Annotated in this window: 41 protein-coding genes and 2 tRNA genes; 26 read left to right on the top strand and 17 right to left on the bottom strand. The window is 71.2% G+C overall.

All coding sequences use genetic code 11. From position 1 onward, the window contains the following. Nucleotides 1-484: 484 nt before the first annotated feature. A complete protein-coding gene (locus tag ABZ193_RS30460) occupies nt 485-1,603 on the bottom strand; it encodes an ATP-binding protein (RefSeq protein WP_354712412.1) in 1,119 nt (372 codons plus the stop codon). Continuing rightward, the gene (locus ABZ193_RS30455; RefSeq protein ID WP_354712411.1) at nt 1,603-2,259 is read right to left on the bottom strand and encodes a response regulator transcription factor; all 657 of its coding nucleotides are present in this window, start codon (nt 2,257-2,259) and stop codon (nt 1,603-1,605) included. The genes ABZ193_RS30460 and ABZ193_RS30455 overlap by 1 nt, the downstream gene beginning before the upstream one ends. Nucleotides 2,260-2,378: 119 nt before the next feature. Here ABZ193_RS30455 and ABZ193_RS30450 point away from each other — a divergent pair, with 119 nt between their 5' ends. From ABZ193_RS30450 to ABZ193_RS30430, 5 genes are read left to right on the top strand one after another with little or no spacing between them, the layout of a single operon-like run. Next, a complete protein-coding gene (locus ABZ193_RS30450; protein WP_354712410.1) occupies nt 2,379-2,912 on the top strand; it encodes a hypothetical protein in 534 nt (177 codons plus the stop codon). Further along, nucleotides 2,909-3,988, top strand: coding sequence for a peptidoglycan-binding protein (locus tag ABZ193_RS30445; protein ID WP_354712409.1), 1,080 nt, complete (start codon nt 2,909-2,911; stop codon nt 3,986-3,988). Before ABZ193_RS30450 ends, ABZ193_RS30445 begins: the two co-directional genes overlap by 4 nt. Continuing rightward, nucleotides 3,985-4,662, top strand: coding sequence for an ABC transporter ATP-binding protein (locus tag ABZ193_RS30440; protein WP_354712408.1), 678 nt, complete (start codon nt 3,985-3,987; stop codon nt 4,660-4,662). Before ABZ193_RS30445 ends, ABZ193_RS30440 begins: the two co-directional genes overlap by 4 nt. Further along, a complete protein-coding gene (locus ABZ193_RS30435; protein ID WP_354712407.1) occupies nt 4,659-4,796 on the top strand; it encodes a hypothetical protein in 138 nt (45 codons plus the stop codon). Before ABZ193_RS30440 ends, ABZ193_RS30435 begins: the two co-directional genes overlap by 4 nt. Continuing rightward, on the top strand, nt 4,793-6,016 hold the full coding sequence (locus tag ABZ193_RS30430) for an ABC transporter permease (protein WP_354712406.1): 1,224 nt from the start codon (nt 4,793-4,795) through the stop codon (nt 6,014-6,016). Before ABZ193_RS30435 ends, ABZ193_RS30430 begins: the two co-directional genes overlap by 4 nt. On the opposite strand, the gene ABZ193_RS30425 is transcribed toward ABZ193_RS30430, so the two are convergent. The 3 genes from ABZ193_RS30425 to acs are packed head-to-tail and all read right to left on the bottom strand — an operon-like array spanning nt 6,017 to nt 9,178. Continuing rightward, nucleotides 6,017-6,646 carry a class F sortase gene (locus ABZ193_RS30425; protein ID WP_354712405.1) on the bottom strand — a complete coding sequence of 210 codons (630 nt, stop codon included), beginning with the start codon at nt 6,644-6,646 and terminating at the stop codon, nt 6,017-6,019. Next, nucleotides 6,643-7,386: an excalibur calcium-binding domain-containing protein gene (locus ABZ193_RS30420; RefSeq protein ID WP_237339977.1), complete on the bottom strand. Its 744-nt coding sequence runs from the start codon at nt 7,384-7,386 to the stop codon at nt 6,643-6,645. The genes ABZ193_RS30425 and ABZ193_RS30420 overlap by 4 nt, the downstream gene beginning before the upstream one ends. Continuing rightward, nucleotides 7,373-9,178, bottom strand: coding sequence for an acetate--CoA ligase (acs, locus tag ABZ193_RS30415; RefSeq protein ID WP_354712404.1), 1,806 nt, complete (start codon nt 9,176-9,178; stop codon nt 7,373-7,375). Before acs ends, ABZ193_RS30420 begins: the two co-directional genes overlap by 14 nt. A 131-nt stretch (nt 9,179-9,309) precedes the next feature. On the opposite strand from acs, the gene ABZ193_RS30410 reads away from it, so the two are divergent. The 8 genes from ABZ193_RS30410 to ABZ193_RS30375 all read left to right on the top strand — a co-directional run bounded on the left by ABZ193_RS30410 (nt 9,310) and on the right by ABZ193_RS30375 (nt 18,286). After that, nucleotides 9,310-10,515 carry a GAF domain-containing protein gene (locus ABZ193_RS30410; protein ID WP_354712403.1) on the top strand — a complete coding sequence of 402 codons (1,206 nt, stop codon included), beginning with the start codon at nt 9,310-9,312 and terminating at the stop codon, nt 10,513-10,515. Between the two features lie 264 nt (nt 10,516-10,779). Further along, nucleotides 10,780-12,297, top strand: coding sequence for an aldehyde dehydrogenase (adh, locus tag ABZ193_RS30405; RefSeq protein WP_020420254.1), 1,518 nt, complete (start codon nt 10,780-10,782; stop codon nt 12,295-12,297). Then, on the top strand, nt 12,297-12,656 hold the full coding sequence (locus ABZ193_RS30400) for a DUF779 domain-containing protein (RefSeq protein ID WP_027934342.1): 360 nt from the start codon (nt 12,297-12,299) through the stop codon (nt 12,654-12,656). The genes adh and ABZ193_RS30400 overlap by 1 nt, the downstream gene beginning before the upstream one ends. A gap of 214 nt (nt 12,657-12,870) precedes the next feature. Then, nucleotides 12,871-14,163: an NDMA-dependent methanol dehydrogenase gene (gene mdo, locus ABZ193_RS30395; RefSeq protein WP_017984507.1), complete on the top strand. Its 1,293-nt coding sequence runs from the start codon at nt 12,871-12,873 to the stop codon at nt 14,161-14,163. A 63-nt stretch (nt 14,164-14,226) separates the two neighbouring features. Then, nucleotides 14,227-15,258, top strand: a complete 1,032-nt coding sequence (locus tag ABZ193_RS30390; protein WP_354712402.1) for a MoxR family ATPase — start codon at nt 14,227-14,229, stop codon at nt 15,256-15,258. A 9-nt stretch (nt 15,259-15,267) separates the two neighbouring features. Next, a complete protein-coding gene (locus tag ABZ193_RS30385) occupies nt 15,268-16,770 on the top strand; it encodes a VWA domain-containing protein (RefSeq protein WP_354712401.1) in 1,503 nt (500 codons plus the stop codon). After that, the gene (gene mftM, locus ABZ193_RS30380; protein ID WP_020420250.1) at nt 16,767-17,642 is read left to right on the top strand and encodes a mycofactocin oligosaccharide methyltransferase MftM; all 876 of its coding nucleotides are present in this window, start codon (nt 16,767-16,769) and stop codon (nt 17,640-17,642) included. The genes ABZ193_RS30385 and mftM overlap by 4 nt, the downstream gene beginning before the upstream one ends. Before the next feature lie 29 nt (nt 17,643-17,671). Next, a complete protein-coding gene (locus tag ABZ193_RS30375) occupies nt 17,672-18,286 on the top strand; it encodes a GPR1/FUN34/YaaH family transporter (protein WP_027934347.1) in 615 nt (204 codons plus the stop codon). Between the two features lie 36 nt (nt 18,287-18,322). On the opposite strand, the gene ABZ193_RS30370 is transcribed toward ABZ193_RS30375, so the two are convergent. The 3 genes from ABZ193_RS30370 to ABZ193_RS30360 are packed head-to-tail and all read right to left on the bottom strand — an operon-like array spanning nt 18,323 to nt 21,663. Continuing rightward, nucleotides 18,323-18,970, bottom strand: a complete 648-nt coding sequence (locus ABZ193_RS30370; protein WP_027936198.1) for a response regulator transcription factor — start codon at nt 18,968-18,970, stop codon at nt 18,323-18,325. Then, complete coding sequence (locus ABZ193_RS30365) at nt 18,970-20,307, bottom strand: histidine kinase (RefSeq protein WP_354712400.1); 1,338 nt, start codon at nt 20,305-20,307, stop codon at nt 18,970-18,972. The genes ABZ193_RS30370 and ABZ193_RS30365 overlap by 1 nt, the downstream gene beginning before the upstream one ends. A gap of 3 nt (nt 20,308-20,310) precedes the next feature. Beyond that, entirely contained in the window at nt 20,311-21,663 is a 1,353-nt protein-coding gene (locus ABZ193_RS30360) for an iron-containing alcohol dehydrogenase (protein ID WP_354712399.1), read from the bottom strand. A 211-nt stretch (nt 21,664-21,874) separates the two neighbouring features. Here ABZ193_RS30360 and ABZ193_RS30355 point away from each other — a divergent pair, with 211 nt between their 5' ends. Next, a complete protein-coding gene (locus tag ABZ193_RS30355) occupies nt 21,875-22,942 on the top strand; it encodes a HoxN/HupN/NixA family nickel/cobalt transporter (RefSeq protein ID WP_354712398.1) in 1,068 nt (355 codons plus the stop codon). A 13-nt stretch (nt 22,943-22,955) separates the two neighbouring features. On the opposite strand, the gene ABZ193_RS30350 is transcribed toward ABZ193_RS30355, so the two are convergent. Then, the gene (locus ABZ193_RS30350; RefSeq protein WP_354712397.1) at nt 22,956-24,482 is read right to left on the bottom strand and encodes a TROVE domain-containing protein; all 1,527 of its coding nucleotides are present in this window, start codon (nt 24,480-24,482) and stop codon (nt 22,956-22,958) included. A gap of 302 nt (nt 24,483-24,784) precedes the next feature. Between ABZ193_RS30350 and ABZ193_RS30345 the strand changes: the two genes are divergently transcribed. The 3 genes from ABZ193_RS30345 (at nt 24,785) to ABZ193_RS30335 (ending at nt 27,968) form a co-directional block, all read left to right on the top strand. Beyond that, nucleotides 24,785-25,996, top strand: coding sequence for a cytochrome P450 (locus ABZ193_RS30345; protein ID WP_354712413.1), 1,212 nt, complete (start codon nt 24,785-24,787; stop codon nt 25,994-25,996). A 316-nt stretch (nt 25,997-26,312) separates the two neighbouring features. Continuing rightward, a complete protein-coding gene (locus ABZ193_RS30340) occupies nt 26,313-27,197 on the top strand; it encodes a DUF2268 domain-containing putative Zn-dependent protease (protein WP_354712396.1) in 885 nt (294 codons plus the stop codon). A gap of 12 nt (nt 27,198-27,209) precedes the next feature. After that, nucleotides 27,210-27,968 carry a MerR family transcriptional regulator gene (locus ABZ193_RS30335; protein WP_354712395.1) on the top strand — a complete coding sequence of 253 codons (759 nt, stop codon included), beginning with the start codon at nt 27,210-27,212 and terminating at the stop codon, nt 27,966-27,968. A gap of 13 nt (nt 27,969-27,981) precedes the next feature. On the opposite strand, the gene ABZ193_RS30330 is transcribed toward ABZ193_RS30335, so the two are convergent. Then, nucleotides 27,982-28,572, bottom strand: coding sequence for a hypothetical protein (locus ABZ193_RS30330; RefSeq protein ID WP_354712394.1), 591 nt, complete (start codon nt 28,570-28,572; stop codon nt 27,982-27,984). A gap of 88 nt (nt 28,573-28,660) precedes the next feature. On the opposite strand from ABZ193_RS30330, the gene ABZ193_RS30325 reads away from it, so the two are divergent. From ABZ193_RS30325 to ABZ193_RS30305, 5 genes are all read left to right on the top strand, one after another. Further along, nucleotides 28,661-30,265, top strand: a complete 1,605-nt coding sequence (locus ABZ193_RS30325) for a pyruvate, phosphate dikinase (RefSeq protein ID WP_354712393.1) — start codon at nt 28,661-28,663, stop codon at nt 30,263-30,265. Between the two features lie 241 nt (nt 30,266-30,506). Beyond that, nucleotides 30,507-32,873, top strand: a complete 2,367-nt coding sequence (locus tag ABZ193_RS30320; protein WP_020420238.1) for an ATP-binding protein — start codon at nt 30,507-30,509, stop codon at nt 32,871-32,873. A 17-nt stretch (nt 32,874-32,890) separates the two neighbouring features. Then, complete coding sequence (locus ABZ193_RS30315; RefSeq protein ID WP_354712392.1) at nt 32,891-33,328, top strand: roadblock/LC7 domain-containing protein; 438 nt, start codon at nt 32,891-32,893, stop codon at nt 33,326-33,328. Then, nucleotides 33,325-33,705: a DUF742 domain-containing protein gene (locus ABZ193_RS30310; protein ID WP_020420236.1), complete on the top strand. Its 381-nt coding sequence runs from the start codon at nt 33,325-33,327 to the stop codon at nt 33,703-33,705. Before ABZ193_RS30315 ends, ABZ193_RS30310 begins: the two co-directional genes overlap by 4 nt. Then, on the top strand, nt 33,686-34,300 hold the full coding sequence (locus tag ABZ193_RS30305; RefSeq protein ID WP_354712391.1) for an ATP/GTP-binding protein: 615 nt from the start codon (nt 33,686-33,688) through the stop codon (nt 34,298-34,300). The genes ABZ193_RS30310 and ABZ193_RS30305 overlap by 20 nt, the downstream gene beginning before the upstream one ends. Before the next feature lie 48 nt (nt 34,301-34,348). Here the strand turns inward: ABZ193_RS30305 and ABZ193_RS30300 are convergent, their stop codons facing one another. Beyond that, nucleotides 34,349-35,926, bottom strand: a complete 1,578-nt coding sequence (locus ABZ193_RS30300; protein WP_354712390.1) for a PEP-utilizing enzyme — start codon at nt 35,924-35,926, stop codon at nt 34,349-34,351. Nucleotides 35,927-36,207: 281 nt separating this feature from the next. Between ABZ193_RS30300 and ABZ193_RS30295 the strand changes: the two genes are divergently transcribed. Next, complete coding sequence (locus tag ABZ193_RS30295) at nt 36,208-36,858, top strand: TetR family transcriptional regulator (RefSeq protein WP_039791729.1); 651 nt, start codon at nt 36,208-36,210, stop codon at nt 36,856-36,858. Between the two features lie 33 nt (nt 36,859-36,891). Here ABZ193_RS30295 and ABZ193_RS30290 read toward each other — a convergent pair whose 3' ends face one another. Continuing rightward, the gene (locus ABZ193_RS30290) at nt 36,892-37,665 is read right to left on the bottom strand and encodes a terpene synthase family protein (protein WP_354712389.1); all 774 of its coding nucleotides are present in this window, start codon (nt 37,663-37,665) and stop codon (nt 36,892-36,894) included. A gap of 537 nt (nt 37,666-38,202) precedes the next feature. Here ABZ193_RS30290 and ABZ193_RS30285 point away from each other — a divergent pair. Beyond that, nucleotides 38,203-39,348: a glycosyltransferase gene (locus ABZ193_RS30285; RefSeq protein ID WP_354712388.1), complete on the top strand. Its 1,146-nt coding sequence runs from the start codon at nt 38,203-38,205 to the stop codon at nt 39,346-39,348. A 206-nt stretch (nt 39,349-39,554) separates the two neighbouring features. Here ABZ193_RS30285 and ABZ193_RS30280 read toward each other — a convergent pair. Continuing rightward, nucleotides 39,555-39,627, bottom strand: a tRNA-Lys gene (locus ABZ193_RS30280). Nucleotides 39,628-39,800: 173 nt separating this feature from the next. Between ABZ193_RS30280 and ABZ193_RS30275 the strand changes: the two genes are divergently transcribed. Continuing rightward, entirely contained in the window at nt 39,801-40,991 is a 1,191-nt protein-coding gene (locus ABZ193_RS30275) for an Ig-like domain-containing protein (protein ID WP_354712387.1), read from the top strand. Between the two features lie 275 nt (nt 40,992-41,266). On the opposite strand, the gene ABZ193_RS30270 is transcribed toward ABZ193_RS30275, so the two are convergent. The 4 genes from ABZ193_RS30270 to ABZ193_RS30255 form a co-directional block, all read right to left on the bottom strand. Then, nucleotides 41,267-41,342 (bottom strand) — tRNA-His (locus ABZ193_RS30270). A 72-nt stretch (nt 41,343-41,414) separates the two neighbouring features. Next, the gene (orn, locus tag ABZ193_RS30265; protein ID WP_084506149.1) at nt 41,415-42,023 is read right to left on the bottom strand and encodes an oligoribonuclease; all 609 of its coding nucleotides are present in this window, start codon (nt 42,021-42,023) and stop codon (nt 41,415-41,417) included. An 84-nt stretch (nt 42,024-42,107) separates the two neighbouring features. Further along, nucleotides 42,108-43,034: a trypsin-like peptidase domain-containing protein gene (locus ABZ193_RS30260; RefSeq protein WP_354712386.1), complete on the bottom strand. Its 927-nt coding sequence runs from the start codon at nt 43,032-43,034 to the stop codon at nt 42,108-42,110. Between the two features lie 75 nt (nt 43,035-43,109). Continuing rightward, nucleotides 43,110-43,889, bottom strand: coding sequence for an rRNA adenine N(6)-methyltransferase family protein (locus tag ABZ193_RS30255; protein ID WP_354712385.1), 780 nt, complete (start codon nt 43,887-43,889; stop codon nt 43,110-43,112). Between the two features lie 247 nt (nt 43,890-44,136). Between ABZ193_RS30255 and ABZ193_RS30250 the strand changes: the two genes are divergently transcribed. Then, nucleotides 44,137-45,081 carry a DNA-3-methyladenine glycosylase 2 family protein gene (locus ABZ193_RS30250; protein WP_354712384.1) on the top strand — a complete coding sequence of 315 codons (945 nt, stop codon included), beginning with the start codon at nt 44,137-44,139 and terminating at the stop codon, nt 45,079-45,081. Nucleotides 45,082-45,384: the final 303 nt, after the last annotated feature.

Here is a 45,384-nt window from a genome sequence, read left to right as displayed (position 1 = left end):
GCGGCCGCGCTTGAGGAATTTGCCTGTGGGCTCGCCTTGGATTTTGCCGTCCGCGTAGACGTGGTTTCCCCGCACGAAGGTGTCCGTGACTCGTGATGGCCCGGCAGTCGCGGCGCGCGATTTGGGCTGTTGGGCGGTTGTATCGTGCGGCTGGGTTGGCTTTGATGCTGGCGTCGCGCGGTTGGGCTGGCCCGGCACTCGCGCCGCGCGATTTGGGCTGTTGGGCGGTTGTATCGTGCGGCTGGGCTGGTTTTGGCGCTGGCGTCGCGCGGCTGGGCTGGTCGGGGCGCCCGCGCCGCGTCACTGGGCCTGCCGGGGCGGTTTCATCCCCCGGCGGCCGGGTCGGCCGCTCGTGCCGCCTAACTGGGCTGCGCGGCACTCGCGCTCAACCGCGCTGGGCGGTTGCGTCAGTGGTCAGGGCGCCCGCCTCCCCGTGATTCGGCAACCCACTCCACTCGACCCGCCGCGGTGGGCGGCTGCACGGTCACGGCGCCTCCGGCAGATCCACCGTGACCCGCAACCCGCCCGCCGTCCCGGGGTCCGCCCGCACCGAACCGTCGTGCGCGAGCGCGATCGACCGGACTATCGACAGCCCCAGGCCGGCGCCGTTCGTGTGGGACGTGCGGTCGCCGGTCAGGCGGCGGAACGGCTCGAACAGCCCGGGCAGCGCCTCGGCCGGCACCGGCGGCCCCGTGTTCTCCACGACCAGCGCCCCGTCCACCTCCGTGGTCACCGAACCGCCCGGCGAGTTGTACAGGATCGCGTTGTGCACCAGGTTGGTCACCAGGCGTTCCAGCAGGACCTGTTCGCCCAGCACGGTTTTCGGCCGCAGCGACCGGTGCAGAGTAACCCCGCGCGAGGCCGCGAGCCCGCTCATCGAGTCCAGCACGTGGTCGGCGACCTCGTCGAGCCGCACCGGACCGCTGCTCGCCAGGCCCTGGTCGCTGCGCGCGAGCACCAGCAGGCCCTCGATGATCCGCTCGCTGCGCTCGTTGGTCACCAGCAGCTGCCTGCCCAGCCGCTGCAGGTCCGGGCTCGCGTCGTCCTCGGCCATCGCGACGTCGACCAGCGTGCGCTGCACGGCCAGCGGCGTGCGCAGCTCGTGCGAGGCGTTCGCGACGAACCGGCGCTGGCTGTCGAACGACGTGGCGAGCCGGTCGAGCATGGTGTCGAAGGTGTCGGCGAGCTCCTTCAGCTCGCCGGGCGGGCCGTCCAGGTTGATCCGCCGGTCCAGGTTGCCCGCCTCGAGCCGTCGCGCGGTCGCGGTGATCGCGTGCACCGGCTGCAGCACCCGCCCGGCCATCAGCCATCCGAGCAGCACGGCCAGCGCCCCGGTCAGCAGCAACGCGAAGCCCGACACCACGATCAGCGTCCGCACCGCCGAATCCCGGTACTCCGAAATGGACTGAGCCACGTCCGGGCCGCTCACGTGCAGCGGCCCGGACCCGGCCACCGGGGTGTTCTCACTGCTGGTGAACGTGGACGCCTCCGGCAGGTACCGCGCCACCAGCACGTAGTTGACCAGCAACAGGATCGCCCCGGCGAGCAGGAACAGCGCGCCGAACATCAGCGAGAAACGGGTGCGCAGCGACAGGTTCCGCATCAGCCGATCCGGTAACCGGCGCCGGGCACCGTCTCGATCACCGGCGGGTCGCCGAGCTTGCGCCGCAGGGTGCCGATCGCGACGCGGACGGCGTTGGTGAACGGATCGGCGTGCTCGTCCCATGCCTTCTCCAGCAGGTCCTCGACGCTGACCACGGCGCCCTCCGCCCGCATCAGCACTTCCAGTACCGCGAACTCCTTGCGGGACAACAACAGGTGCCGCCCGTCCCGCGACGCCTGGTGCCGGGGCAGGTCCAGCACCACACCCGCGCGCGACAGCACCGGCGGCAGCGCGGGCCGGGCCCGCCGGGCGAGCGCCCGCAGCCGCGCGACCAGCTCGCCGAACGCGAACGGTTTGGTCAGGTAGTCGTCGGCGCCGGTGTCCAGCCCGCTGATCCGGTCGTCGATCCCGGCGGCCGCGGTGAGCATCAGCACCCGCGCCTCACCGCCGTCGTCCAGCAGCGCCCGGCACACCTCGTCGCCCGGCGTGCCCGGCAGGTCGCGGTCCAGCACCACGACGTCGTAGTCGTGCACGCCGACGCGTTCCATCGCGGCATCGCCGTCGTAGCAGACGTCCACGGCCATGGACAACCGCCGCAGCCCGTCGGCGATCGTGTCCGCCAGCAGCCGCTCGTCCTCCACGACGAGTACTCGCATCCCGTCCCCTTCCCACGGCCAGTCTGCCCGCGCCGGGGTAAGCGGGGGATAAGCGAATTCGCTTAACGCCGCCAGCGCGCCCGTTCGCTAGACCTGTGGCTCCGACAGAGGAGGAAGCGATGCGAGTTCGACTGGTGCTGGCGGCCGCAGGCCTGCTGGCGGTGCTGACCGCGTGCGGTTCGGACGGAGGCGGCAGCGGGGTGGCGTCCCTGTCGTCACCGGCTTCGACGACGAAGGCCGCGGCCGCGGGAACCGAGGAGGACCAGGCCCGGGCGTACGCCAAGTGCATGCGGGAACACGGCGTCGACATGCCGGACCCGAAGGCCGGCGACGGCGGCGGCATCGGCATCACCATCCCGGAGGGCGTCGACCGGCAGAAAGCCGAGGAAGCCACCGAGGCGTGCAAGGACCTGCTGCCGAACGGGGGCGCGCCGAAGGCGGTCAGTCCCGAGGACCTGGACAGGCAGCGCCAGATGGCCAAGTGCCTGCGGGACCACGGCCTGGACGTGCCGGACCCGACGGCCGACGAGCCCGGCATCCGGATCCAGGGCAGTGGCCCGGACGACCCCAAGATGGCCGCGGCGATGGAGGCGTGCCAGCAGTACTCGCCGCCGGGCGCGGAGACGCAGAACAACGAGGAGGGTGGACGGTGAGCACCGGGCCGCAGCAGGTGCGCCGCCGTCGCCGCCTGCGCTGGATCGGCGCGGGCGCGGTGGCCGTGGCGTTGCTCGGGGCCGGCACGGCGGTGATCCTGGCGCGGGCCGGGGCGAGCCCGGCGACGGCGTTGCCGGAGGGGCCGGCCGCACCGGCGACCGCCGAGGTCGTGCGCACCGACCTGGCCGCACAGGAAACCGAGGACGGCACCCTCGGCTACGGCGCCGAGCGGTCGCTGACCGGCAAGCTGCCCGGCACGATCACCGGCCTGCCCGCGGCGAACGACGTCATCGAGCGCGGGGAGGCGGTGTACACAGTGGACGCGAAGCCGGTGCCGCTGTTGTACGGGAACATCCCGTTGTACCGGGAACTGGCGGCGGGCATGACGAAGGGCCCGGACGTGCAGGTGCTGGAGGAGAACCTGCGCGCGCTCGGCTACACCGGGTTCGGCACGCCCGACACGACCTTCACCGACGCGACCGCGACGGCGCTGAAGCGGTGGCAGAAGGCGCTGGGGCTGGAGCAGACCGGACGGCTGTCGCCGGACGCGGTCGTGGTGCGGCCCGGCACTGTGCGCGTCGCGTCGGTGACCGCGCAGATCGGTGACCCGGCCGGCGGCGAGATCGCGAAGCTGACCGGGACCCAGCGAGTGGTGACCGTGCAGCTCGTGGTCAGCAAGCGCGGCATCGCCAAGCAGGGCGACAAGGTGGAACTGAACATCACCGGAGGCGGCGCGACCCGGGGCACCGTCAGCTCGGTGGGCAGCACCGCCACGCCGGGCGAGGAGGGCGAGGAGGCGACCATCGACGTCGTCGTGACGCTCGACGACCCTGCCGCGGCCGGGCAACTCGACTCGGCGCCGGTGGACGTCACGTTCACCACCGGCAACCGTCCGGCCGTGCTGGCGGTGCCGGTTGGCGCGCTGGTCGCGCTCGCCGAGGGCGGACTGGCGGTGGAGGTCGTGGAGGGTGACGGCACGCGGCTCGTCGCCGTCCAAACGGGACTGTTCGCGCGGGGAATGGTCGAGGTGCGCGGGGATCTGCGCGAGGGCCAGCGGGTGGTGACGACGTCGTGACGGTGCTCGAACTGGCCGATGTGGGCAAGACCTACCCCGGCGGGGTGCGGGCTCTGCGGGGCGTGTCGCTGCGGGTGTGCGATGGTGAGATGCTCGCGATCGTCGGGCCGTCCGGTTCCGGGAAGTCCACGTTGCTGCAGCTGATGGGCACGCTCGACCGGCCGAGCTCCGGCACCGTCTCGGTGCGCGGGCACGACGTGGCGGCCCTGCCGGACCGTCAGCTCTCGGCCCTGCGGGCGGCGTGGATCGGGTTCGTGTTCCAGCGGTTCTTCCTCACCGAGGGGCTGACAGCGCTGGACAACGTCGCGAGCGGGCTCGCGTACGCGGGCGTGCCGCGACGGCGGAGGGCCGGACTGGCGAGGGACGCGCTGGAGCGGGTGGGGCTCGCGCACCGGGCGGCGCACCTGCCGGGCGAGCTGTCCGGCGGCGAGCGCCAGCGGGTCGCGATCGGCCGCGCCGTGGTGACCCGGCCGCCGATCCTCCTCGCCGACGAGCCGACCGGGAACCTCGACACCACGACGGGCGAGGGGATCCTCGCGCTGCTGGGCGAACTGAACGCCGCCGGCACGACGGTCGTGGTCATCACCCACTCGGCCGAGATCGCCGGCGGCATGCCCCGGCGGGTGGAGGTTCGTGACGGCGAGTTGCGCTCGGACAGCGGGGTGGTGGCATGAGCACGCGCACCCTCGTCCCGGCGCCGGAGCCGCTGCCCAAGCCGACGCGGCTCGGCCCGGGGAATGTGCTGTCGGCGCTCGGGATCGCTGCTGGAGTGCTCCGGCGGCGGGTCGGCTGCGGGGTGGTGGCATGACCACGCGCACCCTCGTCCCGGCGCCGGCGCCGGCGCCGCTGCCCAAGCCGACGCGGCTCGGCCCGCGGGACGTGCTCGGTCACGGTTTGCACGGCGTGCGCACCAGGCCGTTGCGGGCCGTCCTCTCCGCGCTCGGCATCGCGATCGGGATCGCCGCCATCGTGGCCGTGGTCAGCATCCCGGCGTCCAGTTCCCGCGCGTTGCAGGAACAGCTCGCCGCGCTCGGCACGAACCTCCTGCACGCCGAACCGGGCCAGCGGATGCTCGGCGGCGGCGAGGCCGAACTGCCCACCAGCTCCGTCGCCCTCGTGCGGCGCATCGGACCGGTCACCGCCGCCGCCGTCACCGGGCGCACGTCGGCGACCGTCCGCCGGACCGGCTACGTCGACGCCGACGAGACCTCCGGGCTCAGCGTGCTGGCGGCCACGCCCGAACTCCTGCAAGTCCTCAATGGACATCTGCACGCCGGTTCGTTCCTCGACGCGGCGAACTCGCGATTCCCCGTCGTGGTGCTGGGCTCGGTCGCCGCGACGCGGCTCGGGGTGCGGGAACCCGGGCGTCAGGTGTGGATCGACGGCCAGTGGTTCACCGTCGCCGGCGTCCTCGACGCGATGCCGCTCGCGCCGGAGATCGAACGCTCGGTGCTCGTCGGCTGGGAGGTGGCGCAGGCGCGCCTCGGGTTCGGCGGCCACCCGACGACCGTGTACGTGCGGGCGGAGGAGTCCGCGGTGGAGGACGTGCGGTCGGTTCTGGCGGCCACGTTGAGTCCCCAGCGGCCGGGTGAGGTGGAGGTGACGCGGCCGTCGGAGGCGCTGGTGGCGAAACGGCTGTCCGAGTCGTCGTTCAGCGCGTTGTTCCTCGCGCTGGGCGGCGTCGCGTTGCTGGTCGGCGGGGTCGGCGTGGCCAACACGATGGTGATCTCGGTGCTGGAACGGCGGCGCGAGATCGGGCTCCGGCGGGCCCTGGGCGCGACGCGGCGGCAGGTGCGGGGCCAGTTCCTCGCCGAATCGGTCCTGTTGTCCCTGCTCGGCGGGGTGGTGGGCGTGCTGGCCGGGGTCGGCGTGACCGCCGGGTACGCGCTCACCCAGAACTGGCCCGCGGTGCTGCCGCCGCTCGCGTTGTTCGGCGGGGCCGGGGTGGCGGCGCTGGTCGGCGCGATCGCCGGCGCGTACCCGGCGATGCGCGCCGCCCGGCTCACGCCGACGGAGGCGCTGGCGTGATCAGCCCCGATAGGCCTGCGACAGGCGCGCGTAGGCCACGACGTTGTCCGCGTAGTTGCGGGTCGAGCGGTCGAACGCGCCACCGCAGGTGATCATGCGCAGCTCCGGGCCGGCGGTGTCGCCGTAGACGTCGTCGGTCGGGAACTGCGACTTCGGGTACCGCTCGACGCGGTAGACGGTGAACACGGCGGTGGTCCCATCGGCCCGGTGCACGATCGCCTGGTCGCCAGGCTTGGTGTCCTTCAGGCGGTTGAAGGTGCCGGGCACGTGGTTGTAGTCGACGTGCGCGGCGAGTACCGCGGGCCCGGTTTCGCCGGGGGACGGGCTGCCGGTGAACCAGCCGGTGGTGACGGCGTCGCCGGGGACTTCGAGCGCGCCGTCGTCGGCTAGGCCGAGGTCGATGATCGGGCCGGTGCTGACGCCGATCGACGGGACCTCCAGCTTGACCGGCCGGGAGTGCGGCAGGGGCCCGTTGACCGGGGCAGTGGTGGTGGTGGAGACCGGCGCCGGCAGCGTCGAGGTCGGGGGCGCGGCCGGCGCGGGCTGCGGCTCACTGGGCGAGCCGCAGGCGGTGAGGGTGGCGCCGATGGCCGCGATCGCGAGCCATCGGCGCCATCGGGCGGTGGTCATCGGCCGGCGCGCCGCCGCAGGAGCAGCACGGTGCCGGCGCTGCCGCCGACGAGGACGAGCGCCCCGACCGCGACCGCCGGGCCGGCGTCGGTGCCCTGGTCGCCGCCGCCGGTGTCCACGCCACCGACCGGCTTGACCTTCACCTGCGAGCCGCCGGTGGAGTTCTTCTCACCGAACTTGGTCTCGCACGCGATGCCGTCGTGGTCGGCGTCCAGGCGGTGCGGATCGCTGCGGTCGGCGTCGAGGACGGCCTGGGCCTGCGCCTGGGTCGCGAAGTCGGCGCAGTCGAGGTCCGCGGTGGTCGTCTCGGGCGGAGCCGTGACGGGCGGCGCCTGGGTGGCAGGGCTGCTGCTCGGGGTGGACGGCTGCCCCGACGGCTTGTGCGGCAGGCTTTCGCACGCGACGCCGTCGTTGTCGTTGCCATCCAGCCCGTGCGGATCGGAGGGATCCTGGTCGAGAATGGCCTGCGCGTCTTCCTGGTAGGTGAAGTCGTCGCAGTTGTAAATGTCGGTCGGCTGCGCGAAAACCGCAGGTGCCGGGCCGAGCAGTGCGATTCCCGCGACGGCTGCCGTGCCGAGAACGCGACTGATCATGCGCATGGGGACGTCCTTTTCCGAAGAAACGATCTCGGGGCGATTCAGCCGCTTTGTCGTTCCGGAATGGACGAACGTTACGCAGGCAATTCCGGAAATTGTTTTCCCGATAATGTCGGTATTCGGACGTTGTTCACTGTACAACACGGCCGGAGATCTGTGCCATCACGCTGGAGTCGGCCAGCGTGGTCACGTCGCCGATTTCGCGGTTCTCCGCCACGTCCCGCAGCAGCCGGCGCATGATCTTGCCCGACCGGGTCTTCGGCAGTTCGGGCACGACCATGATCTGCCGCGGCTTGGCGATGGGCCCGATCTCCCGCGCCACGTGCTCCCGCAGCTCCTGCACCGACACCTCGGCGACACCACGCGGGATCACGAACGCCACGATCCCCTGCCCGGTCGTCGGGTCGGCCGCGCCCACCACCGCGGCCTCCGCGACCGCCGGGTGGGACACCAGCGCCGACTCCACCTCGGCCGTGGAGATGCGGTGCCCGGACACGTTCATGACGTCGTCCACCCGCCCCAGCAACCAGATGTCGCCATCCTCGTCGTACCGCGCGCCGTCGCCCGCGAAGTACGCGCCGGCGAACCGCGACCAGTACGTTTCCCGGAACCGGGCGTCGTCGCCCCACACGCCGCGCAGCATCGACGGCCACGGGCGGTCCAGCACCAGGTAACCGCTCTCTCCCGGCGCGACCTCCTTGCCCGCGTCGTCCACCACCACCGCGGAAATCCCCGGCACCGGGGTCTGCGCGGAACCCGGCTTGAACTCCGCGGCACCGGGCGACGGGGCGATCATGATGGCCCCGGTTTCGGTCTGCCACCACGTGTCCACGATCGGCGCCTTGCCCGCGCCGATGTGCTCGCGGTACCACCGCCACGCCTCCGGGTTGATCGGCTCGCCCACCGATCCCAGCACCCGCAACGAAGACAGGTCGTAGCGCGCCGGGATGTCCTCGCCCCACTTCATGAACGTGCGGATCAACGTGGGCGCGGTGTAGTAGATCGACACCCCGTACCGCTGGACGATCTCCCAGTGCCGTCCCTCGTGCGGCGTGTTCGGCGTGCCCTCGTAGACCACCTGCGTCGCGCGGTTCGCCAGCGGCCCGTACACGATGTAGGAGTGCCCGGTGATCCACCCGATGTCCGCGGTGCACCAGTAGACGTCCTCGCCCGGCCGGTGGTCGAACACCGCGGCGTGCGTGTAGGCCACCTGGGTGAGGTAGCCGCCCGAGGTGTGCAGGATCCCCTTCGGCTTCCCCGTCGTCCCGCTCGTGTACAGGATGAACAGCGGGTGCTCGGAGTCGAACGCCTCGGCGGTGTGCGCGGCCGGCTGCGGGCCGACCAGCTCGTGCCACCACACGTCCCGCTCGCCCATCGACACCGGCGTCCCGGTGCGCCGCACCACGACCACCTTCTCCACCGCCGACCCGGCCAGCGCCTCGTCCACACCGGCCTTCACCGGCACGGCCTTGCCCCGCCGGTACTGCCCGTCGGCGGTGATCACGACCTTCGCCTCGGCGTCGTCGACCCGCGACCGCAGCGCCGACGGCGAAAACCCGCCGAACACCACCGAATGCGGCGCCCCCAGCCGCGCGCAGGCCAGCATCGCCACGATCGCCTCGGGGATCATCGGCAGCTGGATCGCGACCCGGTCACCGGCCCGCACCCCGAGCGAGGCCAGCGCGTTCGCCGCCCGGCACACCTCGTCCCGCAACTGCGCGTACGTGATGTCCCGCGTGTCACCGGGCTCGCCGACCCAGTGGATCGCCACCTGGTCCCCGAAACCGGCCTCGACGTGCCGGTCCACGCAGTTGCGGGCCACGTTCAGCCTGCCGCCGGTGAACCACTTCGCGTACGGCGCGCCGGAGTTGTCCAGAACCTCCGACCACCGCACGTCCCAGTGCAACCGTTGCGCCTGCTCAGCCCAGAAGTCCATGCCGCGGAGCCTGACCGCCCAACGTTGGCGCGACGTTGGAACCCTCCGTGCGGGTAGGTGCGCCCGCGACGATCGTCAGGCATCATGGAGCACCATCGCGCCGGAAGCACGAGGACGACGAGGTCGCGGAAATGGCAGAGCGTAGTGCGCTCCACCAGCGCCGCGCGGCCCTGGAACGGGAATGGGCCCGCTGGGTGCCGGCTCAGGCACGCCCGGAAACCCTGGAACTGCGCAGCGAAGTGGCCGAATCCTGGGCACGTTCGCTGTCCATCGTGGATCCGTCACGGGACAGCGCGCCCGCGGCCGGTGACGAGGTGCGGTCCCGCTGGCGCGAGTCGCCGCTGCGGGCCCCGGTCACCGAACTGGCCGACGAGCTGCGCAGCATCGCCGACGACGCCGGGTTCGTCGCCGCCGTCACCGACGAGTCCGGCACGATCCTGTGGACGTGCGGCGGACGGGTCATGCGGCGGCGGGCGGAGCGCGTGAACTTCGCGCCCGGCGGCCGCTGGGACGAGCCGGACATGGGCACCAACGCCCTGTCGCTGGCGTTGCGCACCGGCCGCCCGAGCAGCGTCTTCTCCGCCGAGCACCTGGTCGCGGCCCTGCACGGCTGGGTCTGCTACTGCGCCCCGATCCGCGACCCGCGCGGCCGCCACCTCGGCGTCCTGGACCTGTCCACCACCTGGGACCGGTCGCACCCGCTGGCCATGTCGACGGTCCGCACGCTCGTCACCGCGATCGAATCGCGGCTGCACGTCAGCGCGCCCGCGGCCCCGGGCATCCGGCTGTCCTGCCTGGGCTCCGGCAGCGCCACCTTCGACGGCATACCGCTGCGGTTGTCGCCGCGGCAGCTGGAGGTGCTCACCCTGCTCGCGCTCGAACCCGGCGGCTTCTCGCCCGACGGGCTGCGCGAAGCGCTGTACGGGGACCTGCCCGTCACCAGCACGACCCTGCGCGCCGAGGCCTCCCACCTGCGGCGCATGCTCGGCGGCGCGCTGGCGAACCGCCGCTACGCCCTGACCGCGCCGATCGACTGCGACGCCGTCGAGGTGCTGACCGCGCTCAAGGCCGGGGACACCGCCACGGCCGTGCGCCGCTACACCGGGCCGTTGCTGCCCGCGTCCGAGGCGCCCGGCATCACCCGGTGGCGGGACCACCTGGAGGTCGCCGTGCGGGAGGCGGTGCTGGCCTCGCGCGAGCCCGACTTGGCCCTGACCTACGGCGAGCGGCACCCGTTCGACCTGCAGGTCCACGAGCACGCGCACCGCCTGCTGAGCCCCGGCGACGGGCGGCGCGGCATCGCGGCGGCTCGCCTGCACGAGGCCCTGCGCGATTAGGCTTTGCAATGTGGCGGAGCCGCTTCCGCCACGTTCGCAGCTTGCACCGCCGCGGGTTCTGAGGTGGCTCCTCGCGAGGACAGCGCCGACGTGGTGAACCGGCGTTCATGAGGAGGCGATCCCACAGCGAGGGGCCGCCTCAGGTTCCGCTACCGGCACCGCTACGCAAGCCGCCAGACTTCGAGGATCCCAACGTTTCCCCAACTCGGAAACGGCACGGTGGCACCCATCACACCGATGTGATCGAGTGAATGGAGTGCTTCCATGGCCTACGCCAAGCCCGGTGCCGACGGCAGTGTCGTCAGCTTCGCCGCGCGGTACGACAACTTCATCGGCGGTGACTGGGTCGCACCGGCCGAGGGACGCTACTTCGAGAACCCGTCGCCGGTCGACGGCAAGGTGTTCTGCGAGGTGGCGCGTTCGTCCGCGGCCGACATCGACCTCGCCCTCGACGCGGCCCACGCCGCCGCCGAGAAGTGGGGCGCCACCTCGACCACCGAGCGCGCCAACATCCTGAACAAGATCGCCGACCGCATCGAGGACCACCTCGAAGAGCTCGCGGTGGCCGAGACCTGGGAGAACGGCAAGCCGGTCCGCGAGACCCTGGCCGCCGACCTGCCACTGGCCGTCGACCACTTCCGCTACTTCGCGGGCGCCATCCGCGGGCAGGAAGGCAGCATCGCCGAGATCGACGCCGACACGGTCGCCTACCACTTCCACGAGCCGCTGGGCGTGGTCGGCCAGATCATCCCGTGGAACTTCCCGATCCTGATGGCCGCGTGGAAGCTCGCGCCCGCGCTGGCGGCAGGCAACTGCGTCGTGCTCAAGCCCGCGGAGCAGACCCCGGCGTCGATCCTCAAGGTGATCGAGGTGATCGCCGACCTGCTGCCGCCGGGTGTGCTCAACGTCGTCAACGGGTTCGGCATCGAGGCCGGCAAGCCGCTGGCGTCCAGCTCCCGGATCGCCAAGATCGCGTTCACCGGTGAGACCACCACCGGGCGGCTGATCATGCAGTACGCCAGCGAGAACATCATCCCGGTGACGCTGGAACTGGGCGGCAAGAGCCCGAACATCTTCCTGCCGGACGTGGCCGATGCCGACGACGACTACCTGGACAAGGCCGTCGAGGGCTTCGTGATGTTCGCGCTCAACCAGGGCGAGGTGTGCACCTGTCCGTCGCGTGCGCTGGTCCACTCGGCGATCTACGACGAGTTCATCGGCCGCTGCATCGAGCGCACGAAGGCCATCAGCGGCGGCAGCCCGCTCGACCCGTCGACGATGATCGGCGCGCAGGCGAGCAACGACCAGTACGAGAAGATCCTGTCCTACATCGACATCGGCAAGAAGGAGGGCGCCGAGGTCCTCGCGGGCGGTGGCGCTCGCGAGGTCGCCGAGCACCCCGGCGGCTACTACATCGAGCCGACGATCTTCCGCGGCACCAACGACATGCGGATCTTCCAGGAGGAGATCTTCGGTCCGGTGGTGTCGGTGACGACGTTCGACTCCGTTGACGAGGCGCTGAAGATCGCCAACGACACCCTGTACGGCCTCGGCGCCGGCGTGTGGACGCGCGACGGCAACGCCGCCTACCGGCTCGGCCGCGGCATCAAGGCCGGTCGCGTGTGGACGAACTGCTACCACGCCTACCCGGCGCACGCGGCGTTCGGCGGCTACAAGAAGTCCGGCATCGGGCGCGAGACCCACAAGATGATGCTGGACCACTACCAGCAGACCAAGAACCTGCTCGTCAGCTACTCGGCCAAGAAGCTCGGCTTCTTCTGATGGTGCAACGGGTCTCGATGACCGGGGCCGCGGTCGCCCTGCTGCGCCGGCTGATCGAGCAGCACGGACCGGTGATGTTCCACCAGTCCGGCGGCTGCTGCGACGGCAGCGCACCGATGTGCTACCCGGACGGCGAGTTCCGGGTGGGCGACTCGGACGTGCTGCTCGGCCACGTCGGCGACGGCACACCGTTCTGGATGAGCGCCGACCAGTACGCCTACTGGCGGCACACCCACCTGACGGTGGACGTCGTGGCCGGGCGGGGCAGCGGGTTCTCGCTGGAGGCGCCCGAAGGCGTGCGCTTCCTGATCCGGTCCCGCCTGCTCACCGACGAAGAACTGGCCCTGCTGGACAACTGAAGAACCGCGAAGAAGGCCCGGACCCCGCGTCCGGGCCTTTTTCGCGTCCACGGGCACCTGTCCGATCGGGCAGGTGCGCGCCCCGCCGGTCGTGCTGAGTCGCGTGCCGGGCGAGGAGTATTGCGCCACAAGCGTTTCCGCGCCGTGCCAGGGGAGCTAGCTTCGGTGTGCGCGTCACCACAGTCGCTCGTCGCGCAGGAAGGAAAAGTGCGTCATGCAGGTCGACGAATTGCTGAAGCCGTTCCCCATCAAGGAGTTCCACCCGTTCCCGCGGGCGCTCCTCGGCCCCGGGGCCCACGAGATGATCGGCCCGGAGGCGCTGAAGCTGGGCTTCAAGAAGACACTGGTGATGACGAGCGGGCTGCGCGGGTCCGACATCGTCCACAAGATCACCGAGTCGATGAAGTACCACGGGCTCGAGGTCGTGCTCTACGACAAGGTCGAGTCCAACCCCAAGGACTACAACGTCATGGACGCGGTGAAGCTGTACCAGGAGAACAAGTGTGACAGCTTCGTCTCCATCGGCGGCGGCTCCTCGCACGACGCCTGCAAGGGCGCCCGCATCTCGGTCGCGCACGACGGTCGCAACGTCAACGACTTCGAGGGCTTCAACAAGTCCGAGAACCCGCGCAACCCGCCGCACATCGCGGTGTCCACCACCGCCGGCACCGGCTCGGAGACGTCGTGGGCCTACGTCATCACCGACACCACCACCGACCCGGACAACCCGCACAAGTACGTGGCGTTCGACGACGCCTCGGTCGCGACGCTGGCGATCGACGACCCGGTGCTGTACTATAGCTGCCCGATCGACTACACCGCGCAGTGCGGTTTCGACGTGCTGGCCCACGCTTCCGAGCCGTACGTGTCGCGGCTGAACTTCGAGCCGTCGCTGGGCAACGCGCTGCGGGCCATCAAGCTCACCGCGGAGAACCTGCGCCAGGCCACCTGGAACCCGAGTGAGCTGTCCGGCCGTGAGGGCATGATGTACGCGCAGTACATCGCCGCGCAGGCGTTCAACTCCGGCGGGCTCGGGATCATCCACTCCATCTCGCACGCGGTCAGCGCCTTCTACGACACCCACCACGGCCTGAACAACGCGATCGCCCTGCCGCGCGTGTGGGCGTTCAACATGCCGGTGGCGTACAAGCGGTTCGCCGACATGGCCGAGGCGATGGGCGTGGACACGCACGGCATGACCGACGTGCAGGCGGCGGACGCCGCCCTGGCGGCCGCGATCCGGCTGCTGCGCGACGTGGGCATCCCGGAGAAGTTCACCGACGTCACCCAGGACAGCTACTCGAAGAACCGGCTCGGCCAGGGCCCGACGAAGTTCTACGAGCAGGCGAGCGTCATCAAGGGCGACGACGAGGACGTGGACCGCATCACGAACCACGTCCTCGGCGACGCCTGCACGCCGGGCAACGCCAAGGAATGCACCTTCGAGACCGTGCGTCCGGTGGTCGATCACTGCATGAACGGCGACCTGGACGACCTGCTCAGCTGACTCAACCGCCGGGGGCGGGCTGGACGGGGCCGCCCCCGGCACCCCTACCGAGGAGGGTTTGGCGTGACCGCATTCGACTCCGTCGAGGAGGCGGGGAAGGCGCTCGCGGCGCAGGGTTATCTGACCGACGACCGGCTCGCGACGATGGTGTTCCTGATGACTCGGCTGGAGAAGCCGGTGCTGCTGGAGGGCCCGGCCGGCGTCGGCAAGACGGAGCTCGCGAAGTCGCTCGCCGCGGCCACCGGGCGGCGGCTGCTGCGCCTGCAGTGCTACGAGGGCCAGGACGAAGCCAGCGCGCTCTACGAGTGGGACTACGGCAAGCAGCTGCTCTACACCCAGATCCTCCGCGAGAAGATCGGCCAGCTCGTGGCCGACGCGCCGGACCTGCACGACGCGGTCGACCGCATCGGCGCGCAGGAGAGCGTGTTCTTCTCCGAACGCTTCCTCGCCGCGCGCCCGCTGCTGGAGGCGGTCCGCTCCGAGGAACCGGTGGTGCTGCTGATCGACGAGATCGACCGCGCCGACGAGGCGCTGGAGGCGGTGCTGCTGGAGATGCTGGGGGAGTACCAGATCTCGGTGCCGGAGATCGGCACGTTCACCGCCCGCAACCGCCCGTACGTGATCCTCACCTCGAACAACACCCGCGACCTCGCCGCCGCCCTGAAACGCCGCTGCCTGCACCTGTTCCTCGACTACCCGTCGGCGGAGCGTGAGCTGGACATCGTGCGCAGCAAGGACACCGGCCTGCCCGAGGCGCTGGCCCGCCAGCTCGTGGAGATCGTGCGCGGCCTGCGTGAGCTGGAACTGCGCAAGTCGCCCAGCATCTCGGAGACCATCGACTGGGCGCGCACGCTCGCCGTGCTGGGGGCCGACGAGCTGACCGCGCCGGTGCTGTCGGACACCGTGTCGGTGGTGGTGAAGTACGACAAGGACGTGCGCAAGGCCCTCGAAGCCCTGCCGCGGCTGGTCGACCCGAACGCCGAGGTGCCCGAGACCCTGCACGGCCACGGACACGGGCACGGCCACGGCCACTCGCACGAGGCGCCGAAGGTCAGCGCCGACCGCGGCAGCCGGTCGTTCGGCCGGCGGTCCTAGGGACACGCGATGGAGGCCAGTCTGCACCGGTTCGTGCGGCTGCTGCGGCTGCGGGACGTCCGCATCTCGGTGCCGGAGACCATCGACGCCCTGCGCTGCGCGGCCGAGCCCGGCATCCTCGCCGACCGGGCCGTGCTCAAGGAGGCGCTGCGGCTCGCGCTCGTCAAGGACCACCGCGACGACCCGGCGTTCGACGAGATCTTCGACGCCTTCTTCGCGCTGGTGCGGGTCGGGCCGTCCGAGCACGGGCACGGCCACGGGCACAGCCACGACGACCTGTCCGACACCGGCGAGCTGGAGAGCTTCACCCTCTCCGAAGAGCCGAGCGAGACCCCGCAGCAGGGGCACGAGCACGGCAAGCCCAGCGACATCCGGGACTTCTTCGACCAGTCGGACCTGGCGCAGCAGTACAACCTGCACCAGGAGGCCAACAAGATCGACCTCGCCTCGATGACCGACGAGATCGTGTTCTCCACGGACAACGCCGTCGCCGGCGACGCCGGCTACCGGGTGCAGCTGGACACCGACCGCCTGCACGGCGCGGGCGCGCCCGGCCGGCTGTCCCAGGAGACCGGCACGAAGGTGGACGCCGAGCTGAGCATCGCCGAGCAGGACGCGCTGCTCGGCTGGCTCGAACAGGCCGCGGACGGCGACGAGGACGACGCAGCCCAGTTGCGCCGCCGCCTCGCCGGGGTGCTGGAGAACCTGCCGGAGGCGTTGAAACGGCACCTGGAAGCGTTGCTGGAGCTGGAGAACACGGTCGTCGAGACGCGGGAGAAGCGGGCCGCCCACGTCGACCAGGCCGGGGAGAGCGAGCGAGCCGAACTGGAGGAGTCGTTGCGCCGGCTCGCGTCGTCGCTGCGCGGCGCGCTGACGCACCGCAGGCGCATCGCCAGCGCGGGCCGGGTCGATCCGGGCCGCACCATGCGCCGCAACATGCGCTTCGACGGCATCCCGTTCAGCCCGGTCACCGTGCGGCGCGCGGAGGACCGGCCACGGCTGGTGGTGCTCGCCGACGTCAGCCTGTCCGTGCGGGCCACCGCGCGGTTCACCCTGCACCTGGTGCACGGCCTGCAGAACCTGTTCGCGCAGGTGCGCTCGTTCGCGTTCGTCGACGACATCGCCGAGACCACCGAGCTGTTCGCCGAGCACTCGGTGGAGCGCGCGCTCGGCCTGATCTTCGGCGGCGACGTCCTCGACGTGGACGCCAACTCGAACTACGGCGCCGCGTTCGGCGAGTTCCTGGCCGAGCACTCGTCGGCCGTGACCCGCCGGACCACCGTGCTGGTGCTGGGCGACGGGCGGGGCAACGGCAACGACCCGAACCTGGGCGCCTTCGCCGAGATCTCCCGGCGCGCGCGGGAGACCATCTGGCTCACCCCCGAGCCGCGTTACTCGTGGGGACTGGGCGGCTGCGACCTGCCCGCCTACGCCGAGTACTGCAGCAAGGTCCGGGTCGTCCGCGATCTGTCCGGATTGGACCGCGTCGCGCTGGACCTGGTGACCCGATGACCGCCGCGCTGGACCCGCTCGCGCCGTTCCCGGTCGCCGAGTACCTCGACGACCTGGTGCGCGTGGTGCGGGCCGAGGACGACGGGCGGTCCGCGGTCGTGCGCACCCCGCACTTCCGGCTGCACCGCGCCGGGCGGCGCATCGAGGTGAGCCACTGCCTGCGTCCCGACCAGTTGCACAACGGCCTGACCGCGCTGCTGATCGACGAGCTGTTCACGCCCGGCTGGCTGTGCGGCCAGGACATCTTCGAGCGCGTGTTCTGCGGCGTCGTCCGCAGCACCGTGCCCGACCCGGCCCGCGCCTGGGAAACCTTCTACGCCAACACCCTGGAGCACCTGCGCGATCCCCGCACCGCGCCCGGACTGATCGCGGGGATCGCGCCGGTGTACGCGCGGGTGCTGCGGCTCGTGCCGCCGGGCAGCGTGCTGGACCTGGGCTCGTGCTTCGGGTTCCTCGCGCTGATGCTCGCGCAGCGCCCGCGCACGACCGTGATCGCCTCCGACATCGTGGCCGGAACCATGCGGGTGCTGGAGACGGTCGCCGCCGCCATGGACACACCGCTGCGCACGATGGTGTGCGACGCGGCGCGGGTGCCGCTGCCGGACCGGTGCGTCGACACCGTGACGGTCGTGCACCTGCTGGAGCACCTCGATCCCGCGACCGGCGCCGCGGTGCTGGCCGAGGCCCAGCGGCTGGCCCGGTCCCGGGTCGTCGTCGCCGTCCCCTTCGAGGAGGTCCCCAACGCCGACTACGGTCACGTGCGCCGCTTCGACCTCGCGACGCTCACCGGACTCGGGTCGGCGAGCGGATGGCGCCACCGCGTCTCCGGTTTCCACGGTGGCTGGCTGATCCTGGACCGCCGTCCCGCCTGACCGCGTTACCGCTCAACGAGGAGCACACGATGACCACTGCCGTTGCCACCGAAGCCCCCGTCCGCACCGAGATCACGGGCGATCCGGCCCTGATCGGGGTGCCCACCTTCATCGTCGGCGCGATCGCGCTCGGCCTGGTGCTGACCGGTTACGTCCCGGCCGGCGCCGTCGGCGCGTCCATCGCGATCATCCTGCCCGCCACCGGCCTGGGCCAGCTGGTCGCCGCCGTCTGGGCGGCCGCGCTGGGCCAGAACGCGGTGGCCGCCGTCTTCGGCGTGTTCACCGGTTTCTGGCTCAGCTACGCCGCGCTCGTGCTCGGCCTGATCCACGGCTGGTTCGGCATCACCGCCGACGCCGCGGTCGCCACGCAGGGCCTGTTCCTGATCGCCTGGCTGGTCACGGTGGTCCTGCTGACGCTGGGGACCCTGCGCCTGCCAGCCGCGTTCACGCTGTTGTTCACGCTGATCGACATCGCGCTCGCGCTGGTGCTCTACGGCACCGTGAGCGGTTCCACCTCGGCCACCACCGCAGGCGGGTACGTCGTGTTCGCCTTCACCGCGGTCGGCGTCTACCTGTTCGCCGGCGCCCTGTCGACGGCGACCGGCGGTCGCGGCCTGCCGCTGGGCCGTCCGGTCCTGCGCTGAGGCCGGGGCACCGGGCGGGCCACCCCGCCCGGTGCCTCAGATCAGGCCCCGCTTGCTCGCCTCGTACACCACTTCCGCGCGGCTGGAGGCGTCGATCTTGCGCATGATGTTGCGGACGTGGAACTTCACCGTCGTCTCGGAGATGAACAGCCGCGAGCCGATGTCGCGGTTGCTCAGCCCGCGCGCGAGCAGCTCCAGCACCCCTTGCTCCCGGCTCGTCAGCACCGGCTCCTCGGGCGCGGTGCGGATCGACCGGACCATCGCCGAAGCGGACCGCGAGTCGAACGCGCTCTCGTTGCGCGCCACCGCCCGGATCGACGACACCAGCCCGGTCGTGTCCACGTCCTTGATCACGTAACCGCGTGCGCCGCGGTGGATCGCCTCCACCACCAGCGCGTCGTCGAGGAACGTCGTCAGCACCAGCACCCCGAGGTCCGGGTACCGGGCGGTCAGCTCCGAGCAGATCTCCAGGCCCTCGGTGTCGGAGCCGGTCGACAGCTTCAGGTCCAGCAGCACGATGTCCGGACGGGTCCGCTCGACCACCGCGCGCGCTTCGGCCGCCGTGGCCGCCTCCCCGATGACGGTGATGTCCTCCTCGCGCTCCAGGATGGACCGCAACCCCTGCCGGACGATGGCGTGGTCGTCCACCAGCACGATCTTCAACGTCCGCTCACCCGTGATCATCACGCCGCCTCCGTGTCCAGCGGCAGCGGTATCTCCAGCAGCAACAGGATCCCCCCGATCCGGGACCGCCGGATCGACAGCGTCCCGCCCAGTTCCTCGGTACGGGCCCGCATGTTCGCGAGCCCGCGGTGCGCACCCGCCAGGTCCGTCGCCGAGGACAGCCGCAGCATCCGGCGCAGCTGCGCCGGATCACCGTCCCCGTCGTCGGCGATGGACAGCCGGATGGAGTCCGCGCGGTAGTCCAGCCGGATCCGCGCGCGGGCCGCGCTGGTGTGCATCACGGTGTTGAACAGCGCCTCGCCGGTGATGCGCAGCAGCGAGTGCTCGGCCTCGCCGGGCAGCGGGACCGGCTCGCCGTGCACCGACACGCTCACCGTCAGGTCCGTCGGCAGGTGCACTGTGGACAGCCGTTCCAGCAGCACCGGCAGCGAGCCGGACGGCTCGGACTCGGAGTGGTGCAACGCGTAGATCGCCGCGCGCAGCCGTTCCACCGCGTGCCGGGTCAGGTCCTTCGCCCCGGTGAGCTTCTCCCGTAGCGCAGCGAGGTCCGCACCCGGCTCGGTCATCTCGGCGCGGCAGATCTCGATCATCATCCCGGCCGACAGGACGTCCTGCGTGACGCTGTCGTGCAGCTCGCGCGCGATCCGGTGCCGCTCGTCGTCGAGCGCCTGCCGCTGCATCACCTCGATCAGCCTGCGCTGCGTCTCCTGCAGCTCGGCGTTGCGGGCGGCCAGGTCGCGCGCCTGCTGCTCGGCCGCTTCGGACAGCGCCTCGGTCCGCCCGCGCAGCTGCATGGTGGCGTGCACGAGGTAGGAGTTGTGCAGCGCGACCGCGGCCTGGTTGGCCAGCACCCGCAGCACCGCCAGGTCGGTGTCGGCGATGTCCATGCCGGGCGCGGGCCGGGCGGCGATCCCGCCGACGGGCTCGCAGTCCAGGGTCATCGGCACCCGCACCCCGGACTCGGCGGGGTCCCCGGCCTCCCACGGCCTGCTCCGCAGGATCCGCAGGTGCGCGAGCGCGTCGGGCGGGAACAGGCGCTCGTCCTCGACCAGCTCGCCGCCGGTGAGCAGCAGGAACCGCGGCCGCGCCGCGCGCAGCGCGCCGTCGGCGACCGCGAACAGCAGCCAGTCCGCCTGCACGTGTTCCGCCGCGGCCCGCACTACCGCCTCGACCAGCGCCCGGGGGCCTTCACCGGTGCGCACCAGCGCGCGGGAGATGCGGTCGAGGGCGCCGACCGCGCGCTCCAGCCGCTCCGCCGTGCGCACGTACTCCGGGTAGAAGGACCGCTTGCCCGATCGCACACCGGTCAGCGCGCCGAGGTAGTTCTCCGTCGTCATGGTCTACAGCGCCTGCCGGAACAGAGCCGCCACGTCCGCCGCGCTCGCCGTGCGCGGGTTGGTCGCCAGGCACGCGTCCTGCAGCGTGGTGCGGGTCAGGGTGTCGATGTCGGCCTCGGTGACGCCGAGCGCGGCCAGCCCCCGCGGCACGCCGACGGCGTCGGCCAGCTCCCGCACCCGGCAGGCGAACAGCTCGGCCACCTCGTCCGCGGGCTTGCCGGCCACGTCGATCCCGGTCGCCGCGGCCAGCGGGACGAACCGCTCCGGCTCGGTGGCAGCGTTGAAGCGGATCGCGTGCGGCAGCAGCACGCCGTTCAGCACGCCGTGCGGGGCGTCCAGCAGGCCGCCGACCTGGTGACTCATCGCGTGGGTGATGCCGAGGATCGCGTTGGTGAACGCCATCCCGGCCTCCAGCGCGCCCTGAGCCATCGCGATGCGCGGGTCGGCCGCCCGCGGGTGGACCATCGTGTGCAGCAGGTTGCGGGTGATGAGCGTGGCGGCGTGCAGCGCGTGCTGATCGGTCAGCGGGTTGTGCGCGCGGGACACGAACGACTCGACCGCGTGGGTGAGCGCGTCCAGCCCGGTCGCCGCGTTCAGCTCGTCCGGCATCGTGATGAGCAGGCGCGGGTCGACGATCGAGATGTCCGGGACCAGCGTCCGGCTGATGATCGTGATCTTGGTGTGCTGCGTGGTGTCGGTGACGACCGCGAACTGGGACACGTCCGCGCCGGTGCCGGACGTCGACGGGGCCATGACCAGCGGCGGGATCGGCTGCACCACCTTGTCCACTCCGGCGTAGCCGAGGATCGTGCCGCCGTTGCCGGACAGGATCGCCACGCCCTTCGCGGCGTCGATGCACGACCCGCCGCCGACCGCGATGATCACGTCCGCGCCGACCGAGGCGTACTGCTGGTAGGCGGCCTCGATCTCGTGGTCCTTGGGGTTCGGGGTGACACCGGAGAACACCACCGGCCGCAGCCCGGCCAGCCGCAGGTGGCTCTCCGCCTCGTCGACCCAGCCGGCCTCGATCAGGCCGGGGTCGGTGACCACGAACGGGCGCCGCGCGCCCACCCGCAGGGCGGCGTGGCCGAGTTCGGCGAGCGAACCCGGGCCGAACACGACTTCCGGCACGTGGAACTTGGCCAGCTCGGCGGGCTCGGACCGGGTCCGTGCGACGCACGGTCCGGTGAGGCGCTCGGACTTGTCGAGGACCCTGCCCGTCACGGCGACCTCCCGCGGCTCACGGTCCCCGCGGCGGCGCGGCGACCGCTCCCACGGTACGTGACGGGGGCTGTCCGCGAGAACAGCGCCGGCCACGGCGCCGGGCAGTTTCGGCAGGTCGGACAGTCGTGGCATGGGGTGCTCCTCGTCCTTCGACCGCCTCGACGCTACCCCCTGAGGTGACGGCCGACACACTGTCCGGGTGGCTGCCCGCACCTGTCCGATCGGACAGGTTCTCACCCCTTGACCGGCGCCGTCCCCTCCGATCGGGCAGTGCCGCCGCCGGCGCCCGGCTGCGACGGTGCTGGTACCGGCGACGAGGCCGGAGCGGCGGAGGGAGCGGGACATGGCGGTCCTCGACCGGCAGGGCAGGCGCAGCATCACCGGGATGGCCGTGACGGTGGCCCTGTTGCACGTGATCGGCTGGGGCACGCTGGTGCTGCTGGTGGTGCCCGGCCACTACGCGATCGGGCAGGCGGGGGTGTTCGGCGTCGGCCTCGGCGTCACGGCGTACACCCTGGGCATGCGGCACGCGTTCGACGCCGACCACATCGCCGCCATCGACAACACCACCCGCAAGCTGATGATGGACGGCAGGCGCCCGCTGTCGGTCGGGTTCTGGTTCTCGCTCGGGCATTCCAGCGTGGTGTTCGGGCTGTGCCTGCTGCTCGGGCTCGGGGTGCGGGCGCTGGCCGGGCAGGTCACTTCGGACGGCTCGACGCTGCACGCCGTGACCGGCCTGATCGGCACGCTCGTGTCCGGCGGGTTCCTGCTGCTGATCGGGGTGCTGAACCTGGTGGCGCTGCGGCACATCGCGGCGGTGTTCCGGCGGATGCGCGCCGGCGACTACGACGAGGCCGAACTGGAGCGGCGGCTGGACGAGCGTGGTTTCCTGAACCGGATCCTGGGCCGGGTCGCGCGGTCGGTGCGCAAGCCGTGGCACATGTACCCGCTCGGCCTGCTGTTCGGGCTCGGGTTCGACACCGCGACCGAGGTGTCGCTGCTGGTCCTCGCCGGTGGCGCGGCGGCCTTCGACCTGCCCTGGTACGCGCTGCTGACGCTGCCGGTGCTGTTCGCGGCCGGGATGAGCCTGCTGGACACCGCGGACGGGGTGTTCATGAACTTCGCCTACGGCTGGGCGCTGGTCACGCCGGTGCGGAAGGTGTTCTACAACCTCACGGTCACCGCGTTGTCGGTCGCGGTCGCCCTGGTCATCGGCGGTATCGAACTGCTCGGCCTGCTCGCGGAGCGGCTGAACGTGACGAGCGGACCGCTGGCCTGGGCGGCGAGCATGGACCTGGCCGACGTCGGGTACCTGCTGGTCGGCTTGTTCGCGGTGACCTGGCTGGTCGCGCTCGTGGTGTGGCGCGCCGGGCGGATGGGGCAGCGCTGGGCGCCCGAGGCCGCCGACTGACGGCGGCCCCGGGTCAGAACGGCCAGCGCGCGACGCGGCCGGCTTCCAGCAGCGGGATCATCCGGAACGCCGCGTCGGTCAGCCCGCCGAACGTGTGCCGGTTGCCCAGCCCGGACGGCGTGCCGCCGTAGCGGTACCCGGCGACGTTCCACACGTACAGCGGAACCCGGCGCGGCAACCCGCTCGACGCGTCCGCCGTCGCGGACTGCTCGTCGGTCAGGAGGACGACCCGGTCGTGCCGGCGGTAGTGCCTGCGCACCGCCGCCGCGGTGTTCGTGGCCGAGTACATGTCGAGGCTTTCCACGAACGGCAGCAGTGCGCCGTCACGCGGAACCTCGACCTCGCGGCTGTCCCAGCCGAACACCACGACCGTCGGCTTCTCCGCCCGCACCGCCAGCGCGCACCCGAACACGGCCGCCTGGTCGGCGAACGTGACGGACGAGCGCCGGTCCCGCGTCCACATGGAGGCGGACCGGTCGATCAGGATCAGCGTCCGCCCAGGCAGGGCGGGCACGTTGGCCAGTGACGCGTCCAGGGCACGCTCCAGAGCCGCGTGCCACCGCGACCGCGCGGAGCGGTAGGCGGACAGGAACCGGAACGGGAACTGCCGCGACCGCGCCACCTGGTCCGGATCGGCGAGCCGCGCCGCCACCTGGTCAGCCACCTCGTCCGGGATGCCGGCCTGGTCGAAATTCCGGAGGTTGCGCAGGAGCGCCATGTACCCCATGCCCGGGATGACGGCCTGCCAAGCCTCGGCGTCCAGCGGCCCCTGCAGCCACCCGGCCAGCGCCTCCCACGTCATGCCCGCCGCGCGCAGCTCCGCCGGGTCCAGTGCCGCCCGGCGCTGGTCGGCCGGGAGCGCCATGAGCGCCCGCCGCCGGGTCAGCACGGTCAGCTCCGGCGGCGGCGAACCGTCGCGCAGGATGTGCTCGAAGAGCGCGTCCTGCACGGCGTCCCGCGGCGCCGGGTGCACCAGCCGCAGCACGTCGGCGAACCGCACGCCGCGGTTGCCGCTGTCCCACTTCAGGAAGGACCGCTCGCCGTACAGTGCGCGCACCGCGTCGGCGATCCCGCGCTTGACCGGCTTGGGCAGGCGGCGGCCGCACCGCGCGAACCAGTACGCGATGAGCTCACCCGGCTCGTCCGCGCGCTGCAGGACGCTCGCCACCACGGCGCGGTTCGACGGCCCGTCGTCCGCACGGTTGTCCAGGCGTGCCTTGACGAACTCGGCCGCGCCGACGAGCGACGCGGAGCGCATGTTCGCCTCGGTGCGCAGCCAGCGCAGGAACCGGGCCGTCCACTGTGGATCGTCCAGGGCGACGCGGCGGACCAGGCCGGCGTACCGGCCGTCGCGGTCGTCCGCGGCCTCGTAGAAGGTGTCCTCGCCGACCATGTTCGCGACCGCGAGCAGGAACAGCTCCGATTTGGCGTCGCGGACGTGACCGGCGCCACCCTGGTGGTTGACGAGTCCGGGCACCGCGACCGTGACGATCGGGGATCGGGCCGCCGGTCTTCGGCGGAGCAGGTTGAACTTGGACATGCCGGCCTCGCAAGGGGAAGGGGAGAGCCGGCGACCTCGGACAGGCCCGAGAAGGAGTCGGCGAAGGTTGCACCTCCCGAGAGGAGGGCAGGAGTCGAACCTGTGTGCCAGAAGTAACCCTCGCCTGCGCACCGGGCCTGTCCGAAGTGGCCGGCGTGCGGAGATCAGCATACGAGCGCCGCGCCCTGGCACAAACCGGTTTTCCGCTCCCGGTGACGCTGCGTGCCCGGCAGTGGATCACACTAGTCCGGATGGAGGCTTTTCCTTGCCCCGAGCTGGGCGAGTGTGGATTGTTGAGCGACGTGAGCCAGTCCAGTGATCCGGCGACCGCCGACCCGGTGCGGGACCGAGCCCGGACCTTCGACCACCTCGACCCGGCCCAGGCCGCGACGATCCACGAGACGCTGGCAGCGTTCCGCAAGACGTGCCCGGTGGCGCACAGCGAGGCGCACGGCGGGATGTACGTCGTGACGAGGTTCGACGACCTGCGGCACGTGGCCCGGCACGGCGACACCTTCTCCTCCGCGGCGGAGGTCGGCGCCGTGGTCGTGGCGCCGGAGACCGGAGGGGTGATCGCGCCGCTGTTCGAGCAGGACCTGGAGGAGCACGCGGGCTGGCGCCGCCACCTGCAGCCGTTCTTCACTCCGCCCGCGGCGGCCGCGCACGAGGACTACATCCGGCGCGTGGCGCGGGAAGTCGTGGCCGGGCTGGCGCCGCGTGGGCAGGCGGACCTGGTGCCAAACCTGTGCGCGAAGATCCCGCCGCTGGTGATCGCGTCCCTGCTGGGAGTGCCGGAGGAACAGCGGCCGACGCTGGCCGCGCTGGTGCACGGCCTGGCGGCGGCTGACAGTGCCGCAGCCGCGGAGGCGATCGGCCGCGAGTACACCGAGTTCCTGCTGGCGCACATCCGGTCCCGGCGCGGCAAGACCGGATCGGACGTCCTCACCTCGGTGGTCAACAGCGAGATCAACGGCAGGCTCGCGAGCGACCACGAGCTGCTGAAGTTCGCGTTCCTGCTGATCGCGGCGGGCAACCTGACCACGACCGACCAGCTGGCCAGCATCCTGCTCGAACTCGCGCAGGACCCCGCGCTGCGCCGGCGGGTCGCCGCCGAGCCGGGGCTGATCCCGCAGCTGGTGGAGGAAAGCGTGCGGCACGAGTCGGCTGTCGCCGCGACCGGCCGCACGGTGGTGCGGGAAACGGAGCTGGCGGGCGTCCCGCTGCGCCCCGGCGACCGGATGCTGCTGACGTGGGGTTCGGGCAACCGCGACGAGGAGCACTTCCCGGACGGCGACGAGTTCCGGCTGGGCCGCCCGCGCCGCCCGCACCTCGGCTGGGGCGCAGGCGCCCACCGCTGCCTCGGCCTGCACGTCGCGCGGGTCGAACTGCGGGTCATCTGCGAAGAGTTCCTCGCGGCGATCCCGGAGTTCACGCTCCCGGAGGGCTTCGAGCCGGAACGAACCTACGGCGTTATCCGCGGTGTGAAAGCGCTTCCGGTGACCTGGCCCGTCTAGGAAGCGTCCGGCAAGTCATCGGAGCCGGAGGATGATGGCGGCGATGGTTGGTTCGGCTTCGTGGTAGGCGACGACCGCGTCGGGTCGGGATCGCGGTCTGCCTGGTCCGATCCGGGCGACCCCGAGCGCCTCGACGGCGGGCGTGCAGCCACTTTTCCGGGCGCCGGCAGCACGCAGGTGCGCCCGTACCACGCTCGAATCGACCGACGTGATTCACTCGCACGGCGCACCGGTAGGCAACTTCCACAGAATCCCGTGAGCACCCGCTGGAGCGGGAGTTGACTTTGACGCAGCGTCAACTTCTAACGTCGCTGCCATGTCGATCACTGTTCTGGACAGCTGCTCCGCCATGCGCCGGATCCTGCGGGCCCCGGTCGCCGAACGCCCCGAGCTGCTGCGTTCGATGCTCGAGGCCAACCGGGGCATGTACCGCTACTTCCCCGGCGAGCTCGACCTGGTGGCCCTGCACCTCCAGTCGTCCGGGTTCCCGATCGACCGGGACGAGGAGCGGTGCCTCGCGGCGCTGGACACGCTGGAGGCCGCCGGGGCTTGGGAGCGGATGCAACGCGCGCTCGACGACGCCCTCGCCGTGCTGGCGGAGGCGAACCCGGGGCTGGAGGTCCCGGACATCACCGTGCTGTTCGTGCTCGGTGATCCGGGTGACCAGCACTTCATGGGGCCCTGCAAGGGGTTGACCGGCTTCGGCGGCATCTCGGGCAACATCGCGATCACGTTCTGGCCCTTCCCGGAGAACGTGGAGCGGCTAGAGGCCACGGCCGTGCACGAACTCCACCACAACCTGCGGTGGGCGCCCGGCGGGGTCGTGTGGGACCCGATGACCGTCACCGTCGGCGATCACGTGGTCGGCGAGGGCCTGGCGGACGCCTTCGCCCGGGAGCTCTACGGCGAAGACCTCGGCCCGGCCCGCATCGGCGTGCCGTACCGGCAAGACGACGAGGTGTTCGCGAAGGTGCTCAGCGGGCTCGACGTGACGGGCATGGAGAACTTCACTGCCTGGGTGCACGGTGACCCCGGCGCCGAGCGCATGGGCGTCACCCCGGTGGGGTTGCCGATGGGCGGCGGGTACGCGGCGGGCCTGCGGCTGGTCGACACCTACCTGGAGGCGACGGGGAAGACCGCGGCGCAGGCCCTGCACGTCGAGGCGTCGGAGATCATCGCCGCCACCGTCGGACGCGGGTGACACACTGCGACCATGGAGTGGACCATCCAGGAGCTCGCGGCGCGGGCCGGCATCACCAGCCGGACACTGCGCCACTACGACCGCGTCGGGCTCCTGACCCCGTCCCGGATCGGCGCCAACGGTTACCGCTACTACAACGCCACCGCGGTGGCGAGGCTCCAGCGGATCCTGCTCATGCGCCGGCTCGGGATGGGCCTGCCCGTCATCGCCGGGGTCCTGGCCGAGGAGGTGGACGTGTGCGACGGGCTGCGCGCCCACATCGCTCAGCTGGAAGGGGAACGGGACCGCATCGACCGGCAGATCGGGTCGGTGCGCCACACCCTCGAGGCCCTGGAGGCGGGGGCGGAGCCGCAGATGGACGTCATGCTGGCGGGGTTCAACGACCACTACGAGGAAGAGGTGGTCTCCCGCTGGGGTGAGCGCGCGTTCCGCGCGGCGAACGACTGGTGGCACGGCAAGACCCTCGACCAGCAGCGAGCGTGGAAGCGGGCCGCCGAGGACCTCGTCGCAGCCTGGGTCGCGGCGGCGCGGAGCGGGATCGCCGCGACCTCGGAGCCTGCCCAGGCGCTCGCGGCCCGGCACGTCCAATGGCTGAGCCAGATCCCGGGCACCCCCACCGCCGACGGCGACCGGGAACGCTCGATCGAAATGGTGCACGCCATCGGCGACATGTACGTCGACGATCCCCGCTACGCGGGCATGTACGAAGACGCCACGAAAGCAGCCTTCGTCCGCGACGCGCTCCAGACGTACGCGCGGACCCGGATGTAGCCGCGCTGCGACTTCAGGCCGTCTCCTCCGCCTGCCGCGAGCGGCCCAGCGTGATGAAGAAGCACTCGTGGCACTCGAACCAGATGTTGTGGTAGGAGTCGACGAGGACGCCGGTCAGATGACTGTCCGAACCGGACTCGAAGGCCTCCCGTGCGCGGGTGAACCGCGCGCTGTACTCGCCGAAGTGCGGTGCTCCCGGCGTGATCTCCGCCAAGATCCGCTGCACTCCGCTGTCCACGGCGGCAAGCGCAGCGACGAAGTCCGCGGTCCCCTGGGTTTCGGCGCGGCCCTGCCAGTCCGCGCACAACTGCTTCAGCTCGTCGTTCAGCTTCCGGAACGCCTCGTAGTGCTCGGCGACGAGCGCGCGGGCCGCCGGGCTGATCCCAGTCATCCGCGCCTCCGCGGACTGCCTGCCGGCCGCGGTGATCTTCCACCCCAGCCGCGGCTTGCCAGTGTCCTCGGCAAGGCCGCGGGACGCCAGTTCGACCAGGGTGGCCGAAACCCGCTCCGGAGCGGAGCCGAGCGCCGCCGCGAGCGACTCGGGTGTGGCGCGTCCCCTGATGCGGAGAACGTGCAGCATCGGCGCCGCGATGTCGGCGGTCATCGGTGGTTCCTCCTCGGTCCCTGGGCGAGTACGCTTCCGCTTTTCCTTCCCCGAGCGGGATTCGAGCCACCCGAGCACAGGAGCGGACATGCGTGTGACAGCGAACGGAGCGACGAGGGTACTGATCCTCGACGGCTCCGTCGACCCGGACCCCGTGGTCGTCGGCGGCAAGGCAGCCGGTATCGCGCGCATGATCTCCGCGGGTTTCCCGGTGCCGCCCGCGTTCGCGGTGCCCACCGCGGTGTGCCGGGAGTTCCTCGACGGCGGTGACCCCGTGCTCGACGGGGTGTGGACCGAAATCCGTGCTGCGATGGGCCATTTGGAGCAACAAACCGGCAAGGGGTTCGGTTCGGCCGGTGCGCCGCTGCTCGTCTCCGTGCGCAGCGGCGCCGCGACGAGCATGCCCGGCATGATGGACACGGTCCTCAACCTGGGGCTGACCCAGGAGATCGCGGAGGCACTGGCGCGCACCCGCGGCGCGGAGTACGCCCGCGACACCCAGCGCCGCTTCGAAAAGCTCTTCGCCGAAGTCGTCGGCGGGGAGGTCCCGGCCGATCCGTGGGACCAGCTGCGTCTCGCGATCGCGGCCGTCTTCCGGTCCTGGCGTTCGCCCCGTGCGGTGGCCTACCGGCGCAAGCACGGGCTCGACGACGAGGCGGGCACCGCCGTCACCGTACAGGCGATGGTGTTCGGCAACGCCGACGAGCGCTCCGGAACCGGCGTCCTGTTCACCCGCAACCCGTCCACGGGCGACCCGGAACCGCTCGGCGAGTGGCTGACCCGCGCGCAGGGCGAGGACGTGGTGTCCGGTGCCCGCGCGCCCGAGCCACTGAACGCGCTCGCCCGGCTCCTGCCCGAGGTTCACGCCCGGCTCCTCGACCACGCGCGACGTCTCGAACAGCGCAATCGCGACGTGCAGGACATCGAGTTCACGGTGGAGAGCGGCAGGCTCTGGCTGCTGCAGACGCGCTCGGCGAAGCGTTCTCCCCGCGGTGCGGTCGCTTTCGCCGCGGCACTCGGCCGGGAGGGCCTCATCTCGCCGGCGGAAGCCGTCTCCCGGGTGACGGCGGACCAGGTGCGAGCCGTGCTGGTGCCCGGCCTGGACCCCGGCGCACGCGCCGCGGCCGCCCTGCTGGCGCACGGCACGCCGGCGTGCCCGGGGGTGGGCGCCGGGATCGTCGTGACCGATCCGGACGAGGCCGAAGCCCGTGCCGCCGACGGTGCTGCGGTGGTGCTCGCACGCCGGACGACCAGCCCGCACGACCTGCACGGAATGCTCGCCGCGGCCGCGATCGTCACCGAGGTCGGTGGCGCCACCTCGCACGCGGCAGTGGTCAGCCGCGAGCTCGGGGTGCCCTGCGTGGTCGGGTGCGGTGAGGGCGCCGTGACCGCACTCGACGGCGGGACGGTCACCGTGTGCGGCGACACCGGCGAGGTGCTGCGGGGAGAGCTCCCGGTCCGCGCAGTGTCCGAAGTGGACGACGACCTGCGCCTTCTGACGCAGTGGGCGCGTGCGGTCTCGCCGCTCGCGGCTTGGCGCCCGGATGAAGCGCCCGCCGGGGCCGAGGTCGTCCACGGGGTCGACGTCTCGTCCGACGCGGCTGTCGCGAACGCCTTGCGTGACAACGTTCGCGCCGTTGTCACGGAGCATCCGCTGCCGGTGATGCTGGCCGCGATCCACGCGCGTCCCTGACGTCGTGGGAGCCCAACAGTGCTGGGCTGCGACGGGGGGCGCTCTACCTGTGAAAACGCCTTCCCCCTGCGGTGGAAGGTTTTCGTTGTCCCGGGGGCTGGGTTCCGTAACCGATCAGTGTGTGGTTTGATTTGCCGTCACCGGCGCCGGGTCAGCCGATGCCACGAATTCAGCGGACAGGGCGAAACAGTTGCAGGAATCAGCCGCAGAGGAATCCCACGCGGGCCCACGGTGGCGGCGGGTGCTCGCGCGCCGAAGATCGACGACGAGCATCCGCAACCGCGTTCTCGCGATCGTGCTCATCCCCAGCGCCGCCCTGCTGGTGACGGGCGCTTCGGTCGCCGGCTACCTCATCTCGGAGGGCTTGGAGGCGCGGGACTTCTCCGGCTACCTCGGGCAGGCGATCGACCCGCTGGTCCAGTTCGAGTCGGTGGTGCAGCAGGAACGCACGATCTCCCTGCGGGCACTGGGCGGTGACCAGCAGGCGCGGGCCGGGCTCGCGGCGCAGCGGGACACCACGAACGCGGTGCTCGCCCAGATCGCCGGGCTCGCCGAGGTGGTGCAGAACCTGAACCCGGACGCGGTCTCGCAGTCCAACGCCGCGTTCGCCGAGCTGTCCGCCCAGATGACGTTGACACGTCAGGGGATCGACACGGGTGCCGTCGGCGCCGCCGACGTCGACGCCTTCTACACCGGGCTCGCCGGCGTGGTCATCACCGGGCTGGAGGGGTCGGCGCGCACCACCCCGGACGCGGCGACCGCCGCCGAGGAGACGACCGCGGTCGACCTGTTCTGGGTGACCGACCTGCATTCCCGTGCGGTCGGTCTCGCCGCGGGCGGCATGGCCAGGGGGACGCTGAGCGTGCCGGACCGGCTGGTCGTCGCCCAGCTGACCGGCGCCTACCGCAACCAGCTCCGAGCCTTGATCAGCCGCCTGACCCCCGCGGAGAAGGCGCGTTACGAACGCCTGATCGCCTCCGACGCGTGGCGGACCGCCACGGCCGTGGAGGACGACCTCGCCCAGCGCGGCAGGACCGACGTCCCGGTGGCCGGCTGGCTCGCCGCCGAGGAGCAGGTGTCCGCCGAGCTGCTCGGCCTGTGGGGCGACCACTTCCGGTACGCCGAGGGCCTCGCCAAGGACGCGGCGGACACGTCGCTGACGCAGTCGATCCTCGCCGGCTCGCTCGTGCTCGTGTTGTCCGCCACGGCTTTCGCCATCGCCGTGCGCGTGGCCAACGGGCTGGTGCGCCGGCTGCGGCGGCTGCGCACGAACACCCTCGAACTGGCCGACGAGAAGCTCCCCGCGATGGTGGCGCGCATCGCCGACGGCGAGGAAGTCGACGTCGACGCGGAGCTGACCAGGGTCGACCACGGCACCGACGAGATCGGACAGGTCGCCGAAGCCTTCGAAACCGCGCAACGCACCGCGGTCGCCGCGGCCGCGGCCGAGGCGAAGACCCGGGGCGGCTTCAACAAGGTCTTCCTGGACATCGCCCACCGCAGCCAGATAGTCGTGCACCGGCAGCTGGAGGTGCTCGACGTCGCCGAGTCCAAGCAGGGCGACCCGGAACACCTCGAGCTGCTGTTCCAGCTCGACCACCTCGCCACACACGCGCGGCGGAACGCGGAAAACCTCTTGATCCTGGGTGGCGGCCAGCCCGGCCGGAAGTGGCGCAACCCGGTGCGGCTGGAGGAGATCGTCCGCAGCGCGATCTCCGAGACCGAGGACTTCGTGCGGGTCAGCGCGGTCCGGCTGCCCGAGGTGAAGATCCTCGGCTCCGTGGTCGCCGACCTCATCCACCTCCTGGCCGAGCTCGTCGACAACGCGACGTCGTTCTCGCCGCCGGACGCCCCGGTGGCCGTGCGCGGCAACATCGTCGGCAAGGGCGTGGTGGTCGAGGTCGAGGACCAGGGGCTCGGCATCAGTTTCGAGGAACGCGAGCGTCTCAACGAGACACTGCGCAACCCGCCGGACTTCCAGGCCATGGCGCTGGCGGGACAGCGGCACCTCGGTCTGTTCGTGACCGGGCAGCTGGCGAAGCGGCACGAGATCACGGTCAGCCTGCAGGAGTCCGCCTACGGCGGGATCAAGGCGATCGTGCTCATCCCGTTGTCCGCCACCGAGATGGAGGAAACGGTGCCGCAGCAGCAGCTGTCCTCCGCGGCCGCGCGCACGGGCAGGCACCAGGCGGTGCGGCCGGACTTCGTCCCGCAACCGGCGCAGGATCCCGTGCCGCGATTGCCCCGCAAGGCCGACGGCGGCCACCGGCAGTGGCCCGAGGAGGAGCCGGAGCCGGTCCCGCAACCCGCCGCCGCACCGACTTTCGACGCGTTCGAACCGGTGACGCCGGTCGTGGCCGCCGAGCGGCCGCAGACCCCGGCGCCGCGTGAGCGGCCGTCGGGTTCCTCGCGCAGCACGCGCCCACCGCTGCCCCGGCGCCAGCGACAGGCGAACCTCGTGCCGCAGCTCCAGCTGAACGAGCAGGAGACCCCGAAAACCAGCAAGCCCAGGCACACCCGCAGCCCCGAGGAGGCCCAGAACTCGATGTCGGCCTTCCAGCGGGGAACGCGCCAGGGGCGCGGCCTGCCGACTGAGCACAACCGATGAACACGAATGGTAAGGCGATGAACGAAGACGTGGTCAGAGCCGGCGCGAGCGGCCTGAACTGGTTGCTCGAAGACCTGGTGAAGCGACTGGCCGGGGCCGAGCGGGCGGTCGCGCTGTCCGCCGACGGCCTGCTGCTGGGCCGCTCCGCGAGCCTGGACCGGGAGAACGGCGAACACCTCGCCGCGATGGCGTCGGCGTTCCGCAGCCTGGCACGCGGGGTCGGCACCCAGTTCGACAAGGGACTGGTCCAGCAGACCGTCGTCGAACTCGAGTACGGCTACCTCGTGGTCACCGAGGCGGGCGAGGGCGCGTGCCTCGCGTTGCTGGCTTCGGAGAACGCCGACCTCGGCATGATCGCCTACGAGATGAACGTGATCGTGCAACAGGTCGGCGACACCATGGCGGCGAGCCCGAGGGGGATGCTGACGGAGATGCCGGTTCCGCACACGCCATGAAACACGCGGGGGACGACGAGTCGTTCGAGTTCGACCCCGGGCCGCTCATCCGCCCGTTCGCGGTGACCCGCGGGCGGGCCGGGAAGGACCTGCACGAACTCGACATCATCACGTTGGTGGTGGCTGTCCGCCCCGAGGCGGACGTCGCCGCGCTGGACCGGGAGTACGGGGAGATCCTGCGCATGTGCCAACGCCGGCCGCTCTCGATCGCCGAGATCTCGGCCCAGATGGGCCTGTTGCTGGCCGCGGTGAAGGTGCTCGTCAGTGACCTCATCAGTTCCGGTCACCTCATTTTCCGGTCGCCGCCTCCGCCCACCACGGGCAGGCCCGACATCAAACTTCTGCAGGCGGTGCTCGATGGCGTTCGAAAACTCTGACGGAAGCGCCGGCTCCCCGGAACTGACCGGGGTGCGGGCGGTCAAGCTCCTCATCGCCGGCGGGTTCGGGGTCGGCAAGACGACCCTGGTCACCGCGGTGAGCGAGATCAAACCCCTGCGCACCGAGGAGCGGTTGTCCGCGATCGGCATCGGGGTCGACGACCTGACCGGTGTCGAGCGCAAGACCACGACCACCGTGGCGCTGGACTTCGGCCGCATCACGATCAACCCGGAAGTGGTGCTCTACCTGTTCGGGACACCGGGGCAGGACCGCTTCTGGTTCATGTGGAAGGAACTCTCGGTCGGCGCGCTCGGCGCCGTCGTGCTGGTCGACACCCGGCGCATCGAGGACTCCTTCGGGGCCATCGACTTCTTCGAGTCGCGCGGGATCCCGTTCATCGCGGCGGTGAACTGCTTCGACGGAGCGGAGATCTACGACGAGGAGGAGGTGCGCCAGGCGCTCGACCTCGACGACCACGTGCCGGTGCAGCTGTGCGACGTGCGCGACCGCGAGTCCAGCAAGCGGATCCTGGTGCGCCTGCTGGAACACCTGATGACCGTCGCGAGGGCGGAGGTGGCGGCCGGGACCTGGTGACACGGCGGGAATCGGCGCCGGCACCCCGCGGGGTGCCGGCGCCGTTCGTCATCGGGTGGCGTTTTCGTCCACGCGAGCGAGGACCTCGACCACGCCGCGGTCGCCGTCGACGCGGATCCGCTGTCCGTCCCGGATGCGGCGGCTGCCGTCCTCGGTCCCGCACACGCACGGCAGGCCCAGTTCCCTGGCGACGATCGGGCCGTGGCTGAGCAGACCGCCGAAGTCGGTCACCACGGCCCCGGCGACCAGGAACAGGGAAACCCAGCTGGGATCGGTGGTCTCGCAGACGAGGATGTCGCCGTCGTCCAGTTCGGTGGCCGCCGGGTCGCGCACTACCCTGGCGCGCCCTTCGACGACGCCGCCGCTGGCCGCCACACCGGTGATCGTGGTGCCCACCGGGGCGTCCGACGCGGCGTCGCCGCCGATCTCGATCAGCTCGGGCATCCCGGCCCACGCCTGGGGGAGGCGGTAGCGCAACCGGTCCTCGTACTGGGCGCGCCGGTGCCGCACCAGGTCGCGGCGGTCGATGGCGTCACCGGAGACCACCTCGTCGAAGGTGAGGTGGAAGACGTCGGCGGCGTCGTCCAGGAGTCCCCGCTCGACCAGGTCCGCCCCGATCCGGCGGGCCGCGGCGCGGGCGACGTCGAAGGTGAGCAGGTAGCCGGCCTTGCCCTGTTCGCGCAGTGCGAGGAAGCGGGCGGAGAGGTTGGTCAGCAGCGTGATCGATCGGCGCTGGAACGGCGACACCGCCTTCTTGAGCTCCTCCGCGGCCGCGTGCCGGATGCGGGTCTGTTCGGCGGCGCGGTTGCGGGGGGCCCGCGGGTCGTCTTCGGCCACCGCGCGGTAGTCGTCGAGGCGGGCCAGGATCGGTGCCGGGTCCTCTCGCCACGAGGTGCTGTGCAGCTGGCCCTCGTGCGGGCCGTGGTAGCCGTGCCGGTCCAGGAAGGTCTCGAGGTCGAGCCGCTCGTGGGCGAGCAGCCACAGGTCCTGGGCGACCTCGTTCTCGTCCGAGCCGACACCGGACAGCAGCCGGGATTCCAGGCCGGGCACGTCCGCGGCGGCGACCATGGCGGCCAGCCGGTCGGCCAGGCCCGAGCTGACGAAGGCCACCAGCAGGTGCAGGATCATGATCCGCTCGAAGCGTTCCCTGGCGTCCCGCAGGATCGCCAGGCTGTCGTCCACGGACCCGCCGGGGATCGTGGGCAGGGTCGCGAGGCGCCACTCGCGGAGCTCGGCGAACATGCGGTCGTGCTTCTTGGGCAGGGTGATGACGGCGCGGGGCGCTTTCACCGCGATGATCGGGTACCGGCGCATCGAGTTCTCGTCGACGGTGCCTTCCCGGACGTAACCGAACAGTTGTTGTTCGATGGCGGTCGCCGAGGTGCCCGGGATGACGCTCGCGACGGCGCGGAACTGGTTGATGTTGGCCGCCGCGCGTCCGGCGAAGGCGGTCCAGAACTGGTCCTCGATGCGCTCGGGCACGGCCAGCGCGGCCTTCCCGAACACGCCCATGCCGCGGAACATCTTGCGGAACGCCAGCTCCATCGGGCGGTGGATGAAGGTGAAGCCGAGCGCCGTGGAGACGCCGGGGAAGGCTTCGGCGACGTTACCGGTGGTCCAGGTCACGCCGGGATCGCAGGCCGCGTTGTCGAGCGGGTCGGATCCTGGTGTGGGAGGAAGCATGAGCGACACCAATCATCGTTTGGTTTAGGTGGGACCGAGGGATCTTAGACCCGCTCCGGGTGGCCGCATAAGGTTGTCGCTGAGCCAAAATTCGCTGCGCGGATGGGCTACGGCAAGAACCTCGCAACGCACGGTTAACGCCGGTATGACGCAGCGCGATCGGTCCTGGTCAGCGGCGTTATCACCCGGACGGGTACCGAGCCGCGTTGGCTTATAGTCACGAGGTGGTGAGACCCAAGGTTCCGTTGATCTCGAAGCGAAGGGCGCTGGAGGCCGCGCTCGAGATCGTCGACGACGGCGGGCTCGAAGCGCTGAGCATCCGGCGCCTCGCGGCCGCGCTGGGAGTCAACGGCGCCTCGCTGTACCACCACTTCAAGAGCAAGGAGGACATCCTCCTCGGCGTCGCGGAGCTGGTCCTCGAGGAGGTGCGCGACACCGGGGAACCCGACGCGTCGTGGCGGGAGTGGCTGCCGGACAACGCTCGCACCCTGCGCCGCGTGCTGCTCGCCCATCCCGCGCTGCTGCCGGTCATCGTCGCGTCGCGGTCGCACGGGTTCGGCGCGCACCTGCTCGACACCTCCGCCGCCCGGCTCATGCGCGAGGGTGTGCCCAGCGCGGTGGTGATGCCACTGCTCGACGCGCTCGCGGCGTTCGCCGTCAGCAGCGCTCTGCACGAGACCCGCGCCGGCGGGCCGGGCCCGAGCGCCGGGGAGTACCCGGCGCTGGCGAAAGCCGAGGCCGATCGGGGTTTGAGCGCGGACCAGATATACGACCTCGTCGTCACGAGCATCCTGCAGGCCATCGACACCGCGGTCGAGCAGCAGCGCGCCCGGTGGATGAGCTCGATCCCGGTTCCCGTCGACGAACCGCGGTAGCGCGGCGGTCCTTCGTGGACGCATGCCGGCACGTCAGGCGCTCGGCGTCGTCGCGTAGCGGGCGGTTCCGGCCATCCAGTGCATCAGCCCGGAGGCCAGTGCCCGCACGCCGTCCGCGTACCGGGCCGCCGGATCCGGCAGGGCGGCCGCCGCGTCGCACAGGAAGTCCAGGGTGAGCAGTTCGGCGTTGACCAGCTCGACGATCTTGGTCAGTGCCTCGTCCTCGGTCAGGCCCTCGTGCGTCGTCAGCACCACCGCGAGGTTGGCGCCGGTGCCGTGCGCGGCTTCCCGCTGGTACGAGAACAGGTCGTTGGCCCACGTGCTCGCGTTGCTCAGCCGCAGCGCCAGGTCGGTGATCTCCGGGCGGCACGACAGGGCCTCCGGTAGCCAGGCTTCGTTCGCCAGTTCGACGAGCGCCGCGGCGTAGAACATCCCGCCGTTGTAGTGGCGCGAGGTCACGTACCGCGCCGTCGTCGGCACCGCGCTCGCCGCCCGGAGCGCGCGTTCCTCCATGCTCGTTTCCAGGTAGGCCAGGTGGATCCGCGCGGCCCGGTCCAGCCAGTGTCCCGGTGCCACCGCACGGGTTTCGGTCCACAGCGAGTCGAGGAGCGACGCCAGCGGCTCGGCCGCCACCGCGGCCGGGTCGGCCTTGTCGTTGAGGATGCCGGCGATGAGCCCGACGACGTGAGCGGCTTGGTCGTCCTGGTCGGGGCCCCAGATCTCGTCGAGGAAGTCGTCCAGGCAGGACATGTGGGTCAGCAGCCGCCCGGCCAGCCACAGTCCGGGGTAGCCGGCGTCGGGCCACATCCGCGCATGTTCTTCGGCGCCTTGGTGGCGGAGGAACTGTCTGGTGAGGCGGTCCGCGTCCGGGTAACGGGAAAACACGCCCTGTTCGACGAACCACCGCTCGGTGTCGACGACGAGCCGGTCGAAATGGGGATTCCGGCGGGCGGGAAACGGGCATCTGATCACGACGCCCGAATCCGGTGCCTGCTCCCCGGGCCAGTGCACCGCAGGAGTCCATTGGGTAGCCATCACAGTGAGAATCCCGTCCGTCCCCGGGCATCCACCGGGATGCCGGTGTTCGATGGAAGTGGCCGAAATGGCCTACAGGGCGGTGTGAGCGTTTCCGTCGGCGCCGAATCCGATCTTCCGACCATAGCGGCAGCCGGTGAGTCGATCAACCTCCTGTTCATGTCGTCCACTTAGGACTGGACGGCGCAATTCCGGCGGACGCAGGTACGTCTTCGGCCGGCGGGAGCAACCGGCGGGCCTCCCCGGAACCCGGTGCGCGTCACTGGTACAAAGGCACGGCGTTTTCCGCGCGGAGATCGGGGGTTCTGGATGCGCGTGCTGATGACGTGCCAGCCGTTCTACTCGCACCTCGTGCCGGTGCTGGTGCCTGCGGCGAAGGCGTTGCAACGCGCCGGGCACGAGGTGGCTGTCGCCACGGCGCCGGCCATGGCGCCCCACCTCGCCCGCGCCGGGATCGAGCACCTGCCGCTGCCGAACGTGCTGACCCTGACCGAACTGGTGGCCGATCCCGCCGCGGTGCCGGAAGGTGACGTGCGGGGCGCGTCCAGCACGCTCACGATCGCCTTCGCCGGTTCGCTGGCGGGCACCTTCGCGCGGGACGTCCTGGCGGTGGCCGCGTCCTGGAAGCCCGACGTGCTGGTGCGGGAGTGCAAGGAGTTCGGCGGCTACCTCGCCGCCGAGAAGCTGGGGCTGCCGCAGGCGGTCCTGGACACTTCTCCTTTCTCGGCGCTGAACCTGCCGCTGGTCCGGGACGCGCTGAACGGTCAGCGGGCCGAGTTCGGACTGGACACCGTCGACGAGCCGGGACACCCGGAGGGCTTCCTGCTCGCCGGGGTGGTGCCGGCCGCGTGGTACCCGGAGGAGCTGCGGGTGTCCTCGGCGCGCTACTACCGGCCGGATCCGCCTGCGGGCCCGCTCGACGCGTCGTTGTTGGATCTGCCCGACGACCGGCCACTGGTCGTCGCGGGGCTGGGCAGTGTGGCGCGGACCTTCGTGCGGGAGACGCCCGCGGTGCTGGAGACGATGGTCGCCGCGTTGGGTGATTTGCCGTGCACCGCGGTGGTCGCGCTGGGCGCCGAGCCCGGCGAGTGGACCGGTCCGAGGCCCGGCAACGTGCGGCTGATGTCGTTTGTGCCGCAACCGCTGCTGCTGGAGTCCGCGGATCTGATCGTTACGCACGGCGGTTTCGGCAGTGTCGCCGAGGCGATCCGCACCGGGACCCCGATGGTGCTCCTACCGATGTTCTCGGACCAGTCCCACAACGCGGAGCGCTCGGCGGCACTGGGCCTTGGCATCCGGCTCGACGTCGGTTCCCTCACCCCGGAGTCCTTGACCGAGAGTTGCGCGCAGGTTTTGAGAGCCCCGTACCCCCACCGCGCCGCGGCGATGTCCAGGCAGTCCCGCGCCTGCCCCGGCTTCGACCAACTAGCCGAGGACGTGGCGGCACTGGGGTGACTGTGCGCCATCGGCGGCACGGGGAGTGCACCGGTGCGGGCCTCGCCGTGCTCGTCGACACGCACGCGCTCCCGACGAGCAAAGCCGGCGATCTCCTCGGGCACTTGCGCGTGTCCCAACCACAGACGAGGTGAGGCCAAACGGAACAGTAGAAACACAGGAAGATCAACAAAGAAAACCCCAGGCCCTAGGACCTGGGGTGACTGTGCGCCATCAGGGACTCGAACCCCGAACCCGCTGATTAAGAGTCAGCTGCTCTGCCAGTTGAGCTAATGGCGCTTGCTCCGGCCGCCTGGTCTCCCTGGCGACGAAGAAAAGATTAGCACGCCTCCGAGGGCCCCTTCACGGAGGGTCCCCAATCACGTTTTGGCAGGTCTGGCCCCTGTGGGCGCGAAGATCGGGCAGACTGGGAGCAGGAGAACGAAGCGGGCGATCTTCACCTGATTGGGGGCATGATGCGGCGTTCGGTGGTGGCGGGCAGATGGGCTTGCCTGGTGCTCGCGGCTGGGCTGCTGGCCGGCTGCACGACGGAGCCGGCTGGTGGCGGGCAGGGGGCGCCTGCGTCGCAGTCGGCCGAAGCCGCCCGTCAGGCGTCGCTCGCGGTGGTGCCCTCGTCGGGCGCCGCTGACGTGGCGCCGGGGGAACCCGTTTCGGTGAAGGTTGCCGACGGCAAGTTGACCGAGGTCACGCTGCGCAACCCCGAGGGTGAGGCCGTGCCCGGCGCGCTGTCGGCGGATGGTTCGTCGTGGGAGTTCGCGGACGGGCTCGGCTACGGCAAGCAGTACACGTTGACCGCCGTGGCGGTGGGCGCCGACGGCAAGCAGGTGACGTCGACCTCGACGTTCACCACCGTCGCGAAGCCGCGGAAGACCATCTCCGTCTCGTTGAACATGCAGGACGGGGAGACGGTCGGGGTCGGGATGCCGTTGATCTTCACCTTCAACTCGAAGGTGGCGGACCGGGCGGCGGCGGAGCGGGCGGTGAAGGTGGTGACGGAGCCGGTCACCGAGGGCGCGTTCCGTTGGATGAGTGACAGCCAGCTGATCTGGCGGCCGAAGGACTACTGGGTGCCGGGCACGAAGATCTCGGTGGACGCCGCGATCTACGGGAAGTCGCTGGGCGGCGGGGCGTACGGGCTGGAGGACCGTGCGGCGAAGATCACGGTGGGCGACCGGGTGGAGGTGCTCGCCGATGGTGGTTCGCACCAGGCGAAGGTGTTGGTGAACGGCGCCGAGGTGCGGTCGATGCCGATCTCGATGGGCAAGCCTGGGAACACCACGCCGGTGGGGACGTACACGGTGATGAGCGAGCACGTGGGCTACACGATGGATTCGGGCACGTACGGCGTTCCCGCGGACACGCCTGGTGGTTACCGGACGTTCGTGCAGTACGCGGTGCGTTTGTCGAACAGCGGGATCTTCTACCACTCGGCGCCGTGGTCGGTGGGTTCGCAGGGGCGGCGGAACGTGAGCCACGGCTGCATCAACTTGTCGACCGAGAACGCGAAGTGGCTGATGGACCTGTCGAAGAAGGGCGACCTGTTCACGGTCTCCAACAGCGGAGGCCAGCCCCTGGAACCCACCGACGGCTGGTCAGTCTGGCAACTCCCCTGGTCAGCCTGGACAACCCCCACAACAAGCTGACAGCCCAACCCAGGCCCCAGCCCCGCAAGCCAGCGACAGCGGGGCTGGGCCCACCCCCCCACGCAAGGCGACCTAACGAGACAAGGTGCGGAGGGTCACCAATCCCCACGAGGTCGCGCAGCGACCGAGTAGGGGCACGCTGGTCCCCACCCTTCGTGCCCAGCGCTCGTCAGGGTGAGGAGCTCGCACCGTGGGGGCCCGGGGGCTCGGCCCCCGGACGAAATGACGAACCCCACCCGGCGAGGCCGCGAAGCGACCGAGCAGGGTGGGGCCATTGGGGTGAGTGACGGGACTTGAACCCGCGACTTCCTGGACCACAACCAGGTGCTCTACCAGCTGAGCTACACCCACCATGTGGGGCGTCTTGCGATCGCCACCAGCCGGGATATCGTAGCGTGCCCGTCGCGGGGGCCTCGCGGGGGGTCAGTTGCTGTGTTTGCGCTGCACTTCGGCGGCCGCGGCGCGGGCGTCGTCGCTGCTGGGCCCTGGCATGGGCACGAACGCGGTGCGCCGGTAGTAGTCGAGTTCGCTGATGGATTCCTTGATGTCGGCGAGGGCCCGGTGGGCGAGGCCTTTCTCGGGCTTGGCGTAGTAGACGCGCGGGTACCAGCGGCGGACGAGTTCCTTGACCGAGGACACGTCGACCATGCGGTAGTGCAGGTGCGCGTCGAGGGCGGGCATGTCGCGGGCGATGAAGCCGCGGTCGGTGGCGATCGAGTTGCCTGCGAGTGGCGCGCTGTTGGGTTCGGGGACGTGGGCCCGGATGTAGTCGAGGACGCGTTGTTCGGCTTCCTCGAGGGTGGTGACGGAGCGGCGGACCTCGTCGGTGAGCCCGGATTTGGCGTGCATTTCGCGCACGACGTCGGGCATGCCGGCGAGGGTGTCGTCATCGGCGTGGATGACGATGTCGAGGCCGTCGCCGAGGATGTTGAGGTCGGCGTCGGTCACCAGGGCGGCGATTTCGATCAGGGCGTCCTTCGCGAGGTCCAGCCCTGTCATTTCGCAGTCGATCCAGACAAGACGGTCGGTCACCGGGAAACCCTAACGCGGGCCGCGCGCGGGGACCGCCCGGCACAGCGGAACGGGCCGCCCCGACCGCGGCCCGTTTCCGGTGTGTCAGTTGTTCTCGATCTGCTGGATGATCGTTTTGGCGTCGTTGATGGGGATGGCGAAGCCGATGCCGACCGATCCGGCGGAGGTCGACGAGGGGCTGTAGAGGGCGGAGTTGATGCCGATGACCTCGCCGTTCATGTCGACGAGCGGGCCGCCGGAGTTGCCCTGGTTGATGGACGCGTCGGTTTGGATGGCGGTGTAGCTGGGGCTGTCGCTGCTGGTGTCGGCGGTCTGTCCGAAGGGGGTGTCCGGTTCGCCGCTGGAGATGTCGGAGAGGTCGCGGTTGAGGGCGCTGACGATGCCCGAGGTGACGGTGTTCTGCAGGCCGCCGGGTGAGCCGATGGCGACGACTTCTTCGCCGACCTGCACCTTGCTGGAGTCGCCGAGGGTGGCGGCGGTGAGGCCGCTGGCGCCCTCAGCCTGCAGGACGGCGATGTCGGCCTTGGTGTCGGCGCCGACGACGCTGGCCTGGTACTTGGTGCCGTCGGAGAGGGTGATGGTGACGTCGCCCACGGCGTCGGACACGACGTGCGCGTTGGTGAGGATCTTGCCGTCGGAGCTGAGGATGACCCCGGAGCCGATGGCCTCGCCCTGGCGGGTGGTGACGTTGACCTGCACGACGCTGGGCAGCACCTTCGCGGCGACGGCGCTGACGTCGGTGTTCGTGGTGCTGGACACCGTGGTGGCGGAGGCGGCCGAGCTGGTCGGCGATCCGCTGTCGAGGCCCACGATGGCGGCTCCGCTGGCGCCGCCGATGACCGCCACGGCGAGGGTGCTGGCGGTGACGAGCGCGGCGACGCGCTTCTTCTTGGGCCGCGGGGGCGTGAGCACCGGCGCGGCCGCGACCGGCTGCTGGTAGTAGGGGTGGCTGTAGGTCGGCGGGACTCCGCCGGCCTGGCTCGCCCGGAACTCGTTCTCGTTCATGTCCATGAGGTTCGTCCCCGTTCTTGTGAGAATCCTGTGGAGTAACCCAGAAATCCCCTGAGAAGAATTTCCTGAGAGTTCTCAGTCGCGGATCCGTTTCGGCAGGGCGGGCCAGGCGCGGCCGGGGGACAGGTGGCGGGCGAGGCGCGCCCAGCGCTGCGGCGTGACGGTGCCCGCGGGCTCCGCCGGCTGGATTCCCACGTGGCGCAGGGCGCGCCGGTCGAACAGCAGCTGCGCCGGCGCGGTGGGGCGGCGGTAGGCGGTGGACAGCACCGTCCACAGTGCTCGTTCGGCCGATCGGGGGAAGTCGTTGCGGCGGATCGCCAGGTGCGCGGAGTCGACGCGGGGTGGCGGGGAGAAGTGCCGCGCGCCGACCCGGGACACCAGTTCGAGGTCGAAACGGGCGGCCCACCACGCTTGTTCGAGCCGGCTGGGCACGCTGGCGCAGATTCGTTTGGCGAAGCCCCATTCGACGAGCAGTGCCGCGCGGTGGAGCGTCGTGTGGCCGGTGAGGACGCGGCGGAGGATGGTGGTCGACAGCGCGTACGGGATGTTGGCCACGAGGTGGAACCGCCGTCGCGGCAAGGGAATGTCGCGGACGTCGGCGTGCACGACGCGAACGTTCGGTCGATCATCGAATCGGGTGGTCAAGCGGCGCACGAAGTGTTCATCTCGCTCGACAGCGAGAACACGTGCGCCGGTGGCGGCGAGGTGGCGGGTGAGGGCGCCCTGGCCGGCGCCGATCTCCAGGACGAGATCGTCGCCGCCGATGGCGCAGGACTGGACGAGCTGTGCGGCGATCGCCGGTGTGGCAAGGAAATGCACGCCGGCGGACCGCGCGGCACGAGGTGCCGAGGGCATGGGTACTCCACGTCATGAGAGCGGGCAGGAGCTCATGACGCAGCGACTGGCGTTGTGGTGGCTGGAAAAGCCGAGGTGTGCGAGGCAGCCGCTGCGTTAGGCGCGCCGCAAGCGGGCGAACGCCACGCAGGACTGCAACAAGGTACCCATGGCTCCACCGTAGCGGGGCCGGCAACTGCTTTTTCCGGAATTGTCGGTGGGTCCCGCTACCGTCGTCCCATCATCGTCCGACCGAAGGAGAGCAACGATGACGAGCAGTGTGACGGGCACCGTCGAGATCGCCGTGCCGGGGCCGTTCGATCTCACGGCGGCGGCCGGTTTTCTGGAGGGGTTCGCGCCCGCGTCGCGACCGGATGCGGCGGAGGAGCCGGGCACGCTCCGGTTCGCCTTCCCGTTGCCGGGCGGGTGGGTGCACACCGGGGTGCGGGTGCGGCAACGAGCGCCCGGATCGGTCGAAGTGTCAGTGGTGGCGGGGGAAGCCGATGTCGCCGAGGCCGCGCGGCACGTGGCGCGGATCCTGTCGCTCGACGTGGACGGCTCCGGTTTCGCCGCGGTCGGCGAGCGTGATCCGGTGGTGGGTGCGTTACAGGCGCGGTATCCCGGGTTGCGGCCGGTGTTGTTCACGTCGCCGTACGAGGCCGCCTGCTGGGCGATCATCGGGCAGCGGATCCGGTTCACGCAGGCGGCTCTGTTCAAGCAACGGATCGCCGAACTGCACGGCAGGCAGCTGGATGTGGATGGGCGTCCGTTGTGGTCGTTCCCGGCGCCGGCGGAGTTGCTGGAGATGCCCGCGCCGCCGTGGCTGCCGGAGATCAAAGTGGACCGTCTGCGCGTGGTCGCCGAGGCCGCGCTGACCGGCGTCCTCGACCCGGCTGCCCTGCGCGCCGCGGACCCGGCAGACGCCCTGGAGACGTTGCGGGCCTTGCCCGGCATCGGAGCGTTCTCGGCGCAGCTGATCCTGATCCGCGGTGCCGGGCACCCGGACGTCTTCCCCGCCGACGAGCGGTACCTGCTGGAGGAGATGCGCCACGCCTACATCCGCCCCGCTGCGACGCCCGCGGAACTGACCTCGATCGCCGACGCGTGGGCCCCGTACCGCAGCTGGGCGGCCCTGCTGTTCCGCGTGGCCCGCGACCGCCGCCCGAAACCCACAGCAGTGACGACGAAGGAGGTGCCGACGCAAGCCGCCTGAGCCCGGCCGCCCTCCCCGCGCCAGCCCTCACCCAGCCCCGCCCGACAGCGGGCGCCCGCTTCCGGCGGTCTGGGTGGGTCACTGAGCCTTGCCGTTGCCGTTGCCGTTGCCGTTGCCGTTGCCGTTGCCACGCTTCGGTGCCCGGTGCCCGGTGCCCGGTGCCCGGTGCCCGGTTCCCGGTGCCCGTGCCCGTGCCCGTGCCCGGTGCCGCTGGCGTTGGCGCTGCCGTTGGCGCTGGCGTTGGCGCTGGCGTTGGCGCTGCCGCCGGCGTTGGCGCTGCCGCCGGCGTTGGCGCTGCCGCCG

This window comes from Amycolatopsis sp. NPDC006125, assembly GCF_040614195.1.
In the GTDB taxonomy this organism is placed as follows: Bacteria; Actinomycetota; Actinomycetes; order Mycobacteriales; family Pseudonocardiaceae; genus Amycolatopsis_E; species Amycolatopsis_E tucumanensis.
The sequence above is the reverse complement of the archived record's forward strand: the minus strand, read 5'-3'. Positions and strand labels throughout refer to the sequence as shown.

What these genes read in the sequence shown, in the direction of transcription:
- ABZ193_RS30315 (WP_354712392.1), top strand. Translation starts at nt 32,891, where the DNA reads ATGAACGAAGACGTGGTCAGAGCCGGCGCGAGCGGCCTGAACTGGTTG.
- mdo (WP_017984507.1), top strand. Translation starts at nt 12,871, where the DNA reads ATGCAGGTCGACGAATTGCTGAAGCCGTTCCCCATCAAGGAGTTCCAC.
- ABZ193_RS30455 (WP_354712411.1), bottom strand. Translation starts at nt 2,259, where the DNA reads ATGCGAGTACTCGTCGTGGAGGACGAGCGGCTGCTGGCGGACACGATC.
- ABZ193_RS30460 (WP_354712412.1), bottom strand. Translation starts at nt 1,603, where the DNA reads ATGCGGAACCTGTCGCTGCGCACCCGTTTCTCGCTGATGTTCGGCGCG.
- ABZ193_RS30290 (WP_354712389.1), bottom strand. Translation starts at nt 37,665, where the DNA reads ATGTGGCCCGACGCCGGCTACCCCGGACTGTGGCTGGCCGGGCGGCTG.
- ABZ193_RS30375 (WP_027934347.1), top strand. Translation starts at nt 17,672, where the DNA reads ATGACCACTGCCGTTGCCACCGAAGCCCCCGTCCGCACCGAGATCACG.
- ABZ193_RS30285 (WP_354712388.1), top strand. Translation starts at nt 38,203, where the DNA reads ATGCGCGTGCTGATGACGTGCCAGCCGTTCTACTCGCACCTCGTGCCG.
- ABZ193_RS30250 (WP_354712384.1), top strand. Translation starts at nt 44,137, where the DNA reads ATGACGAGCAGTGTGACGGGCACCGTCGAGATCGCCGTGCCGGGGCCG.
- ABZ193_RS30325 (WP_354712393.1), top strand. Translation starts at nt 28,661, where the DNA reads ATGCGTGTGACAGCGAACGGAGCGACGAGGGTACTGATCCTCGACGGC.
- ABZ193_RS30365 (WP_354712400.1), bottom strand. Translation starts at nt 20,307, where the DNA reads ATGACGACGGAGAACTACCTCGGCGCGCTGACCGGTGTGCGATCGGGC.
- ABZ193_RS30425 (WP_354712405.1), bottom strand. Translation starts at nt 6,646, where the DNA reads ATGACCACCGCCCGATGGCGCCGATGGCTCGCGATCGCGGCCATCGGC.
- ABZ193_RS30350 (WP_354712397.1), bottom strand. Translation starts at nt 24,482, where the DNA reads ATGTCCAAGTTCAACCTGCTCCGCCGAAGACCGGCGGCCCGATCCCCG.
- ABZ193_RS30260 (WP_354712386.1), bottom strand. Translation starts at nt 43,034, where the DNA reads ATGGACATGAACGAGAACGAGTTCCGGGCGAGCCAGGCCGGCGGAGTC.
- ABZ193_RS30385 (WP_354712401.1), top strand. Translation starts at nt 15,268, where the DNA reads ATGGAGGCCAGTCTGCACCGGTTCGTGCGGCTGCTGCGGCTGCGGGAC.
- adh (WP_020420254.1), top strand. Translation starts at nt 10,780, where the DNA reads ATGGCCTACGCCAAGCCCGGTGCCGACGGCAGTGTCGTCAGCTTCGCC.
- ABZ193_RS30310 (WP_020420236.1), top strand. Translation starts at nt 33,325, where the DNA reads ATGAAACACGCGGGGGACGACGAGTCGTTCGAGTTCGACCCCGGGCCG.
- ABZ193_RS30255 (WP_354712385.1), bottom strand. Translation starts at nt 43,889, where the DNA reads ATGCCCTCGGCACCTCGTGCCGCGCGGTCCGCCGGCGTGCATTTCCTT.
- ABZ193_RS30330 (WP_354712394.1), bottom strand. Translation starts at nt 28,572, where the DNA reads ATGACCGCCGACATCGCGGCGCCGATGCTGCACGTTCTCCGCATCAGG.
- ABZ193_RS30340 (WP_354712396.1), top strand. Translation starts at nt 26,313, where the DNA reads ATGTCGATCACTGTTCTGGACAGCTGCTCCGCCATGCGCCGGATCCTG.
- ABZ193_RS30335 (WP_354712395.1), top strand. Translation starts at nt 27,210, where the DNA reads ATGGAGTGGACCATCCAGGAGCTCGCGGCGCGGGCCGGCATCACCAGC.
- ABZ193_RS30360 (WP_354712399.1), bottom strand. Translation starts at nt 21,663, where the DNA reads ATGCCACGACTGTCCGACCTGCCGAAACTGCCCGGCGCCGTGGCCGGC.
- mftM (WP_020420250.1), top strand. Translation starts at nt 16,767, where the DNA reads ATGACCGCCGCGCTGGACCCGCTCGCGCCGTTCCCGGTCGCCGAGTAC.
- ABZ193_RS30435 (WP_354712407.1), top strand. Translation starts at nt 4,659, where the DNA reads ATGAGCACGCGCACCCTCGTCCCGGCGCCGGAGCCGCTGCCCAAGCCG.
- ABZ193_RS30305 (WP_354712391.1), top strand. Translation starts at nt 33,686, where the DNA reads ATGGCGTTCGAAAACTCTGACGGAAGCGCCGGCTCCCCGGAACTGACC.
- ABZ193_RS30400 (WP_027934342.1), top strand. Translation starts at nt 12,297, where the DNA reads ATGGTGCAACGGGTCTCGATGACCGGGGCCGCGGTCGCCCTGCTGCGC.
- acs (WP_354712404.1), bottom strand. Translation starts at nt 9,178, where the DNA reads ATGGACTTCTGGGCTGAGCAGGCGCAACGGTTGCACTGGGACGTGCGG.
- ABZ193_RS30275 (WP_354712387.1), top strand. Translation starts at nt 39,801, where the DNA reads ATGATGCGGCGTTCGGTGGTGGCGGGCAGATGGGCTTGCCTGGTGCTC.
- ABZ193_RS30410 (WP_354712403.1), top strand. Translation starts at nt 9,310, where the DNA reads ATGGCAGAGCGTAGTGCGCTCCACCAGCGCCGCGCGGCCCTGGAACGG.
- ABZ193_RS30430 (WP_354712406.1), top strand. Translation starts at nt 4,793, where the DNA reads ATGACCACGCGCACCCTCGTCCCGGCGCCGGCGCCGGCGCCGCTGCCC.
- ABZ193_RS30370 (WP_027936198.1), bottom strand. Translation starts at nt 18,970, where the DNA reads ATGATCACGGGTGAGCGGACGTTGAAGATCGTGCTGGTGGACGACCAC.
- ABZ193_RS30450 (WP_354712410.1), top strand. Translation starts at nt 2,379, where the DNA reads ATGCGAGTTCGACTGGTGCTGGCGGCCGCAGGCCTGCTGGCGGTGCTG.
- ABZ193_RS30355 (WP_354712398.1), top strand. Translation starts at nt 21,875, where the DNA reads ATGGCGGTCCTCGACCGGCAGGGCAGGCGCAGCATCACCGGGATGGCC.